38 protein-coding genes and 1 pseudogene (1 of these 39 running past the window's edge) are annotated in these 43,830 nt (G+C 73.2%); 21 read left to right on the top strand and 18 right to left on the bottom strand.

Annotated features, from left to right (window positions below; all coding sequences use genetic code 11):
• The 4 genes and pseudogenes from ACWDVW_RS18960 to ACWDVW_RS18945 all read right to left on the bottom strand — a co-directional run.
• Positions 1-603 (bottom strand): annotated as a pseudogene (locus tag ACWDVW_RS18960) (hypothetical protein); the annotation flags it as partial.
• Positions 604-649: 46 nt separating this feature from the next.
• A complete protein-coding gene (locus ACWDVW_RS18955; RefSeq protein ID WP_449950433.1) occupies positions 650-1,723 on the bottom strand; it encodes a LacI family DNA-binding transcriptional regulator in 1,074 nt (357 codons plus the stop codon).
• Complete coding sequence (locus tag ACWDVW_RS18950; protein ID WP_449950430.1) at positions 1,720-4,167, bottom strand: beta-glucosidase; 2,448 nt, start codon at positions 4,165-4,167, stop codon at positions 1,720-1,722. The genes ACWDVW_RS18955 and ACWDVW_RS18950 overlap by 4 nt, the downstream gene beginning before the upstream one ends.
• Before the next feature lie 230 nt (positions 4,168-4,397).
• Complete coding sequence (locus ACWDVW_RS18945) at positions 4,398-5,609, bottom strand: ROK family transcriptional regulator (protein ID WP_449950427.1); 1,212 nt, start codon at positions 5,607-5,609, stop codon at positions 4,398-4,400.
• A gap of 211 nt (positions 5,610-5,820) precedes the next feature.
• Here ACWDVW_RS18945 and ACWDVW_RS18940 point away from each other — a divergent pair, with 211 nt between their 5' ends.
• Genes ACWDVW_RS18940 through ACWDVW_RS18930 form a run of 3 tightly spaced genes read left to right on the top strand, consistent with a single transcriptional unit; the run spans position 5,821 to position 9,469 of the window.
• The gene (locus ACWDVW_RS18940; RefSeq protein WP_449950424.1) at positions 5,821-7,485 is read left to right on the top strand and encodes an extracellular solute-binding protein; all 1,665 of its coding nucleotides are present in this window, start codon (positions 5,821-5,823) and stop codon (positions 7,483-7,485) included.
• Positions 7,482-8,489: an ABC transporter permease gene (locus ACWDVW_RS18935; protein ID WP_396745900.1), complete on the top strand. Its 1,008-nt coding sequence runs from the start codon at positions 7,482-7,484 to the stop codon at positions 8,487-8,489. The genes ACWDVW_RS18940 and ACWDVW_RS18935 overlap by 4 nt, the downstream gene beginning before the upstream one ends.
• Positions 8,486-9,469, top strand: a complete 984-nt coding sequence (locus ACWDVW_RS18930; protein ID WP_449950421.1) for a carbohydrate ABC transporter permease — start codon at positions 8,486-8,488, stop codon at positions 9,467-9,469. Before ACWDVW_RS18935 ends, ACWDVW_RS18930 begins: the two co-directional genes overlap by 4 nt.
• Positions 9,470-9,578: 109 nt before the next feature.
• On the opposite strand, the gene ACWDVW_RS18925 is transcribed toward ACWDVW_RS18930, so the two are convergent.
• Positions 9,579-11,921 (bottom strand): TIM-barrel domain-containing protein, encoded by a 2,343-nt coding sequence (locus ACWDVW_RS18925; protein WP_449950418.1) that lies wholly within the window; start codon positions 11,919-11,921, stop codon positions 9,579-9,581.
• A 162-nt stretch (positions 11,922-12,083) separates the two neighbouring features.
• Between ACWDVW_RS18925 and ACWDVW_RS18920 the strand changes: the two genes are divergently transcribed.
• From ACWDVW_RS18920 to ACWDVW_RS18905, 4 genes are all read left to right on the top strand, one after another.
• Complete coding sequence (locus ACWDVW_RS18920; protein WP_449950415.1) at positions 12,084-14,102, top strand: beta-galactosidase; 2,019 nt, start codon at positions 12,084-12,086, stop codon at positions 14,100-14,102.
• Between the two features lie 132 nt (positions 14,103-14,234).
• Entirely contained in the window at positions 14,235-14,702 is a 468-nt protein-coding gene (locus tag ACWDVW_RS18915; RefSeq protein ID WP_449950450.1) for a DnaJ family domain-containing protein, read from the top strand.
• Positions 14,703-14,799: 97 nt separating this feature from the next.
• The gene (locus ACWDVW_RS18910) at positions 14,800-15,075 is read left to right on the top strand and encodes a putative quinol monooxygenase (protein WP_449950412.1); all 276 of its coding nucleotides are present in this window, start codon (positions 14,800-14,802) and stop codon (positions 15,073-15,075) included.
• Positions 15,076-15,136: 61 nt separating this feature from the next.
• The gene (locus ACWDVW_RS18905) at positions 15,137-15,829 is read left to right on the top strand and encodes a class I SAM-dependent methyltransferase (RefSeq protein WP_449950409.1); all 693 of its coding nucleotides are present in this window, start codon (positions 15,137-15,139) and stop codon (positions 15,827-15,829) included.
• Positions 15,830-16,060: 231 nt separating this feature from the next.
• Here ACWDVW_RS18905 and ACWDVW_RS18900 read toward each other — a convergent pair whose 3' ends face one another.
• From ACWDVW_RS18900 to ACWDVW_RS18890, 3 genes are all read right to left on the bottom strand, one after another.
• Positions 16,061-16,528, bottom strand: coding sequence for an HNH endonuclease (locus ACWDVW_RS18900; protein WP_449950407.1), 468 nt, complete (start codon positions 16,526-16,528; stop codon positions 16,061-16,063).
• A 58-nt stretch (positions 16,529-16,586) separates the two neighbouring features.
• Positions 16,587-17,369, bottom strand: coding sequence for an FkbM family methyltransferase (locus tag ACWDVW_RS18895; protein WP_449950404.1), 783 nt, complete (start codon positions 17,367-17,369; stop codon positions 16,587-16,589).
• Between the two features lie 89 nt (positions 17,370-17,458).
• On the bottom strand, positions 17,459-18,262 hold the full coding sequence (locus tag ACWDVW_RS18890) for an alpha/beta fold hydrolase (RefSeq protein ID WP_449950401.1): 804 nt from the start codon (positions 18,260-18,262) through the stop codon (positions 17,459-17,461).
• Positions 18,263-18,333: 71 nt separating this feature from the next.
• Between ACWDVW_RS18890 and ACWDVW_RS18885 the strand changes: the two genes are divergently transcribed.
• From ACWDVW_RS18885 to ACWDVW_RS18870, 4 genes are all read left to right on the top strand, one after another.
• The gene (locus ACWDVW_RS18885; RefSeq protein WP_449950399.1) at positions 18,334-19,017 is read left to right on the top strand and encodes a winged helix-turn-helix transcriptional regulator; all 684 of its coding nucleotides are present in this window, start codon (positions 18,334-18,336) and stop codon (positions 19,015-19,017) included.
• Positions 19,018-19,092: 75 nt separating this feature from the next.
• Complete coding sequence (locus tag ACWDVW_RS18880) at positions 19,093-19,518, top strand: Hsp20/alpha crystallin family protein (RefSeq protein ID WP_449950396.1); 426 nt, start codon at positions 19,093-19,095, stop codon at positions 19,516-19,518.
• A gap of 132 nt (positions 19,519-19,650) precedes the next feature.
• A complete protein-coding gene (locus ACWDVW_RS18875) occupies positions 19,651-20,649 on the top strand; it encodes a tyrosine-type recombinase/integrase (RefSeq protein WP_449950393.1) in 999 nt (332 codons plus the stop codon).
• A 106-nt stretch (positions 20,650-20,755) separates the two neighbouring features.
• On the top strand, positions 20,756-21,163 hold the full coding sequence (locus ACWDVW_RS18870) for an Rv0361 family membrane protein (protein WP_350694927.1): 408 nt from the start codon (positions 20,756-20,758) through the stop codon (positions 21,161-21,163).
• On the opposite strand, the gene ACWDVW_RS18865 is transcribed toward ACWDVW_RS18870, so the two are convergent.
• The 7 genes from ACWDVW_RS18865 to ACWDVW_RS18835 form a co-directional block, all read right to left on the bottom strand.
• Positions 21,164-21,862: an ABC transporter ATP-binding protein gene (locus ACWDVW_RS18865; protein WP_396745936.1), complete on the bottom strand. Its 699-nt coding sequence runs from the start codon at positions 21,860-21,862 to the stop codon at positions 21,164-21,166. It abuts the gene before it with no gap.
• Positions 21,859-22,827, bottom strand: a complete 969-nt coding sequence (locus ACWDVW_RS18860) for an ABC transporter ATP-binding protein (RefSeq protein WP_449950390.1) — start codon at positions 22,825-22,827, stop codon at positions 21,859-21,861. Before ACWDVW_RS18860 ends, ACWDVW_RS18865 begins: the two co-directional genes overlap by 4 nt.
• A gap of 67 nt (positions 22,828-22,894) precedes the next feature.
• Entirely contained in the window at positions 22,895-25,573 is a 2,679-nt protein-coding gene (locus ACWDVW_RS18855) for an FtsX-like permease family protein (protein ID WP_449950387.1), read from the bottom strand.
• Positions 25,570-28,767 carry an FtsX-like permease family protein gene (locus tag ACWDVW_RS18850; RefSeq protein ID WP_449950384.1) on the bottom strand — a complete coding sequence of 1,066 codons (3,198 nt, stop codon included), beginning with the start codon at positions 28,765-28,767 and terminating at the stop codon, positions 25,570-25,572. The genes ACWDVW_RS18855 and ACWDVW_RS18850 overlap by 4 nt, the downstream gene beginning before the upstream one ends.
• A 135-nt stretch (positions 28,768-28,902) precedes the next feature.
• Positions 28,903-29,592 (bottom strand): thymidine kinase, encoded by a 690-nt coding sequence (locus ACWDVW_RS18845; protein WP_350694929.1) that lies wholly within the window; start codon positions 29,590-29,592, stop codon positions 28,903-28,905.
• 109 nt (positions 29,593-29,701) lie between these two features.
• A complete protein-coding gene (locus tag ACWDVW_RS18840; RefSeq protein ID WP_350694305.1) occupies positions 29,702-31,099 on the bottom strand; it encodes an MFS transporter in 1,398 nt (465 codons plus the stop codon).
• 23 nt (positions 31,100-31,122) lie between these two features.
• Positions 31,123-31,890: a glycerophosphodiester phosphodiesterase gene (locus tag ACWDVW_RS18835; protein ID WP_449950381.1), complete on the bottom strand. Its 768-nt coding sequence runs from the start codon at positions 31,888-31,890 to the stop codon at positions 31,123-31,125.
• A 121-nt stretch (positions 31,891-32,011) separates the two neighbouring features.
• Here ACWDVW_RS18835 and ACWDVW_RS18830 point away from each other — a divergent pair, with 121 nt between their 5' ends.
• Genes ACWDVW_RS18830 through ACWDVW_RS18820 form a run of 3 tightly spaced genes read left to right on the top strand, consistent with a single transcriptional unit; the run spans position 32,012 to position 34,743 of the window.
• Positions 32,012-32,692 (top strand): hypothetical protein, encoded by a 681-nt coding sequence (locus ACWDVW_RS18830; RefSeq protein ID WP_449950378.1) that lies wholly within the window; start codon positions 32,012-32,014, stop codon positions 32,690-32,692.
• Positions 32,689-34,365: a hypothetical protein gene (locus tag ACWDVW_RS18825; protein ID WP_449950375.1), complete on the top strand. Its 1,677-nt coding sequence runs from the start codon at positions 32,689-32,691 to the stop codon at positions 34,363-34,365. Before ACWDVW_RS18830 ends, ACWDVW_RS18825 begins: the two co-directional genes overlap by 4 nt.
• Positions 34,366-34,383: 18 nt before the next feature.
• Positions 34,384-34,743, top strand: coding sequence for a hypothetical protein (locus ACWDVW_RS18820; protein WP_131052273.1), 360 nt, complete (start codon positions 34,384-34,386; stop codon positions 34,741-34,743).
• A 67-nt stretch (positions 34,744-34,810) separates the two neighbouring features.
• Here the strand turns inward: ACWDVW_RS18820 and ACWDVW_RS18815 are convergent, their stop codons facing one another.
• Complete coding sequence (locus ACWDVW_RS18815; protein ID WP_449950372.1) at positions 34,811-35,590, bottom strand: lysophospholipid acyltransferase family protein; 780 nt, start codon at positions 35,588-35,590, stop codon at positions 34,811-34,813.
• A 176-nt stretch (positions 35,591-35,766) separates the two neighbouring features.
• Here ACWDVW_RS18815 and ACWDVW_RS18810 point away from each other — a divergent pair, with 176 nt between their 5' ends.
• The 3 genes from ACWDVW_RS18810 to ACWDVW_RS18800 are packed head-to-tail and all read left to right on the top strand — an operon-like array spanning position 35,767 to position 38,720.
• On the top strand, positions 35,767-37,182 hold the full coding sequence (locus ACWDVW_RS18810) for a cytochrome ubiquinol oxidase subunit I (protein WP_449950370.1): 1,416 nt from the start codon (positions 35,767-35,769) through the stop codon (positions 37,180-37,182).
• A 14-nt stretch (positions 37,183-37,196) separates the two neighbouring features.
• Entirely contained in the window at positions 37,197-38,195 is a 999-nt protein-coding gene (cydB, locus tag ACWDVW_RS18805) for a cytochrome d ubiquinol oxidase subunit II (RefSeq protein ID WP_449950368.1), read from the top strand.
• 51 nt (positions 38,196-38,246) lie between these two features.
• Positions 38,247-38,720, top strand: a complete 474-nt coding sequence (locus tag ACWDVW_RS18800) for an OsmC family protein (protein ID WP_449950365.1) — start codon at positions 38,247-38,249, stop codon at positions 38,718-38,720.
• Between the two features lie 69 nt (positions 38,721-38,789).
• On the opposite strand, the gene ACWDVW_RS18795 is transcribed toward ACWDVW_RS18800, so the two are convergent.
• Both ACWDVW_RS18795 and ACWDVW_RS18790 read right to left on the bottom strand, forming a co-directional pair.
• Positions 38,790-39,491 (bottom strand): hypothetical protein, encoded by a 702-nt coding sequence (locus ACWDVW_RS18795; protein ID WP_449950363.1) that lies wholly within the window; start codon positions 39,489-39,491, stop codon positions 38,790-38,792.
• Positions 39,492-39,563: 72 nt separating this feature from the next.
• Complete coding sequence (locus tag ACWDVW_RS18790) at positions 39,564-40,025, bottom strand: peroxiredoxin (RefSeq protein ID WP_449950360.1); 462 nt, start codon at positions 40,023-40,025, stop codon at positions 39,564-39,566.
• A gap of 146 nt (positions 40,026-40,171) precedes the next feature.
• Between ACWDVW_RS18790 and ACWDVW_RS18785 the strand changes: the two genes are divergently transcribed.
• The 4 genes from ACWDVW_RS18785 to ACWDVW_RS18770 all read left to right on the top strand — a co-directional run.
• Positions 40,172-40,900, top strand: coding sequence for an SDR family NAD(P)-dependent oxidoreductase (locus ACWDVW_RS18785; protein ID WP_449950357.1), 729 nt, complete (start codon positions 40,172-40,174; stop codon positions 40,898-40,900).
• A gap of 137 nt (positions 40,901-41,037) precedes the next feature.
• A complete protein-coding gene (locus ACWDVW_RS18780; RefSeq protein WP_449950354.1) occupies positions 41,038-41,820 on the top strand; it encodes an aspartate racemase/maleate isomerase family protein in 783 nt (260 codons plus the stop codon).
• 2 nt (positions 41,821-41,822) lie between these two features.
• Positions 41,823-43,022 carry an FAD-dependent oxidoreductase gene (locus ACWDVW_RS18775; protein WP_449950352.1) on the top strand — a complete coding sequence of 400 codons (1,200 nt, stop codon included), beginning with the start codon at positions 41,823-41,825 and terminating at the stop codon, positions 43,020-43,022.
• Positions 43,023-43,099: 77 nt separating this feature from the next.
• Positions 43,100-43,830 carry the 5' portion of an IclR family transcriptional regulator gene (locus ACWDVW_RS18770; RefSeq protein ID WP_449950349.1) on the top strand. The gene runs 187 nt beyond the window's last position, so only the first 731 of its 918 coding nucleotides appear in the window; it begins with the start codon at positions 43,100-43,102; the stop codon falls past the right edge of the window.

Here is a 43,830-nt window from a genome sequence, read left to right as displayed (position 1 = left end):
CAAGCTCTGGCTGACCGGCACCGGGCACATCGACCCGTTCGACTTCCGCCGCGCCGAGTGGGTGCGGACCCTGCACCGCTGGTTCGACTTCTGGTGCGCCGTCTCGGCGGATTCGGCCCGCTGGTCGGCGGCGGTGGCCCGGGCGGCGGACTCGGTCGCCTCGACGCGGGCGGTCTCCCGGTCGGCGGCGGCGGACTCGGCCGCCCGGCGGTCCCGTTCGGCGCGGGCGGCGGCGTCCTCGGCGGCCCGCACCGCCTCGTCCCGCTCCGCCTGCGCCGCCGCCACCTCGCCAGCGGTCTCCGCGCGGACCTGCGCCACCTGGCGCTGCACGCCGGACGGGGACAACTCGGCGTGCAGGGACTCGGTCAACGTCTCGACGATCTGGTCGAGCCGGTCCACCGCCTCCCAGGTGCGGGCCACCTGCCCGGGCAGGCCCGGGGCGTTGCGGTGACGCATCCGGTTGTTGCGGGAGGCCCGCTGGCAGGCGCCGTCGTTGTCCCGGCAGTACCGGAACGGGCGGCCCGCGCCGACGCGCTGCGGCACGTCGCGGCCGCAGTGGGCGCAGGGGCGGGTGTCGGCGGTGGGGGCGGGCTGGACGTCCATCGAACGGGCAGTCTAGTGAGCCGCGCCCGACCGCCCCGCCGGACCGTCACCGCACCGACGCCGGACCGCCGTAGGACGCCGTGTCGACCACCGGAGGGGCGGTGCTGTCCCGCACCGTCAGCCGGGGCTCCAGCAGCGTCGTCTCCGGCACCGGCTCCTCGGCCAGCTTGCGCATCAGCAGCGCCACCGCCTGCCGGCCGATCTCCTCGGCGGGCACCGGCACCGAGGTGAGCCGGGGACCGGCGTGCTCGGCGAACTGGTCCGGGCAGACCGCCACCATCGACACGTCGTGCGGCACCCGCCGTCCCAACCCGGCCAGCGCCGCCTGCACCGCACCGACGGCCGCCTCGTTCTGCACCACCAGGCCGGACAGGTCGGGATGCCGGGCGAACAGCTCCACCACCCGGCGGCGGACGTCGGTCGCGTTCTCCTCGCACGGCATCGTCACCGCCTCGACGCCGTGCCGGGCCGCCGCCTCCACCACACCCGCCCGGGTGCGGTGCGCGAACCCGGTGCCCCGGTCGTAGACGGCGGCTGGCGCGCCCAGCAGCGCCACCCGCCGGTGCCCGAGGCCGGCCAGGTGCTCCACGCACACCTGGCCGGCCCGGTGGAAGTCCAGGTCCACACAGCTCAGACCGGCGGTATCGGCGGGTACGCCGATCAGGACGCTGGGCCGACCCAACTCCCGCAGCAGCGGCACCCGTACGTCGTGCAGCTCCACGTCCATCACCAGCACCCCGTCGACCAGCGCCCCGGCGGCGACCCGACGCAGCCCCTCCGGGCCCTCGTCGGAGGTCACCAGCAGCACGTCGTGGTCGTGGCGGCGGGCCGAGGTCACCACCGCCGTGGCGAACTGCATCACCACCGGCACCTGGATGCCCGAGCGCAGCGGCAGCACCAGGGCGATCACGTTGGAGCGGCGGCTGGCCAGGGCCCGCGCCCCGGCGTTCGGGTGGTAGCCGAGCACCCGGATGCTGGCCAGCACCCGGTTACGGGTCAGCTCCGAGATGGCCCGCTTGCCGCTGAGCACGTACGACACGGTGCTCACCGCGACACCCGCGTGCCGGGCCACGTCGGCGATGGTGGGCTGACCCGACGCGACCCGACCGCGCCGGCTCACCGGGCCCCGCTCGCGCTGTGCAGCCGCGCCGTCCGGGTCGCCGTGTCACCGCGTACCGCCAGCGCGCCGACCAGCCGCACGTCGGTGGCGGAGCGGCCGACCAGCACGCTGTGGGTGGCGTCCTCCACCACGAGAGCGCCGCGATCGGCGTCCCACCAACCCAGCTCGCCGGTGTGCAGGCGCAGCGTGACGGTCCGGCTCTCCCCGGGGGCCAGGGTGATCCGGGCGAAGTCGCGCAGTTGCCGCAACGGCTGCTTGACCCGGGAACGGCGTTGCCGCGTGTAGAGCTGCACCACCTCCACACCGGGCCGCGACCCGCTGTTGGTGACGTCCACGCTCACCTCGACGGTGTCGCCGACCGTCGCGGTGTCGGTGCTCAGCCGCAGGTCGGCGTAGTCGAAGTCGGCGTAGGACAGGCCGTGCCCGAACGGGTACAGCGGCTCGCCCCGGAAGTACAGGTAGGTGGCGTCGGCGCCGATCACGTCGTAGTCGAGCAGGTCCGGCAGGTCGGCGGTGTCGGCGTACCAGGTCTGGGTGAGCCGGCCGGCCGGGTCGGCGTCGCCGAGCAGCACGTCGGCCAGGGCCCGGCCGTGTTCCTGACCGCCGTGGGCGGACCAGAGCACCGCCGGCAGATGCTGCTGCGCCCACCCGATCGCGTACGGGTAGCTGCTGGTCAGCACCAGCACCGTACGCGGATTGGCGGCGTGCACGGCACGCAGCATGGCCTCCTGCCGCGCGGGCAGGGCCAGGTCCACCCGGTCCTCGGTCTCGCGGCCGTTGACCATCGGGTGGTTGCCCAACGCCACCACCGCCACGTCGGCGTCGGCGGCCAGCGCGGCGGCCTCGGCCGCGCCGTCGATCACCAGGTCGATGCCGAAGGCGGTGGCGGCCTGCCGGTCGTCGCCGTCGACCCGCAGCCGCCCCTGGTCGTCGACGGTGACGTACCGGTCGGTGGCCAGGTGCCGCAGCAGCACGGTGCCGGCGGGCAGCGGATCGAACTGGAACGTCTCGCGCACCACCCAGCCGCCCGGACCGGGTCGGTCGTTGCGCAGGGCGCCGTCGTCGTCGACGCCGACGTGCCGGCCGTTGCCGACGGCCCGCAGCGCCACCGTGTCGCGTCCCCAGTCGAACACGTCGAACCGGGTGGCGTCGGCGCCGACGGTCAGCGGACCGCCGTCGGCGGTGTCCGGGCAGCCCACGTACCGGTCGCCGACGCGCAGCACGACGCGGTCGGTGCCCGGGTGCGTGGTGACCTGCGGCAGCCGCCCGGTCAGCCCCTGGACGGTGGTGACCGCGTACGGCAGGGTGCCGCTGTACCAGTCCTCGTAGACGGCGTCGGCCAGCGGACCGAGCACGGCGACCCGGGTACCGGCGGGCAGCGGCAGCAGGCCGGTGTTGCGCAGCAGCACCACGGAGTCGCGGGCGGCCTGCCGGGCCAGGTCACGGTGGGCCGGGCAGTCGACGACGTCGGCGGGAGTCGCGGCGTACGGGTCGTCGTGCGGCGGGTCCAGGTCCCCCAGGCGCAGCCGCACGGACAGGATGCGCCGCACCGCCCGGTCCACGTCGGACGCGGAGATCAGGCCCCGGTCGAGTGCCTCGGTCAACCACCGTCGGGTGGGGGCGCTGTCGGTGTGGTTCTCGGTGAAGCTGTCGATTCCGGCGCGCAGCGCGGCGGCGAACCCGTGGACGTGGTCGGGTGTCTGGCCCTGCACCTCGGTCAGGTTGCCGACCGCGCCCGCGTCACCGACCACCAGCAGCTCGTCCGACGTCCACCCGCGCAGTTCGCCGTCGATCAGTGGGCTCAGGTGCGCCGGCACCCCGTCGACCAGGTTGTACGACGCCATCGCGCCGAAGGCCGCACCGGCGGCGATCGGGGCGCGGAAGGCGGGCAGCTCGTACTCGTGCAGCACCCGGGGCGGCAGGTCGCTGGAGGTGGCGGCCCGGTCGGTCTCGTTGTTGTAGCCGAGGAAGTGCTTGACCGTGGGGGCGGTCCGCAGCCGCTCGGGATGGTCGCCGCACAGCCCCTGCGCGTACGCGGTGGCGAGTCGGCCGGTCAGCCACGGGTCCTCCGACCAGCCCTCCTCGTTGCGCCCCCAGCGCGGGTCGCGCAGCGGGTTGACCACGGGGGCCCAGACGTTGAGGCCGACGCGGTCCGGGTCGGCGTGGTTCTTGGCGCGTACCTCGGTGCCGACGGCCGCGCCGACGGCCCGGATCAGATCCGGGTCCCAACTGCTGGCCAGGCCGATGACCTGGGGGAACACGGTGGCCGGGCCGAGCCAGGCGACGCCGTGCAGCGCTTCGGTGCCGGTCTTGAACGCGGGCAGGCCGAGCCGGGGGACCGGGGCCTGCCACTGGTGCAGCAGGCCGATCTTCTCCGGCAGGGTGAGCCGGGCCAACAGGTCATCGATCCGGTCCCGGGATGCGGGCAGGGTGCGGTCGGTCATGGTGGATCGCCTTCCAGTGCCCGGCGCGCCGGAGGTCGAAGCGCTTCGACGGCGGATGGCCGAGCGGCATCGCAGGTGACGGTGGGGTAACGGTCGTCGGCCCCGGACGCAGGTGAAGCGCTTCGACGAACCGCGGAAAGCAAGCCGCCCCGGGTGCCCGAGCGGAGCGGCTCGCTTCGAGGTTGGCACCATCGACCGATCCGGTCAAGACTCGGGACACGGTGCCCAGGTCAGCGGGTCGGCAAGCGTCCCGCCTCGACGGCGGCCAGGGCCGCGGTGGCGCCGCCGAGCGCCGCGGCGGTGTCCAGGGTGGAGGCGTCGAGTCGTACGCCGCCGGGGGCGTGGGCCCGCGCGGCGAGTTCGGACCGGGCCGCCGGCAGCAGCCAGGGCGCCAGGGTGGCGAAGTGGTCGCCGAGCACCACCGCCTCCGGGTCGAGCAGGTCGGCCAGGACGGCCACGCCACGACCGAGGTGCCGGCCGGTCTCGGCCAGGCCGTTGCAGACCGTGGGGTCGTCCTGGCGGGCCAGCGCCACGATCCGGGTCAGCTCGGGCAGGTAGTCGGTGACCGGGCCGTCGGCCTCGACGTCGGGCAGCAGTCGGCGTACCACGGCGGGCAGCCCGACCAGCGTGGTCAGGCAGCCCCGGCCGCCGCAGTCGCAGGGCGGTCCGGCCGGGTCCACGGGCAGGTGGCCGATGCCGCCGGCGAAGCCGCGTCCGCCGCGCAGCAGTCGGCCGGCGGCGATGATGCCGGCGCCGACGGTGATGCCGCCGCTGAGGTGCACCAGGTCGGCGGTGCCGGCGTACGCGCCGTGGCGCTGTTCGGCCAGGGCCGCGAGGTTGGCGACGCTGTCCACGCCGACGGTGAAGGCCGGCTCCCGCAGGGCCGCGTGCAGGTCGGCGGCGACCGGCACGTCCCGCCAGCCGAGGGCGTCGGCGAGCGGGACCGTCCCGGCGGGGTCGACCAGCCCGGGCACCCCGACGGTGAGGCCGAGCATGGTGCGGCCCTGTGCGGTGACCCGGCCGATCGCGCGGCGGGCCAGGGCGGTCAGCGCGCGCAGGGTCTCGGCGGGGGAGACCGTGTCGGCGGCGAAGGCCCGTCGCCAGGTGAGCAGCCGGTTGCCGCCGAGGTCGATGGCGACCGCCACCAGTTCGTCGGCGCCGAGTTGCAGGCCGAGGGCGGCGTACGGTTCGCCGTCGAGTACCAGCATGGTGGCGGGGCGGCCGACGCGGTTCTCGGTGAGGCCGGTCTCGCGGACCAGCCGCTGGTCGATCAGCTCGGTGACGAGGCTGGAGACGGTGGCCTTGTTCAGGCCGGTGCGGGCGGCGATGTCGGCGCGCGAGCAGGGGGCGTGCAGTCGGACGTGCCGCAGGACCACCGCGCGGTTGGCGACCCGCACGTCACCGAGGTCGGTCGGCTGCGGTTCGTTCTGAATGCTGATCACGATCTGCCCGCTCCCTGCGCCGGTGTCGTGGCGCGCGCGTCCATCATCGCGTACCGCGGTGGCGGGACCGACCACGCCGTCCGGGCCGCCGGCACGCCCTGTCTTGTGGGACGGGATAGCCGTCGATTAGTTTGTTCGGCTAGAACCCCAACTAATCCTAGCCGGAGTCCTCCGCTCCGCAAACCGTTATCGACGACGAAGGGAGCGCGCCGTGACGCCTCTTACGCGCACATCCACCGACCGCCGGACCATGCTGCGGTTGGTCGGCCTCGGCGCCGCCGCGACCGTGGGCGGCGGCGCCCTGGCCGGTTGCAGCAAGGAAGCCGGGAGCCAGGGCAGCGCCACCAGCGCCGACGCCATCAAGGCGGTGCTGCCCACCTACCAGCGGGCCGAGTTGCTCAAGCCGGACATCCCCGGTGAGGGCCCGATCCCGGACGGCTACCTCAGCTACCCGCGCGAGCTCGTCGACGCGGTCACCGAGCAGCCCGGCCGGGGTGGCCCGCCGATCCAGACGATGAGCCCGTGGTGGGGCCCGACCCCGCCGCCGCTGGGCCGCAACTCCTACCTGGCCGCGGTCAACGGCAAGCTCGGCGTGGAGGTCAACCCGAGCCTGCAGGACGGCCTGACCTACGCCGACAAGCTCAACGCCATGCTCGGCGCCCGCGACGTGCCGGAGCTGCTGTCCGCGCCGAACTGGGAGGTGGACAAGGTCGCCCGGTTCTCGGACGCGGTCAAGGCGTTGTTCACCGACCTGACCGAGCACCTCCAGGGCGACAACGCGGCGAAGTACCCGTACCTGGCGGCGCTGCCCAGCGGCGCCTGGGAGTACTCGGTCTGGGCGGGCCGGCTCTACGCCGTGCCGTTCCCCACCGACGGCCCGTTCGCGTGGGCCATGTTCTATCGCAAGGACCTGCTCGGCGCCGCCGGCCTGGCCACTCCCACCAGCCCCGACGAGCTGTACGAGTTCGGCAAGAAGGCCACCGACCCGGCCAAGGGCGTGTGGGCCTTCGGCAGCGTCTTCGAGATGGTCCAGCAGTACTTCGGCTGCCACCAGACCTGGCGCAAGAAGCCCGACGGCGGCCTGCAGCACAAGTTCGAGGACCCGGCCTTCGAGGCGGCGCTGGCGTTCACCGCCCGGCTGTTCGCCGAGGGGCTGGTGCACCCGGACACGGTGGCCAGCAAGGGCGCCGACGAGAAGCAGTTGTTCAACTCCGGCAAGATCCTGATGTACCGCGACGGCCTCGGCGCCTGGCAGGGCATGCAGAGCGAACGGGTCAAGGAACTGCCCACCTTCGACATGCAGCCGCTGCCGGTCTTCGGCGCGCAGGGCGCCCAGCCGGTCATCTGGGGCAGCGAGAAGCCGATCTTCTACACCTTCCTCAAGAAGGACCTGCCCGCCGAGCGCGTCGACGAGCTGCTGCGGGTGCTCAACTGGTGTGCCGCCCCGTTCGGCAGCCGGGAGTTCGAGCTGCGCGAGTACGGCGTGGAGGGACAGCACTTCACCCGGGGCTCCGACGGCACGCCGACGCTGACCGAGCGGGGGCGTACCGAGCTGGGCGCGCAGTACACCCACATCGGCGGTCGGGTGCCGGTCAAGGTGCGCAGCGGTGACACGCCCAACTTCGTGCAGGACTACCTGGGCTACTACCGCAACAACATCGCCTCGATCGAGAAGGACCTGTTCGCCGGGATCAAGCTGGAACTGCCGGCGAACTGGTCGAAGATCATCCAGCCGACCGACGACAAGGTCCGCGACATCCTGCGCGGTCGACGCCCGGTCAGCGACCTGGCCCAGGTACGCAAGGAGTTCCTCGACACCGGCGGCGAGGAGGGCCGCGCGTTCCACGAGAAGGCGCTCGCCGACAACGGCCGATGAGCGCCCCCGGCACCGTCGAGGAGCGACCACCCACCGGGCGTACGCCGCCACCGCGGCGTCCCCGGCGCGGTGGGCGGCGCAGCCTGCGGGCCCGGCTGCGCCGCGACTGGCCGCTGCTGGCGATGGCCGCCCCGGCGGCGCTGCTGCTGCTGGTCTTCCACTACCTGCCCACGCTGGGCAACGTCATCGCCTTCCAGGACTACAACCCGTTCGTCGGCGACGACCCGCTGGACGCGTTCCTCAACAGCGAGTGGATCGGCTTCGGCAACTTCGAGGCACTCTTCCGCGACCCGCTGTTCTGGGACGCGGTCCGCAACACGCTGAGCATCACCGCCTTCCAGTTGGTGTTCTTCTTCCCGCTGCCGATCCTGCTGGCGCTCATCCTCAACAGCGTGGTCTCCGGGCGGCTGCGCGGCTTCGTGCAGAGCGTCGTCTATCTGCCGCACTTCTTCAGCTGGGTGCTGGTGGTGACGTTCTTCGTGCAGATGTTCGGCGGTGCCGGACTGCTCGCCCAGGAGATGCGCCAGGCCGGCATGCAGCCCTGGGAGATCATGACCAACCCGGACACGTTCATCGTGCTGGTCACCGCCGAGGCGGTCTGGAAGGACCTCGGGTGGGGCGCGATCGTCTTTTTGGCCGCGCTCTCCGCGATCGACCAGAACCTGTACGAGGCGGCGGCCGCCGACGGGGCCGGTCGGTGGCGGCGGCTGTGGCACATCACCCTGCCCGGCCTGCGTCCGGTGATCGTGCTGCTGCTCATCATGCGGCTCGGCGACGCGCTCTCGGTCGGCTTCGAGCAGTTCATCCTGCAACGTGAGGCGGTCGGCCGGGAGGCCGCCGAGGTGCTCGACACCTTCGTCTACTACCAGGCGATCAGTACCCAGCAGTGGGGACTCGGCGCCGCGGCGGGCCTGTTCAAGGCGGTGGTCGGCCTGGCGCTGATCATCACCGCGAACAAGGTCGCGCACCGGCTCGGCGAGCAGGGGGTGTACGCGAAATCATGACCGCGCAGCTCAGTGGTGCCGGGCCGGTGCCCGCGGCACCGACAACGGCGGGACCGCCCGCGCCACCGCCTCGGCGACGTCCCGCCGGTCGTCCGGTGTGGGCGGGCCGCCCCTCGACGTCCCTGACCATCGGCAAGGGGGTCGTGCTCACGCTGCTGGTCGCGGCGGTGCTGGTGCCGCTCTGGGCGGTGCTGGTCACCAGCCTCGCCTCGCGCGGCACCATCGACGACGCCGGCGGCATGGTGGTCATCCCCCGGGAGATCGACCCGTCGGCGTACATCACCATCTTCAGCGGCGGCGACGTCACCCAGGCGGTGTGGATCAGCACCCTGGTCACCGTGCTCGGCACCACGGTCAGCCTGCTGCTCACCGTGCTGGCCGCGTACGGGCTGTCCCGGCCGGGCTCGGTGGGCCACCGTGGGCTGCTGTTCTATTTCCTGCTGACGTTCCTGATCTTCCCGGGGCTGGTGCCGAGCTACCTGGTGGTGACCGGGCTGGGCCTCAAGGACAGCATCTGGTCGCTGATCCTGCCCAGCGCGATCAGCGTGTTCAACCTGGTGGTGATCCGCGCGTTCTTCATGAACGTACCGGCCGAACTGCTCGACAGCGCCCGCATCGACGGCGCGGGGGAACTGCGCATCCTCACCCGGATCGTGCTGCCGCTGTCCAAGGCGGTGATCGCGGTGGTCGGGCTCTTCTACGCCGTCGGCTACTGGAACGCGTACTTCAACGCCGTGCTCTACATCGACTCCAACGACAAGTTCCCGATCCAGCGGGTGTTGCAGAGCTACATCCTGGCCGGACAGTCACCGAACGTCTCCGGTGCGTCGGTGAGCCTGCCCGGGGTGACGGCGTACCCGCCGACGCTCGCGGTCAAGATGGCCGTGGTGATCGTGACGGTCATCCCCGCCGTGATCATCTATCCGTTCGTGCAGCGGCACTTCACCAAGGGTGTCATCACCGGTGCGGTGAAGGGCTGACCGGGCGCGGTGCGGCGTCGCCCGGCAGGGGCCGGACCCGGGTGGGTCCGGCCCCGTCCCGCGTGACGCCCGACTCCGTCCAGCCGGGCGCCACGCGCGACGGTCGGCCCTAGGCGGGGAACAACCCCGCGAAGGGCACGACGGTCACCGCCGCACCGTTGAGCAGTGACCGGGCCGGCAGGTCGGACTCGCCGACCCCGGCGAAGGCCAACCGCCCCACCAGCAGCGGCCCTCGCGTCCTGATCCGCAACTCGTCGCCGTCGCGGAACGCCTCGATGACGGTGTCGCCGTCGACGTCGTGCACCACCGTCCGTCCCTCGACGGCACCCCAACTGACCAGCGTGACGTCGCGGAACGGCCGGTCGCCGACGGTCGGGTGCGGCGCGACCAGCGGCAGCAGCGTGCCGTGGCGCACGAACAGCGGGGTGCGCGACAGCGGCACGGTGACCCGCAGGTGCCGCCCACCCGGGTGCCGCTCGCCGGTGGCCGCGTCGATCCAGTCGTCTCCGACCGGCAGATAGACGTCACGCTGCCCGGTCGGGTCCAGCACCGGCGCCACCAGCAGGTCGGTGCCGAGGCGGTACTGCAGGTCGGTGGTCCAGGCCGTCGGGTCCTGCGGCGTGTCGACCAGCAGGGCGCGCATCATCGGCACGCCGGTACGGGCGGCCTGCACCGCCGCCGACCACAGGTACGGCATGAGCCGGTACCGCAGCCGCAGCGCGGCCACCGCGAGCCGTTCGGTCTCGGCCGGGAAGTCCCAGGGCAACCGGCTGGTGGTGCCGTGCAGCCGCAGCAGCGGCGACAACGCCCCGAACTGCGACCAGCGGACGTACAGGTCCGGCTCCGGGGTGCCGTGGAAGCCTCCGGTGTCGTGGCTCCAGAACGGCACTCCGGACAGGCCGTGCGACAACCCGCCGCGCAGCGTGCTGGCCAGCGCCGGCCAGGTCGCGTTGACGTCGCCGCTCCACTGCGCGCTGTGCCGCTGCCCACCCAGGTACGACGAGCGCGCCCACACCGCCCGGTGACCCGCCACCTCCTCGGTGACCTGGGCGACCACGTCGTTGAAGAGCAGGCTGTAGACGTTGTGCAGCTCGACGCCGGTCATCCCGTTGTGGGCCACCGCGTCGGCCGGCACCCCCTCGGCGAAGTCGGTCTTGAACACCGCCACGCCCTGCTCCAGCAGCGGACGCAGCAGGCCGGTGAACCAGTCGACGGCGGCCGGGTTGGTCAGGTCCACGATGGCGCTGACCGGATAGCTGCCGTGCCACACGTCCGCGACGTACGTGCCGCCGTCCGGGCGGCGCAGGAAGTAGCCGGCCCGGTCCGCCTCGGCGTACAGCGGGCTGCCGGTCATCAGGTACGGGTTCATCCAGAGGCAGACCCGGAAGCCCTGCTCGCCGAGGGTCCGCAGCATGCCGGCCGGGTCGGGGAACGCCTCGGCATCCCAGCGCAGGTCCGACCAGTTCCCGGCGACCTGCCAGTAGCAGTCCAGGTGCAGCACGTCGCAGGGGATGTCGCGCTCCCGGATGCGCCGTGCCCGCTCCAGCACCTTCTCCTGGCTGTCCGGATAGAAGCCGGAGGAGATCCAGGCGCCGAACGCCCAGCGGGGCGGCAGGTACGGCCGACCGGTGAGCAGGTCGAACCGGTCCAGCACCTCGGCGGGGGTCGGCCCGGCCAGCACGTAGTAGTCCAGCAGGTCGTCGGGGGCCAGGATCTGGACCGTGCTGTGGGTGGACTGGCAGACGTCGAACTGCACCGGCAGGCCGCTGTCGACGAGCAGCCCGTAGCCCCGGTTGGACAGATAGAACGGCACGTTCTTGTGCGACCGGTCGGACTCGCTGCCGAAGGCGTCGAAGTTCCACATCAGCGCCCGCTGGCCGCGCTTGTCCAGCGGGGTGAACTTCTCTCCGAAGCCGACGAAGCGTTCGTCGCCGGGCGCGACGAAGCTCTCGTGCCAGGCGACGTGGACCCCGTCGACGGTGGAGCGGCCGAAAGGCAGCGTGCGCCGCCGGCCGCTGATGTCGACCGTCCCGGGGTCCTGTTCCAGCAGGACGGTGCCGTCGGGGCGCAGGAACCGGATCCGCCACGGGTCGAGCCGGATCTCGGCGACGACCGCTCCGGCGTCGACGCGTACCCACCGGTCGTCGGCGGTCACGGTGGCCGGCCGCGGCTGCGGGCGGACCAGCGTCACCGCGCGCGCCGAGCGGGTCCGGGCCTGGGGGTCCTCGGCGAGCCGGACCCGGATCACGCCGTCACCGGCGGCCTCCACCCGGACCACCGCCGTCACCCCGTCGGCCAGCGCCGCCTTGAAGGTGGCCCCGGAGGTGTCGCCGCCGACGAACTCGGCCCGGCCCACCACCGCGGTCCCACCCTCGCCGGGGGAGCGGGCGGGCAGGTCGGGCGGGTCGGCCACGAACGTCTCGTACGGCACCAACGGCGGTCGGTACGGCATCGGCTCTCCTCGACGAGGGTACGGCGGTGCGGATAGTTTCTTTAACTACCCAACGAACTGTCAACGAGGATCATCGATGTCGAAACTATCGGTGCCGTTGACATGGGCAAACCGCCTCCCTAGTTTGGACGGATCATCAACTAATCCGACGGATGGTGGGCGATGTGGCACGACGGTCGGCTCTGCTACGGCGGTGACTACAACCCGGAGCAGTGGTCGGCGGAGGTCTGGGCCGAGGACGTCGCGCTGATGCGCCGGGCCCGGGTCAACCTGGTCACCGTCGGCGTGTTCGCCTGGTCCCGCCTGGAGCCGGCCCCCGGCCGGTACACCTTCGACTGGCTCGACCAGGTCATCGACCTGCTGCACGACGGCGGCATCCGGGTAGCCCTGGCCACCCCCACCGCCTCCCCGCCACCCTGGTTCTCCCTCGCCCACCCGGGCGCGCTGCCGGTCACCGCGGACGGGGTCCGCCTGCACCACGGCAGCCGCGACACCTACTGCGCCGCCGCCCCCGCCTACCGCTCCGCCGCCCGCCGCATCACCGCCGCCCTCGCCGACCGGTACGCCCACCACCCGGCCGTGGCGCTGTGGCGGGTGCACAACGAGTACGGCACCACCTGCCACTGCGAGCACACCGCCCGGGCCTTCCGGCGCTGGCTGGCCGGGCGCTACGGCGACCTGGCCGCCCTCAACGACGCCTGGGTCACCGGCTTCTGGAGCCAGCACTACTCCGACTGGGCGCAGATCAGCACGCCCCGCGCCACCCAGTACCTGGGCAACCCCGGCCACCTGCTGGACTTCCGCCGCTTCTGGTCGGACACCCTGCTCGCCGCGTACGCCGAACAGCGGGACCTGCTGCGCCTCGCCGCCCCGCAGACCCCGATCACCACCAACTACGTGCTCGGCGACTGGGTGCCGGTCGACCACGCCCGCTGGGCCCGCGAGGTGGACCTGGTCGCCGTCGACCACTACCCGTCGGCCGTCGACGGCGGTGCCGAGGAGCAGACCGCGCTCGTCGGCGACCTGGCCCGAGGCTGGGCCCGACACGCCGCCGTCGACCGTGCTGCCCCGACGCCGCCCTGGTTGTTGATGGAGAGCGCCGCCCAGCAGATCCACACCACCGGGCGGTCGCACACCAAGGAGCCGGGACGGATGCTGCGGCACAGCCTCGCCCACGTGGCCCGTGGCTCGCAGGGCGCGATGTTCTTCCAGTGGCGGGCCTCCGCCGGCGGCGCCGAACGCTTCCACTCCGCCCTGGTGCCGCATGCCGGCCCGGACAGTCGGGCGTTCCGCGAGGCGGTCGACCTCGGCGCGGCGCTGGAGCGGCTCACCGAGGTACGCGGCCGGGTCGAGGCGTCCGTGGCGTTGGCCGTCGACGCCCCGAGCGCCTGGGCGCTGCGCCACCCGGGCCTGCCCTCCACCCGGCTGGACCACCAGCAGGAACTCGCCGCCGCCCACCGGGCCCTGTGGCAGGCCGGCCACGGCTGCGACACGGTCGTGCCCGGTGACCCCCTCGACGGGCACCGGCTGCTCGTCCTGCCCGCGCTCTATCTGATCGACGACGCCACCGCCGAGTGGATCGGCGAGTACGTCCACCGGGGTGGTCATCTGCTGGCCACGTACCTCAGCGGCACCGCCGACGAGTACGCCCGGGTCCGGCTCGGCGGCTACCCGGGTGCCCTGCGCGACGTGCTCGGCGTACGGGTGGAGGAGTTCCACCCGTACGCCGAGGGCGACCAGGTGCGCCTCGGCGACGGCGGCGCCGGTCGGCTCTGGGCCGAGACGGTCCACCTGACCGGGGCGGAGACGGTCACCGCGTACGTCGGAGGGGTGCTCGACGGGTCACCGGCGATCACCCGGCACCGCCACGGCACCGGCACCGCCTGGTACGTCTCCACCCGCCCCGACGACGCCACCTACCGCCGGCTGCTGGACACCGCCGCCCGCGCCGCCGGAGTCACCCCGGTCTGCCCGGGCGCACCCGCCGGGGTCGAGGCGGTCCGTCGCCTCGGTGACGGGGTGAGCTGGCTGTTCCTGCTCAACCACACCGACCGCGCGCAGCGCGTACCGGCCTGCGGCCGGGACCTGCTCACCGACGCCGAGGTCGACGAGGCGGTGACCCTGCCGCCCGGCGGGGTGGCCGTGCTGCGCGAGGCTGCCGGCGAGGGACCGACGACCTGATCGACGCGGGAGGGACGTCGACGGCCGGGGTGGGAGGTGCCTCCCCGCCCGGCGTCCGGATCGTCGTCGGAGCGGCCGGTCCGGTGGTTCGCGTTACCGTGGGGGAACGGGGAGGTGGAACGCGTGGACAGGATGTGGGAGGCGTCGGTCGAGGCGCAGATCCGCTCGGCGCAGGAACGCGGGGAGTTCGACGGCCTGCCCGGCGCGGGCAGGCCGATCCCGGGCCGGGGACTGCCCTACGACGAGTCCTGGTGGATCAAGAGCTTCATGGAGCGCGAGAAGCTCCCCACCGACCTGCTGCTGCCCACCCCGCTGCTGCTGCGCCGCCGCATCGAACGCCTACCGGACGAGGTCCGCGATCTGCCGACCGAGCAGGCCGTACGCTCCTGCGTCGCCGACCTGAACGCCGAGGTGATGGCCTGGCTGCGCAACCCGTCCGGCCCTCGGGTCGTGGTGCGCCCGGTCGACGCCGACGCCGTGGTGTCGACATGGCGTGCCGCGCGTCAGGCCGCCGCCCCGGCGTCGGCACCCGTCGTCGCCCCGAGGCCGCCCGCGCCCCGGTGGTCCTGGTTCCCGTTCCGCCGACGCCGCGCCGCCTGAGCGGTCCGGGTCGACCGGGGATGTCGTAGCCGGACAGTACGGTCGGTTCTCCGTCGGTATCCGGGAGGCAGCGATCGTGTTCGGTTACATCGGCTCCATGAGGACCAGGCCCGGCCACCGGGACGAGGTCGCGGCGATCCTGCTCGACGGTGTCGAGGGTCTGCGGGCGGCGGGGTGCCACCTCTACGTCGTCGGCGTCTCCGACACCGATCCGGACCTCGTGGTCGTCACCGAGGTCTGGCAGAGCCGCGAACACCACGCCCGCTCGCTCCAACTCCCGGAGACCAAGGCGGCGATCGCGCGGGCCATGCCCCTGCTCACCGGCGAGTTCACCGGTCAGGAGACGACCGTTCGGGGCGGTCTCGGTCTCTGACCCCTGCCGGTGTCCCCGATTCGGGTTGCGGCCCGCGCCACGACCCGGGCAAGCTTCCCGGATGTCCGCAGCCCACGCGTATCACGACCAGGCCGGTGACATCTTCGCGGCGCACGCCGCTGACAGTCCGCACAATGCCTACACGGACCGGCCGGCCATGCTGACGCTCGCCGGCGACGTCGCCGGTCTCCGGGTCCTGGACGCCGGCTGCGGTGGCGGCCACTATGCGGCCGAGTTGGTCGCCCGGGGGGCCGAGGTGGTGGCGGTGGACGGCAGCGCCACGCTGGTCGGGCGCGCCCGGGCCGTGCTCGGTGATCGCGCCGTAGTCCGACAGCACGACTTGGACGCCCCGCTGGAATTCGCGGCCGACGCGTCGTTCGACGGGGTCGTCTGCGCGCTGGTGCTGCATCACCTGACCAACCGGGCCCGGTTCCTCGGCGAGGTGCGGCGAGTGCTGCGGCCGGGCGGTTGGTTGCTGCTGTCGACGACACATCCGGCGTCGGACTGGAGGTACTACGGCGGATCGTACTTCGACGAGAGCTGGGTCGAGTTCCCGATGGCCGACGGGATCACCATGCGCTTGCAGCGGATGACCCTTGAGTCTCTGGTGACCGAGGTGCTCGACGCCGGGTTCGTGCTGGAGCAGCTGGTCGAGCCGAGGGCGGTCGAGACGCTGCGCGCTGTCGACCCGGAGCGCTACGAGCGGCTGACCGAGCGCCCGAGCTTCGTAGCCCTGCGTCTACGCCGCCCCTGACGACGCTCACGGCAGCAATCCCGGGGGAGCCTCGACGCGCTCTCGGCCATCTCTTCATCCAACCCAGGGCGGAGTGGCGAGTATTTATTGGATTACCGGTAACGCCAATCCAATAAATACTCGCCACAAAACGGACATAGCGGAGGTGCATCATAATGACTGTTAATGTGCGTAAGGACTTACGCTGGTGTAGTCGACGGACTTCGCCGCCTGGCCAGGGTTCTCGGGGCGTCAGGAGGGTGTCGGCCGGTACGTCGCGCGGGCTGCGGCGACCTCGGCGGCCTGGCGTTCGCGCCAGCGCTTCTGCGCCTCGCGGTTGCAGGTCCGGCAGACGCGTCGGAGGCGACCGGTCGCCGGCTCGATCTCCCGCTCGTGCCCGTTGCGGCACACCGGGGTCTGGCGGCGTTCTCGGCAGTTGTCCCCGTGGCGGAGTTGGCGCAGGTGCGTCGGCTCGATGCAGTCCGGCACTCCACAGTCGTGGTGGACCTCGAGGGTGGGGTCGTAATCGCCGACGAAGACCACGTACGCGGCGACGTGCGCCCAGGCCCGGCCCGCCAGCTTCTGGTACACGCCCCGCTGGCGACCGTAGCCCCGCACTACGAGGCACCCGTTGTCAGTTCGTGTCGAGCGGCTCAGCAGGTATGCCCGCAGCGTGTCCTCGGTGAAGTGTCGGGACAGGCCGGTGATCTGAGACAGCACCCGGCCAGGGTACGGCGGCGGTCACCAGCGGGGGACCGGCGAACGGTGGGCCGGGGTGTCAGCGGGAAGGCGACGGCACGCAGTAGACGTCGCCGGAGTTGGCCTCGTGCGGCAACTCCGTCAGGTACGCCGCCATCTCCTCGGCGGTGGCCCAGCGGCCGAGCTTCAGCTCCTTGTGGTCGCCGAGCGCGACGTCGAAGCCGCCGAAGCCGAGCGTGGTCAGCCGGTCCAGGCAGCGCAGTGCCACCTCGCGTTCGATCGTGGTGAACTCGAACGACAGCGCGGGCAGCGTCGCGCTCAGTCCGGCCAGCACGGCGTCCTCGAAGCCCTCCACATCGATCTTGGCGAAGGCCGGTGTGCCGTGCTCGGCGATGAGGGCGTCCACGGTGGTGACCGGGACCTCGATCTGGCCGTCCCAGGTCTGCCCCTCCCAGCCGCCGGCCCCGGCCGCCGCGCTGACGAAGTCGGTGGAGGCGGTGGAGACGGTCGGGTTGGCGGAGTTGACCAGGAAACCGATCCGGCCCGGTTGCGCCCCGCAGGCCGCCTCGACCAGGGTGACCTGGTCGTCGTCGGCGTAGATGGTGCGCAGCGCCCGCAGGCACAGGGGTTGCGGTTCGACCGCGACGACCCGGGCGCCGAGGCGGCGGAAGCTGCCGATGTGGTCGCCGACGTGGGAGCCGATGTCGAAGACCAGGTCACCGGGGCGGACGAAGCGGGCGTAGAAGGCGTCCATCGCCGCGTCCCGTCCGGGGTCGCCGTAGTAGACCTCCAGCGACCGGCGTAGCCCGGCGGTCGCCGGGTCGGCCTTGAGCGCCTCGACCGCAGCGGTGTGTGTACCCATCGCAGCACCCTAACCCGCCCGACCGGCCGAGGTGGCTCGGCTCGACGACGCCCGTCACTGGGTGTGAGCTCGGGCGCCGAGAAGTCGGGTCAGTCGGCGAAGAACGTGGTGAGGAGGGGACCGAGCACGGCCGGATCGGCCACGTGGCCCTCGACCGTGAGGGTGTGCCGCCGGGCGTCGGGCAGCGCGGCGGCGGCCGCGTCTGCCGCCGCGCCGAAGAAGTCGACGGGAAGTCCGGCCATCTGCGGGTCGACCGTGATGCCGGTCGTCAGGAGCACCGGCTGCCGCACCATCGCGAGGCGGTTCGCGGGTGGCAGGCCGTCGCCGAGGCATGCCGCGTCGTAGCGCAACGTCGGTGCCAGCGCGCGGAGCGCGGGCCAGACCGGGGCGGCTTGCGCGCCCGCGATGTCCTGCTCGGAGGAGCCGGCGAGCCGCATGAACAGCGTGAGCGCCTGATCGCGGTCGTCGGCGTCGAGCGCGGCCTCAAGCTCGCGCCGGTACGCCCGCCAGGCCGAGATCATCGCGTCGTCCACCTGGTACGGCACCTCGTGGACGGCGATCCGGTCGACCGGGAGTCCGGCGGCGGCCGCCTCGAACGCGAGTGCTCCTCCGCTCGACGCCCCGAACAGGTGCGCGCGGCCTCCGGCGGCGTCGATCACCGCCGCGAGATCCTCGACCTCCCGTTCGACGGCGTAGGGCCGGCCGTCGCCGCTGTCGCCTCGGCCACGGCGCCGGTAGTTCACGACGCTGAAGCCGGTGGTCAGGTGCTCGCCCAGCGGCCGGTTCTCCGTGCCGTCGTCCAGGCCGCCCCCGATGAGCACCAGCGCAGGCCCGTCGTCACTGAGCCGGTCGTAGCCGATCGACGTGCCGTCGGCTGAGGACACATGCGGCATTCGAACTCCTCTGATCAGCGTTACTCCTAAACTAGGAGTAGTTGGTGTCGAATGCAAGGTACGATCTGCGGATGCGGAGCTACCTGGACCTGTGCGGCATCGCCAGAGCGCTCGACGTGGTCGGTGAACGCTGGGCGCTGCTGGTGGTCCGTGAGCTGCTGTTCGGCCCCAAGCGGTTCACGGATCTGCACCGTGGACTGCCCGGCATGAGCCAGAACGTGCTGACCCAGCGACTGCGCGAGTTGGAGGGTTCCGGCGTCCTGGCGCGGCACCGCGCGCTGCCTCCGGCGACCGGGCTGATCTACGAGCTCACCGAGCGCGGTCGCGCACTCGAACCGGTCCTGCTGGCGCTGGGGGACTGGGGCAGTCGGCTGTCGCCGCAGCCGGACTCGGCCGAGGAGCTCAGCCCGGACGCCCTGATCGTGGCACTTCGCACCACCTTCGACGCCGCCGCGACGGGATCGGTACGCGGCACCGTCACGCTCCGGCTACCCGGCGACGCCTTCCTGCTCACCATCGGCCACGGCAGGCTGGCGGCGACCCGTGGGGACGTACCCGCCGATGCCACCCTGACCGCCACCGTGCGTACCGTGCAGGACCTCGTGTTCGACCGACGCGAGCTCGACGAGGCCGTCCAGAGCGGAGCCGCGCGCGCCGAGGGCGACCTGCGGCTGCTGCGCCGACTGCTGGCCGCCTTCGACGACCACCGCGAAGCACCGCAGGAGTTGACGACGCGCGACCGGCGCGCTAAATAAGAAGACAGAAAGTTGAGTCGCCGAGGCTCAACTACCACCGAGACCTTCGGCGCAGAGGAACCGAGGAGGCACGAGATGCTGATGCGCACCGACCCGTTCCGTGAGATCGACCGGCTCGCCGAGCAGTTCTTCGGCACCACCAGCCGCCCGGCGGTCATGCACATGGACGCCTACCGCGACGGCGACCACTTCTACGCCGCCTTCGACCTGCCGGGAGTAGACCCGGACAGCATCGACTTGACCGTCCAGCGCAACGTCCTGACCGTCCGGGCCGAGCGTCGCCGACCTGCCGGGGACACCGTCGAACTCGTCGCCGCCGAGCGCCCGATGGGCGTGTTCAGCCGGCAGCTCTTCCTCGGCGACACGCTCGACACGGACAGGCTGGAGGCCGGGTACGAGAACGGCGTGTTGACGCTGCGGATCCCGGTGGCCGAGCGGGCCAAGCCGCGCAAGGTCACCGTCAGCGCGACCGGCGACGGTCGGCGGCAGCTCAACGCCTGACGCCCGCGACGGCCGGGTGGGACGTCTTCCCGCCCGGCCGTGTGCCGCGACGGTCCGGGACGGCGGTGTGCGATCATGACGCGTCGGCGCGCCTGTTCGTCAACCTGAAACACGACTGAGAACATTTTTCACATGCGTTCGTCCGACACCCCGGCGTTGTACCGCCCGCCGGCCCATCCTGCCCTGCCCGGGGGGCCGATGGCCGTCACCGACGCGTGGCTGCGCAACCGGCGGTTGAGTGAGCACACCCGGGACGCGTACCGGCGGGACGTCGCCGGGTGGCTGAGCTGGTGCGACGCCCGCCACTTGGACCCGCTGCGGGCGAACTTCCTGCACGTCAACGAGTACGCGCGGACACTGGAGAACACCCTGGCGGCGCGTACCGGGAAGCCGCTGACCCCGGCGACCGTGGCCCGCAAGCTGTCCGCCATGTCCAGCTGGTACGACTTCCTGGTCAAGCTCCAGGCGGTGCACGCCAACCCGGTCTCCGACGCCGACCGGCCCCGGATCGACCGCGACCACTCGAGCACGGTGGGCCTGGCCCCCGACGAGGTGGACGCGCTGCTCGCCGCCGCCGAGACCGACACCGGGCCGACCGCGGCCCGCAACCGCGCCGCCGTCACCCTCCTGGCCGACCTGGGCCTGCGGGTCGGGGAACTGGTCTCCCTGGACGTCGCCGACCTCGGCGCCGAACGGGGACACCGCAGCGTGCGCTTCACCGGAAAGGGCGGCAAGTCCCGCCGCCGGGCCCTCACCCCCTCGACCGCGTACGCGGTGGACGCCTACCTGACCCAGCGCGCCGCCGAGCAGGGCGTGGCGGCGCACCAGCTCACCGGGGCACTGCTGGTCACCGCCAGCGGCGCCCGACTGGACCGGCACTCGGTGTTCCGGCTGATCCGGCGACTCGCCCGGGACGCGGGCATCCCGGCCTGGGCGCGACTGTCGCCGCACTCGCTGCGGCACGCCTTCGCCACCACCGCCCGCGCCGAGGGCGTACCGCTGGAGGACGTGCAGGACGCGATGGGGCACGCCGATCCGCGCACCACCCGACGCTACGACCGCGACCGGCACAACCTCGACCGCGATCCCGCGTACGCCATCTGGGCCGCCCGGGCCCGCCGCCGGAACTGACCCGGCACCGGACGGCTTTCCGCCCGCCGACGCGCCCGATTCTCTACGGTCGGATGGTGTGGGCGAGGCGCAGCCGTGGAGCAGGCCGGCCCGGCGACGCCACCCGATGCGGGTCGGGCTCGTCTTCGCCGGCGCCGGCGTGGCCCTGTGCTGCATCGGCGTCGCCGGTCTCGGCGCCTGGAACGTGCAGGTCGTGACCCAGGCCGCCGGCCCGGTGCGGGAGACCGCCGAGGGGTTCCTGCGCGAGGTGACCACGGGCGACACCGACAGCGCGTACGAGCGGCTCTGCGCCGACTCGCGCAGCCGGTGGAGCGAGCTGGGCTTCACCAGTTGGGTCCGCACCCCGCCGATCGTGCGCGACTACGAGATCGTCGACGTGTCGGTGGCCACCGACCGGGGCAAGCCGCACGGCACGGTCACCGTCCGGCTGACCCGCGACAGCGGCGCCACCGAGCAGCGTGAGTTGTCGGTGGTGCGGGAGGACGGGTGGCGGGTCTGCGGCGACCCGTACTGATCACACGCCGACCGGCTCGGCCGACTCGACCAGCCGGCCGTCGCGCAGCACCAGCACCCGGTCGGCCATCTCCACCAGCGTCGGGTCGTGCGTGGCCACCAGCGCGGTCATCCCGCGCGCGTGCACCAGCGCCCGCAGCAGGTCCATCACCGCCCGGCCGGTCTCCGAGTCCAACTGGCCGGTGGGTTCGTCGGCGATCAGCAGCTCGGGATCGTTGGCCAGCGCGCGGGCGATCGCCACCCGCTGCTGCTGCCCACCGGACATCTCGTACGGGCGCTGCGCGGCCTGCCCGCCCAGCCCGACCAGTTCCAGCAGCACCGACACCCGTTCCTCGCGCTGCGCGGCCGGCGTCTTCGCCAGCCGCATCGGCACCCCGACGTTCTCGGCGGCGGAGAGGATCGGGATCAGCCCGAAGGACTGGAAGACGAAACCGACGGTGTCCCGGCGCAGCCGCAGCAACTCCTGCTCACCGGCGGCGGTCACCTCCCGACCGGCCACCCACACCCGGCCCGCCGTGGGCCGGTCCAGCCCGCCGATCAGATTCAGCAACGTGGTCTTGCCGGCACCCGAGCGCCCCCGCACCGCGACCAGCTCACCGCGACCGGCCCGCAACGACACGTCCCGCACCGCGTGGACCACCCGGTCGCCGCTGCCGTAGTCGCGGCACAACCCCTCGACCCGTACCAGGTCCTCGCTCACGTCGCGTCCCTCCCGTCGCCTGCGCGGACCTGCACGTGGTCCGGTTCCAGGGTCAGCTTCACCCGGTCCTTGAGCGCCAACGCGTCGACGAATCCGGCGGGCAACTGCATCCGCCCGGCCCGGTCCAGCACCGCGTACTCCTCGGTGACCAGTTCCTCGACGCCGTCGGCGCCGATGCGCGCGGTGCGGTGCACCTCCGAGGCGGTGCGTCCGTCGCGGATCGCGACGGTCCGGCGGACCTGCGTGGCGACCTGCGGGTCGTGCGTGACCACCACCACCGTGACGCCCAGCTCGGCGTTGATGGTGCGCAGCGCCCCGAACACCTCCGCCGCCGTCGCCTCGTCCAGCTCACCGGTCGGCTCGTCGGCGAAGAGGACCTCCGGGTCGTTGGCGACCGCCACCGCGACCGCGCACCGCTGCTGCTCACCGCCGCTCATCTGTCCCGGCCGGCGGTCTGCGCAGTAGCCGACGCCGACCATGTCCAGCAGCTCCGCCGCGCGTCGCCGACCGGCCCGGCCACCCCGACCGGCCAGCCGCATCGGCAGCTGGACGTTCTCCCGCGCCGACAGGTACGGCAGCAGGTTGCGGCTGGTCTGCTGCCACACGAACCCGACGGTGTGCCGCCGGTAGCGCAGCCGTTTGCGGGCCGACATGGTCAACAGGTCGTAGCCGGCAACCCGGGCGATCCCGGCGGTCGGCGTGTCCAGCCCGGACAGGATGTTGAGCACCGTGGACTTGCCGGACCCGGAGGCGCCCACGATCGCCACCAGCTCGCCCCGGTCCACGACCAGGTCGAGCCCCTGCAACGCGACGACCTCCACCCCCTCGCTGGTGAAGATCCGCACCAGGCCGTCACAGACGATGTGGCCACGCAACCGCTCGGCGCCACCGGCGCGCGCGGCGGCACGCTCCGCCGCCCGCCGCTGCAACGTCGCCAGATCCGGTACGTCCTCCATCAGGGTCATGCCGGCCCTCCGCTCCGCTGCGCGCCGCCATGAGACACCGGTCCATGATCCGCTCGCTGACGCTCGCTCATGGGTTCTCCTCTCCCAGGCGCAGCACCTCACCGAGGCGCATCCGCCGGTTCACCAGGTTCTCCACCACCAGACCGGCCAGCAGGCCGAGCACCACCAGCGCCAGCACCCCGCCCACGACCAGCGGGTCCAGGTGGTCGCGGATGGGGACCCCGGGAGCGAACGCGGCCAGTCCCAGGGTCGGACCGAGCAGTCGGGGCAGGGCCACCCCCACCGCCGCGCCGGTCAGCGCCGCGACCACCACCAGCGGCACCAGCTCGTACACCAGCAACCGCCGACCGCCCGCCGCCGACAGACCCAGCGTGCGCAGCCGCGACAGCGTCCGTCCCCGGCCGGCGGCGTCGGCGACCACCGCGAACCCGACGGCGAGGACCGCCAGCGCGGTGCCACCGGCCGCGCCCACGGTGAACGCCAGGGTCAACACCTCGTTGGCCCCGGTCCGCTCCAACCCGTCCCGGTACGCCTGCCGCGTCTGCAGGGCCGCCGGCACCTGGGCCCGGGTCACCTCCCTGCCGAGCACGTCGGCCTGTCGCCGCCGCTGTTCCTCGTCGGCCACCGCCAGCAACCGCGTCTCGTCGACGCCGTCGGTGGCGAGCAGGTACCGGTTGGGCACGATCGGGGTGTACTCGTACTCGGGCAGCGCCTGCCACGGCAGCACCACGAACCGCTCCACGCCCAACCCCACCCCGGGGAAGGCGTCGGTGACCCCCGCGACCTGGAAGGCGTACCGCCGACTCTGCACGTCGGCCACCGCACCGTCGCCGACCTCCGCCGCCACCCGGGGCGACACCACCGCCGGCACCGGTCCGTCGCCACGGGCCGCGTCACGCAACGCGGCCGGCACGTCGACGTCCACGCCGCTGCGCGCCACCACCTCGGCGAACGCCGGAGCATCCACCACCAGCACGCGGGCCTGGCCGAGGTGGCGTGCTGCCGGACCGCTGTCGGAGAACAGCCGCCGGTTCGACTCCACCCACACCCGGGCCAGTGCCTGCACCCCGGGCACCGCGCCGAGCGCGTCGGCGGCGTCCGGGGCGAAGGTGTACCCGGTCAGCCAGGCGTCGGCCGGGATGCTCAGCGTGGCGGCCCGGTCGCGGGCGTCGGCCACCGTGGTCGTCACCACGCCACCGAACACGCCGGTGCTGACCGCGACGATCAGCACCGCCAGCGGCCCCCACGCCACCGGCGTACCCCGGCCGACGCGGGCCGCGCCGAGGAACAGCATCGCGCCCCGGGCCCGGGTGGCGAACCGGCCGACCAGCCGCAGCGGCCACGGCAGCAACCGGATCGCCACCAGCGCGGCGGCGACCGCGACCAGCACCGGCACCGCACTCAGGTACGCGTCGACGCCACCGGCCGCGTCCAGGCCCCGGCGGCGGAGCAGCACCACGCCGAGCCCGGCGAGCACCAGCACGCCCGCCTCCAGCGTGAGCCGACGCGCGCTCGGACGCTGCGCCACCACGTCCACGCGGCCGGCGGCCACACCGACCCGCCGATGGGCGAGCACCGCCAGCACCGGCACCACGACGGTGGTGAGCACCGCCAACACCGGCACCGGCCAGGGCACCCCGGTCGAGCGGCCCGGCACCACCGCCCCGGCCAGAGCGCCCAGCAGCACCGCGAGCTGCTGTACGGGCACCGCCTCGACGAGCAACCGGCGACCGATCGTGCCCAGCGAGGCCCCCCGCGCCCGCAGCAGCGTGAGTTCCGCCCGTCGACGTCGTACCGCGAGCCGGGCCGCCAGCACGATCAGCCCGAGCAGGCTGGCCAGCAACCCGGTCTGCACGACGGCCAGCAGCGCCCGGACCGACCGCAGTTCGTCGGCGAAGCGCACCAGCGCGGTGTCCAGCGAGGTCTGCACCAGCGCACCCGGGACCGTCTCGGCGCGGCGGGTCTCGGCCACCGCCGCGGTGACCGCGTCGAGCACGGCGGTGTCCAGCCGCTGCTCGTCGAGCCGGTACCGCCAGCCGCTCACCGCCGGCACCCCGGCACCGGCCGAGATCCGGTCCATGCCGGCCCAGTCGGTCACGCCCGCCACCACGTACGGGTCGCCGTCGAGCAGCGGCACGGTCGGGTTCAGCGCCGGCCGCAGGTCGTCCCAGACCGGGTCGGTGGCGTCCCGTGGCGTGAACACCCCGACGACGCGTACCCGGGCCTGCCGGTTCCCGCCCCCGAACCGCAGGTCGGTGCCGGGTCGCAGGGACAGCACCTCGGCCACCTGCACCGACACCGCCAGCTCGGCCGGGCCGCCCGCCTGGGTACGCGGCCACCGTCCGGCGGTCACCTCGGCCGCCTCCTCGACGCCGGTCTGGGCGCGTACCCCGAACTCCTTGCGCGCGCCGCCGTCCATGGGTGGCTCGTCCCCGCTGGCCAGCAGCACCGCCGGGGCGATCGAAGAGGCGTACCACCGGTGGTCCACCAGGGCGGGCAGCGGCTGTGGCAGCGCGGCGGCGTACCGGTCCAGCTCGGCCTGTCCGGCCTCGGCCGGTGCGGGACGCGCCACGCCGAAGGAGATGTCGCGGACCAGGTGCGGAAGGTCCCCGACGTCGGCCCGCAGCCCCCGGTCGGCGTACCCGTCGGCGAGTCGCGGCGCGGCGGTCACCAGCAGCGCCGCGACCAGCCCCAGCAACGCCAGCAGACCCACCTGACCCGCGTACACCCTGATCCGGCCGATCATCGGGTCTCTCCATCCGTGACGGCCGGACGACGGCGCATTCCGGTGGAGGCGGCGGCGCTGAACGCCAGTGCCAGGGCCAGCAGGCCCACGCCGGTGGCGAGCACCGGGGGCCAGTCGACGCTCAGCAGCGGTGGCGGGTGCGGGCGTTCGGCGGACGGCGTCAGGATCACCAGCGGTGCCATCGTCGCGGCGACCCCGACACCCACCAGCAGGCCGACCAGTACGCCCATCCCGGCGAGGAACGACTGCTCGGCCAGCAACGACCGGGCCACCAGGCGTTGACCGGCGCCGAGGGTGTGCAGCACCGCCAGTTCGGTGGCCCGGCGTCGCGCGGTGGCGCTGACGTCCACGGCCACGCCCACGGCGGCCAGCAGCACCGCAGCCAGCGCGGCGGCGAACAGCGCACCTCGCGCGCCCACCCCGAACGGGTCGCGGGCCAACTCGGCGGCGACGTCCTCGCGGGCCAGCACGGTGAGGCCGCCGAGCGCGCCGGCCGCCTCGGCCACGCGCTCCGCCTCGCCGGGCCGCACGGCCAGCCACCACTCCTGCGGCGACCGGACGAGCCCGTGGTCGTGGAAGAGTCGGGCACCCAGCGAGGGCAGGTCGACCAGCAGCGCGGCGTCCTCGGCGTCACCGGGTAACGCGGCCACGACGTCGACCACCACCACGTCGACCTCGGCCCCGCCCAGGAACAGCCGGGTCTGCGCGCCCACGTCCAGGCGCAGCGCGTCGAGGGCCGCCGTGGTGGCCACCACCGGCACCCGGGTCGGGTCGGCGGTGCGGGTCACGGCCAGGTGCAGCGGGGTACTGCGGGCGAACCAGCCGCCCGGCACGTCCCGCGAGTAGCGGGCGGTCAGCCCGGCGTCGGAGGCGGTCGCACCGGTGGCGGCACCGGTGCGGTCGACCAAGTGCCACGCGCCGTCCCCGGTCAGCGCGACCGGGGTGCCGGGCGAGTCGTCCGGGCTGGCCCGCAGGTTCGACAACCGCCAGTCGAAGCTCGTCCGTGGTGCCCCGAGGGTCTCCGTGGCGAAGCCGGCCAACCGCCACGGGCCGGGGCCGGTCGGCAGGTCGACGGCGAACCGCAGCGGTGTGCCGTCCCGGTCGCCGGTGCCCAACACCAGCCTGCGGTGCGTGCCGTGCGGGTCGAGCAGCACCACGTGGTGGCGTACCGGGGAGTTCGTCTCGGTGTCCTCGATCCGGGTGCTCACCTGCCCGGTGAGCCGCCGGGTGCCCTCCGGCAGCACCGTGCCGGGCGCCTCGACCCGGCCGGCGGTGAGCGTGTCGAGCAGGTCGGTGGTGGAGCCGCCGGCCAGGTCGGCCCGCAGTCGCACCACCGGGCCGGCGGCGTCGGCGTCGACCGCCAGCATGGTGGCCGGTGCGGCGGCCGGCCCGAGTCGTACCGTGTCGCGCCAGGCCGGCAGCGGCACCTGCACGCCCGGCAGCCCGGCGAGTTGGTCGGCCCGGTCGGCGGCGGCGGAGCCGTTGACCTCGGTGAGGCGCAGGTCCGCGCCGACCAGATGCGCGGCCTGGTCGTCCAGCGAGCGCCGGGAGGTGCCGGCCAGGGACCAGGCGAGGGTGCCGACCGCCACGGCGAGGGCCAGCAGCAGCACCGGTCCGGCGTGCGGTCGTCGTCCGGCCTGCCAGGTGCCGAGCATGACGGCCGTCCACGGCTTGCGGTCCACCCACCGTTCGGCGAGCCGGACCAGCGGCGGCAGCAGCCGCAGCGCCAGCACCGCGCCGGCCAGGACCCCGAGCGTGGGTGCGGCGGCCAGCAGCGGATCGACCCCCAGGTCACCGCCCCGGGACCGGGACAGCGGGGAGGAGTAGCGGCTGAGCTGGTACCAGGCGAGCAGGGCCAGCCCGACCAGCAGCACGTCCAGGCCGGCACGCTGCACCATGCCGCGACGGCTGGGCCGGGAGCGGCTGGCCAGGTCGGCGACGTAGCTGTCGCCCCGGCGCAGGCTCGGCCCGATCATCGCCAGCGCGCAGCCGGCCGCCGCCGCCCCGGCGACCAGCCACACCGTCGCGTCGGGTACGCCACCCGGTCGCAGCGACACCGCGCTGAGCCCCGGCAGGCGGCCGGCGAGCCCGAGCACCTGCCCGGCGAGCAGCGGGGCGAGCACCGCGGCGGGCAGCACGACCAGGGTGGCCTCCCGGGCGGTCAGCCCGGCCAGTTGCCGACGGGCGGCGCCCCGGGCCCGCAGCAGCGCGGTCTCACTCCGGCGGTGCTCGGTGAGCAGCACGGCGACGAGCAGCAACGCGTACCCGCCGAGCACCACCACCAGCAGCATCGGGGTGACCAGCGCCGACCGGCCGACGAGGGTGGCCTGTTGCAGCCGGCGTACCAGGGTGGCCAGGTCGCTGGTGGCCATCGCCGACTCGCCGAGCCCGGCCTCGGCCGGGGTGCTGGTGGTGATCCGGCCGGCGGCCTCGGCCAACCGGTCCAGGGCGGTGGGGCCGACCGCGGTCAGGTCGGGTTCGACGAGCCAGCCGGCGGAGGCGTTGGGCAGGAAGTGGGTGAGGAAGTCCTCGCGGGCCACCGTCATCGGCCCGTACGTGGCCGACTGCGGCAGCGCGCCGGTGGCCGTCTCCGGTGCCAGCCGCCAGTACGCGTCGTCCGGGTCCAGCGGCGTGAACAGCCCGGTGACGGTCACCTCCGTGATCCGCCCGGTGAGCCCGTCGGTGATCGGGACGCGGTCACCGACGTCGACCCGCAGCGTCCGGGCCGCCGCCTCGGCGAGGGCGGTCTGCACCGGCTCCGCGCCGGCCTGCGGCCAGGTGCCGGCGGCCAGCCGGGCGTGCGCGGGCAGGTCGTCGAGGAACATCACCGACGCGTACGTGGTGCCGGTGCGGTCGGCGACGCCGTTCCCGGTGTCGCCGCGCAACTGCCGTCCGGCCGCGTACCCGGCGGCGGTGACCTGCGCGGGCAACCCGCCCAGGTCGGTGTCGACCTGGGCGCGGAGCGCGGCGTCGCGGTCCCGCAGCGCGTCGGCGGTCCGCCCGGCGGAGGCCCGCACCAGCAGCGACCGTTCCGCCGCGGTGGCCTCGGCGAGCACGGTGCGGGTGCCCGAGTCGACCACGTCCCGGTTGTAGGCGGCCAGGCCGGTCAGCGCGACCGTCGCCACCAGTGCCGCTCCGGCCGCGGCGAGCAGCAGGCCCTTCGTGCCCCGGGCACGCCGCCACGCGAACCTCATCCGTCCTGTACCCCCGCCGGTCCGCGGGCCGGTGCGGCCCGTGTGCGCTTGTCGTCACGCACCAGAAGCGGCGGGCCCCCGGGAAAGGTTCGCAGCAGTGATCGTTTCGTTATCCGACGTGGCGACGCCGGTGGTTCAGGCTTCGGTCCAGGCGGTGGCGCGCGGACCGAGGTCGCCGCTGCGGTGGTGGCGTCGGCACAGCACCTGGTAGCGCACGTCGGCGTCGTCGACGGTGTCGCCGATGACCACCTGCTCGCCCTCGCGGACGATCCGCCCGCCCGCGACCCGGGCGTTGAGCAGGCCCTCCCGGCCGCACCAGCAGAGCACCTCGACCTGGATCCGGGCCACCGAGTCGGCCAGCTCGAACAGCCGCTGGGCGGCCGGGAACAGGCAGGACCGGAAGTCGGTGGCCAGTCCGAAGGCGTACACGTCGACGTCGTAGCTGTCGACCAGGTCGGCCATCTGCTCGACGTGCTCGACGGAGTAGAAGCTGGCCTCGTCGCAGATCAGGTAGTCCACCCGTACCCCGTCGGCCCAGGCGTCGCGGACCAGGGCGCGCAGGTCGAGCCCGTCGGTCACCTCGATCGCCTCGTGCGCCAGACCGATGCGGGTGGTGACCTGCGGGCCGAGGGAGCGGTCGATGCGGGTGGTGACCAGTCCCCGGCGGCCCTGCCGGGAGTGGTTGTAGTTCATCTGCAACGCCATCGTGGACTTGCCGCAGTCCATCGGGCCCCAGTAGAAGCGCAGCGCGGCGGCGTGCGCGGGCCGCCCGTCGACGCCACGGGCGGCCACGCACCCACCCGAGGGGTCGCCCGGACCGGCCATCCGGGGGCGGGCCAGACAGGTGGGTACGGGGTCTGCGGCGCTCGTCACGGACCGGCAGCCTAGCCGATCGACGGCGCCCACCGGTCCACCGACGGCCCGCCGGTGTGCCTCACAGCACCCGTGGCGGCGTGTTGCCGGCAGCCACGATCGCGCGCCGGATCGGCACCGCCAGCAGCAACAGGAACCCGACCACGAAGAAGATCAGCAGGGAGACCAGACCCACCCGGTAGGAGTTGGTGAGCTGGAACACCAGACCGAACGCGAGCGGCCCCAGCCAACTGGTGCCCTTGTCGCTGATCTCGTAGAAGCCGTAGTACTCACCTTCCTTGCCGGCCGGGATGAGCTGGCTGAACAGCGACCGGCTCAACGCCTGGCTGCCGCCGAGGACCAGGCCGATGGCGGCGCCGAGCACCATGAACGGCAGCGGCGCCTCGGCCGGCAGCCGGAACGCGCCGAGGATCACCGCGGTCCACAGCACCAGGCTCAGCAGGATGGTCTTCCACGCGCCGATCCGTCCGGCCAGCCAACCGAGGCCGAGTGCGCCGCCGAACGCCAGGAACTGCACCAGCAGGATCGTCACGATCAGGGTGCTCTGGTCCAGCCGCAGTTCCTCGGTGCCGTACTGGCTGGCCAGGGTGATGACGGTCTGGATGCCGTCGTTGTAGACCAGGAACGCCAGCAGGAAGAACAGCGTCAACGGGTACGCCTTGATCTCCCGCAGGGTGCGGCCGAGTTGCCGGAAGCCATCGGTGAGCACGTTGCCGCCGGGACCCGCGGCGACCGCGGCGGCGGTCGGACGCTCACGCAGCCAGCGCAGCGGCACCAGGGTGAACACCGCCCACCACACGCCCGCCGAGACGATGGACCAACGGGCCAGGTCGAGGGTGCGTTCCGGGGTGCCGTTGTCGAACGACTGCACCGCGACCAGGTTGAACGCCAGCAGCAGGCCACCGCCGAGGTAGCCCAGCGCCCAGCCGCGACTGGAGATGCCGTCCCGCTCGTCGGGCCCGCCCAACTGCGGCAGGAACGAGTTGTAGACGACGATCGCCGCACCGAAGCTGATGTTGGCGATCATGAACAGCGCGCCGCCGAGCAGGTACCGGTCACCGGTGACGAAGAGCATCCCGATGGTCGCGCCGGCGCCGGTGAAGGCGGTGGCGGCCAGCAGCCGCTTCTTGTGCAGCGACCGGTCGGCGATCGCGCCGATCACCGGCAGCACGAAGACGGTCAGCAGCACCGACAGCGAGATCAGGTACGGGTAGTACGAGCCGGCGGCCACCTTGATGCCCAGCGGGTAGACGTACCCGCTGCAGTCGTCGGCGCCGAGCTGGCAGCCGGCGGCCATCTTGGCCACGCTGGTCAGGAACGGCCCGAGGAACACCGTGATGACGGTGGTCTGGAAGGCCGAGTTGGCCCAGTCGTAGAAGTACCAGCCGGTGCGCTCGCGACGCGTACTGGCGGGTTGCGGGGTGTCGTCCTGCGCGGCAGGGGTCGCCGTCTCGGCCATGTGGGGTCCTTTGCCCGGGGTGTTCAGGCGGCCCAGTGGCCGCGGCTGCGGTAGACGTCGCGCAGCACGCCGACGTGGTCGGTCATGATGCCATCCACACCGAGATCAAGTAACTCGTGCATCTCGGCAGGTTCGTCGATCGTCCAGACGTGCACCTGCAACCCGAGTCGATGGGCGGTGCGCAGCAGGCGGCGGTCCACCACCGGGATCCGGCCGAAGCGCACCGGCACCTGCGCGGCCACCACCGACGGCGGTAGCCGCACCGGCCGACCGGTCAGCGAGGCCCAGCGCAGCCGGGCCACTCCGCGTACGCCGAGGCTGGTGGCGACCCGACCGTGGGTGAGGGCGCGCAGCCGGGTCAGCCGGGCGTCGCTGAACGAGGCGAGCAGCACCCGGTCACCGGCGCCGGCCCGCGCCACGGTGGACACCGTCGGTGCCACGCCGGGGTCGGACTTCACGTCGATGTTGAAGCGCACCTGCGGCCAGGCGTCGAGGACCTCGTCCAGGCGGGGCACGGCGGCGGCCCCGCCGACGCGTACCGTGGCGAGGTCGGCCCAGCGCAGCGTGGACAGCCGCCCCCGCTGCCCGGTGAGTCGTTCGAGGGTGTGGTCGTGGAAGACGACGGCGACCCCGTCGGCGGTGCCGTGCACGTCGGTCTCCACGTACCGGAAACCCAGCTCGACGGCGCGGGCGAAGGCCGCCGTGGTGTTCTCGTCGCCGTCGGCGGCACCGCCCCGGTGCGCGAAGGCCAGCGGCGTCGGGGCGTCGAGGTACGGGTGACCGGATGGCACGCAGCGCAGTATGCCCGGCGCCGGTGGCCTGCGGACGACCGGCCGGTGACCGACGCGTGCCCACCGCCGGTGCCGGATTCCGGACAGTGATCGGGCCGATCCGCTTCGCGACGGTCACCATGTGGCAGTGATGCCGTGGCAGCCGTTCGCGCAGCCCGGGTCGCCGACGGCGCCCCGGTCGACGCTGACCGCCCATCCGGTCGACCCGCTGCCGCCCCGGGTCACCCCGCCGGACGGGTCGCCGCAGGCGCGCCGGACACCGGCCGGCGCCTGGTTGTTCGTGGCGGTGGCGGTGGCCGGCGGTAGCCGGTGGGGAGCCGAACTGGTCCGGGGGTGGGCCGCCGACCTGCCCTCCGCCGACGGCGTGCCGGGGCTGGCGGCGGAGCTGCTTCGCGTCCTGCTCTGGGCGGTGACCTGGCCCCGGTGGGAACTGGCACCGGCGCAGCCGCCGATGGTCGGGTACTGGCTCTCGGAGAACCTGCGCACGCTGCTGTTCGTCGCCGGCACGGTGTGGCTGCTGCGTTGGCTGGCGGACCGACCCGCGCCGTCTGCGGCCTACCGGGTGTGCGCGGTGGTCGGCGTGGTCGGCGTGGCCACGGTGCTCGCCGCGCTCGGCGGGGCGCTCGTCGGCATGCTGCTGGTCCCCGACGATCTCGTGTTGTCCAGCGACCCGCAGCGGTGGATGAGCGTGACGGTGACCGACGCGCTGCAGGCCGGGCTGTTCTACGGCCCGCTGCTGGCCGTGGCCGCGACACGATCCGAGGCGCGCCCGCGCCGGGTGGACGGGGGATGGCCGGGATGACCGGACGTACGGATCCGCCGGTGGTGCCGGGACAACGCCCGTCGTCCCCGCCGGTGACCAGCGAGGCGACCCGCTACCTGTGCGTGGCCGCGCACACCGACGAGCGGTTCGCCGAGCGGGTGCTCGACGAGGTGCTCGGCGACGAGTTGCGGGCGGTGGCACCCTCGGTGGGCGTCGACGTCTCGCCGGTGCTGCGGCACTGCCTGGTGGCCCGCCACCGGCGGCGTCGCCGGGACCTGCGGCTGTTGGTCTTCGGTGGCCTGGCGGTGCTGCTCGCCCCGCTGTGGACCCTGTTGGTGATCGGCGCGATGTGGGTCGGCACCTCTTTGACCCCGTTCCGCCCGACCCGGGAGCGGATGCTCGGTCCGCTGCTGGGCATGATCGTCGTCGCGCTCAGTGCTCTGGTCCTGCTGATCCGGTTCCAGCTGGTCACCGTCGTGGGGTCCAGCCCGGCCGGGTGGCTGATCGGGCAGCCGTGGCTGGCTTTGCCGGCCGGGATCGCCGCGTTCCTGGCACTCGCGATCCACCTGCACGGCACCCGGTGGCTGCTGGTGACCCGGTTGCGCCGGGACCGGTTCCTGGCGACGGCGCCCGACGAGGTGTCCCTGCCGTCCCGGTACGCCGACCGGCTGGCCGCCGTCGACGAGGCGCAGCACGGCAACGTCACCGTCTACGGCGGGTACGTGCCGTTCGTCGGACACGGCACACCGGTGGCCGGGTGGTCGTTCGCGCTGCCGATCCGCCCGGCCGAGCACGTCACCGGGCTGAGCCGACCGGAGCGGCCGGAGCCGGCCCCGTTCACCGTGCTGGAGCTGATCGACCACGTACGCGGGCGGCTGGCCTCGCTCGACGCCGGCCTGGGGGCGGACCGGCTGGCCGGGCTGACGCTGGAGGACCGGGTCTTCGTCGGCGGCCACCTGCTGACCGGCGACCCCCGGCTGCTGCCGGACCAGGAACGGGCGCCGCGTCAGCGCTTCACCGCCGAGGAGGTCCGCCAGGTCGCCGCGAATCCGCAGGGCGCGGCCCGGCACTATCTGTGCGCGCTGGTGCCGTCCTGGGGCGCGGAGGTGGTGGCGGGGACGTTCCTGCACTTCTCCACCGACGGGAAGCTGCTCTATCTGGAGTGCGCCCGCACGGTGCTGGAGCCGCCCCGGTGGGCGTACCACGAGGTGGACCGGCTGACCGACTGGATGTCGGCGCGGCAGTTGGTGCAGATGCTCGCGGTCGCCACCGACCGGCTGGTGCCCACCGCCGTCGGTGCCGCCGGCCGGTTGCTGACCGACCTGGGTCACGCGCTGCGGCACCGGGCGCGACAGGCGCGGCTGCGGCGGCTGGCCCGCGAGGACCTCGGCTACGACCACGGCGCCCGGGTCGGGGTGCGGGAGTTGGCGACCGGCACCGACTACCACAACTACTTCCAGGTGCTCGACGCGGCGAAGCACCTGAAGGTGGTGGAGCGGCACGTCCTCGCCGCGATCGTGGACTTCCTCGACGAGCGGGGCCTGGACACCGCCGAGTTCCGCAGCCGCCAGATGACGATCCTCAACCAGGGCATCGTCCAGACCGGCGGCCTCAGCGTGGTCGGCAACCAGGCGGTCGGGTCCGGTGCCCGGGCCGAGCAGCACGGACCGTCGGCACCGGCCGGTGGCGGTGAGCGGCCACGGCCGGCATGAGACACAGGGGAGAGGCGCATGTCGGAGACGTCGGCGAACTACGGCATCCAGCAGTCCGGCGGGGTCAGTCAGGTCGGTAACCAGGCTGTCGGCCCGGGCGCGTCGGCGGTCGGCGGCGCGCTCTGGGCCACGGCGCCCGGCGTGGACGTCCCGGCGCTGGTGACCCGGCTCGTGGAGGTGCTCGACCGGCACCGGGACGAGTTGGACGACCCGGCCCGCGCGGTGGCCACGGAGCTGCGGGCGCAGCTGGCCCGGCCGCATCCGGAACCGGCGCGGGTGACGGCGTTGTTGCAGCGCCTGGCGGCTCTGGCGACGCCGGTCGCGCCGGTGGCGTCGGCGGTCACCGAGGTGCTGCGCGCGATCCAGCAGGCCGGCTGATCCGCACCCGAGCGGGCTGACTGATCCACGCCCGACAGGCCGGTGGCGCGCCCCGCGTCCGGGCGGGTCAGCCGGTGGCGGGGCGGCGCCGGTGGGAGCGGCTGGTGTCCACCGGGCGGCCCGGGTCGACGTGCCGGGGCCGGTCGGGTTCGTCCGGGCGCAGTGGCACGAGGGTGTCGGTGAGGGCGTCGATGATCCGGTCGGTGGCCAGGCGGGCGACGCCGGGCGTACCCGGACGCAGGTCGGTCAGGTCGACCGGGTCGCCGAAGTGCACCCGGACGGTGGGGCGGCGGAGCAGTGCGCGGGCGACGCCGCCGAGCAGGCCCTTGGGCGCCTGGTACGGCAGCACCTCGTGCGAACCCCACTGCGCCACCGGCACGACGGGGGCGCCGCAGGTCAGGGCGAGCCGGGCGGTGCCGGTCTTGCCGCGTTCGGGCCACAGGCCCGGGTCGAGGCCGATCCGCCCCTCGGGATAGACCAGGATCGGCGCGCCCCCGGCGACCGCGGCGGCGGCGTCGTCCAGGGCCCGGTGTACGCCGGTGGTGCCCCGGTCGACCCGGATGTGCCCGGCGCGCCGCATGGCGGTGCCGATCACCGGGGCGCGGAACAGTCCGCCGGTGGCCATGATCCGGGGCGCCACCCGGCGGCTGCGGCAGGCGGCGGCGAGCACGATCGGGTCGAACGGGCTGAGGTGGTTGGCGGCCAGGATCAGCGGCCCGTCGCGCAGGTGCGCGGGGATGTCGCCGGTGACCTCCAGCCGGGCCAGCGCGCCGACCACGACGCGGGCGAGCGTCTGGGCGGTACGCCAGATCAGCGGCGGCTGCCAGGGGGAGTGGGCGTGGTCCACAGCCGGTGATGGTCGCACGGCGGAACCTGCCTCCGCCGGACAGGGGGGCCGCCCGGCGGAGGTGAGCAGGGTCATTGGTCCCGGGCCGGTTCGGGACCCCCGCCCCTACCTCACGTCGTACGACGGGCTGTAGTATTTACTACGTCTTGTAGTATCAGCAGCCCTGGGGGTCGCAGGTGGACGCGTTGGACGTCGCCCGCTGGCAGTTCGGTGTCACCACCGTCTACCACTTTCTCTTCGTACCGCTGACCATCGGACTCTCCGTCCTGGTCGCCATCCTGCAGACCCTCTGGCACCGCACCGGGGACGAGAAGTACCTCAAGCTCACCAAGTTCTACGGCAAACTGTTCCTGATCAACTTCGCGATGGGCGTGGTCACCGGCATCGTGCAGGAGTTCCAGTTCGGCATGAACTGGAGCGACTACTCCCGCTTCGTCGGCGACATCTTCGGCGCCCCTCTCGCCATCGAGGCGCTGGTCGCCTTCTTCCTCGAATCCACCTTCATCGGCCTGTGGATCTTCGGCTGGGACCGGCTGCCCAGACGCCTGCACCTGGCCAGCATCTGGGCCGCCGCGATCGGCTCCAACCTGTCGGCGTACTTCATCCTCGCCGCCAACTCGTTCATGCAGAACCCGGTCGGCTACTGGATCAACCCGGAGACCGGGCGCGCCGAGCTGACCGACTTCGTCGCCGTGCTCACCAACAAGGTCGCCCTGATCACCTTCCCGCACACCATCGCCGGCGCCTTCCTGGTCGCCGGGTCGCTGCTGGTGGCGGTCGCCCTGTGGCACCTGATCCGCCGCCCCGACAGCGAGGACACCCCGGCCTACCGGTTCGCGGCCCGCTTCGGCTCCTGGGTCACCCTGGTCGCCGCCGCCGTCGTGGTGATCACCGGCGACATCCAGGGCAAGATCATGACCGAGGTGCAGCCGATGAAGATGGCCGCCGCCGAGGGCCTCTACGACACCGAGAGCCCCGCCTCGTTCTCCGTACTCACCATCGGCAGCCTCGACGGCAGCCGGGAACTGTTCGCCATCAAGATCCCGTACCTGCTGTCGTACCTGGGCACCGGCGACCCCAATGGCACCGTGCACGGCATCAACGACCTCCAGGCCCTCTACACCGCCCAGTACGGCCCCGGCAGCTACACCCCGATCATCCCGGTCACCTACTGGAGCTTCCGCTTCATGATCGGCTTCGGGCTCGCCGCCGCCGCCATCGCCCTGCTGGTGCTCTGGTCACAGCGCAGGGGCCGCACGCCGCGCGGGAAGTGGCTGCTGCGCGCCGGCCTGGTCATGCCGGTCCTGCCGCTGCTGGCCAACTCCTTCGGCTGGATCTTCACCGAGATGGGCCGCCAGCCCTGGATCGTCTTCGGCGAGATGCTCACCCGCGACGGCGTGTCCCGCAGCGTCTCCCTGGGCGAGGTGCTCACCAGCTTCGCCGCCTTCACGATCATCTACGCCGTCCTCGCCGTGGTCGAGGTCAAACTGCTGATCCGGTACGCCAAGGCCGGCGTACCCGACGTCACGCCCGCGCCCGAACCCGACGACACCGACGACGACGCGGACCGCCCGCTCGCGTTCGCCTACTGACCCGGAGCCCCACCGTGGAACTGACCACCATCTGGTTTCTCCTCGTCGCCGTGCTGTTCACCGGCTACTTCATCCTGGAGGGCTTCGACTTCGGCGTCGGCATGCTACTGCCCGTGCTCGGACGCGACGACCGCGAACGCCGCGTCATGATCAACACGATCGGGCCGGTCTGGGACGGCAACGAGGTCTGGCTGATCACCGCCGGTGGCGCGATGTTCGCCGCCTTCCCCGAGTGGTACGCCACCCTCTTCTCCGGCTTCTATCTGCCGCTGCTGCTGATCCTGCTGGCCCTGATCGCCCGGGGCGTCGCCTTCGAGTACCGCCACAAGCGCCCCGAGGCGTCCTGGAAGCGCCGGTGGGACAACGCGATCTTCTTCGGCTCGCTCATCCCGGCGATCCTGTGGGGCGTGGCCTTCGCCAACATCCTGCGCGGCGTACCCCTGGACGCCGACCACGAGTTCGTCGGCGGACTGGTCGACCTGCTGCACCCGTACGCGCTGCTCGGTGGCGCGACCACGGCGGCGCTGTTCGCCACCCACGGCGCCGTCTTCATCGCCCTCAAGACCGTCGGCGACATCCGGGGCCGCGCCGCCACCCTCGCCGTGCGTCTCGGCGTGGTCACCGCCGTGCTGGCGGTCGCGTTCCTCACCTGGACCCTGACCATCCGCTCCAGCACCGCCGCCGTGGTGCTGGCCACCGGCGCCGCCCTGGCCCTGCTCGGCGGTCTCGCCGCCGCCCGGGTCCGGCGCGAGGGCTGGGCCTTCACCGGCACCGCGCTGGCCATCGGCTTGGCCGTGGCGACCCTGTTCGCCGCGCTGTTCCCCACCGTGATGCCCTCCACGCTGGACCCGGCCGGCACGCTGACCGCCACCAACGCCGCCTCCACCCCCTACACGCTGCGGATCATGACCTGGGTCGCGGTGTTCTTCACCCCGATCGTGCTGGCCTACCAGGGCTGGACGTACTGGGTGTTCCGCAAGCGCATCGGCGTCAAGCACATCCCGCAGCACTGACCGGATCGGCCCGGGACCCCGCATCCCGGGCCGATCCGGCACCATGACCTGATGCCTCACCAGCACACCTACCGCACCACCGTCACCTGGACCGGCAACCTCGGCACCGGCACCAGCGGCTACCGCGCCTACCGACGCGACCACGACGTGACCGCCGACGGCCCGCCCCCGATCGCCGGCAGCTCCGACCCGACCTTCCGGGGCGACCGCACCCGGTGGAACCCCGAACAGCTCCTGCTGGCCGCGCTGTCGCAGTGCCACATGCTGGCCTACCTGCACCTGTGCGCCGACAACGGCATCGTCGTCACCGACTACGTCGACACCGCCACCGGCAGCATGACCACCGACAACAAGACGGGTAGCGGCCACTTCACCGAGGTCGTCCTGCGTCCCCGGGTCACCCTCGCCGATCCCGCCGACACCGACACCGCGACCGCGCTGCACGACCACGCGCACCGGGTCTGTTTCATCGCCAACTCGGTGAACTTCCCGGTCCGGCACGAGCCGAGCACCGGCACCTCCTGACCCGGGCGACGACACACGTGGGGCCCGGGACGCATCCGTCCCGGGCCCCACGCTCACCTGATGCCTGCCTCAGCTCGCCTCGCGCAGCTCCGCCAGCCGGGCCTCGATCTCGGCCAGCTCGGCCCGCAGCTTCTCGGCCTGCCGCTCGGCCTCGGACCGCTCCGACGCCAGGATCTGCTCCACCGCCTCGTGCACACCGGGCACGTCCACCAGCGCCACCATCCGCAGCGCCTCGGCCGGCTTGAGCACGTACGGCTTGGCCAGCACCTTGCCGCCCTGCTGCGCGGCCACCGTCCACTCGCCCTCGGCGTACGCCAGGGTGACCGTCAACCCGGCCGGCCCCTTCGGCTTGGCCGCCTTCACCGGCCGCCGCGCAGCGGGCTTGGCCTCGACCGTCTCCACCTTCGGCTCCTCCTGTCGCACCGGCTCCTCCCGCCGGGGCTGCGGCACCCGGTCCAGCACGAACTCCGGCTCCGCCACCGGCGGCTCGACCGGCGCCGGCTCCACCTTCGTCTCGGCCGGTTTACGGCCGGCGCCCCGGGGCGCCACCGCCACGTCGGCGGGGGAGAAGGGCAGCTCGTCGCGGCCGAAGCGCACCACCACGTACTCGTCGGACACCGCCGGGTCGGTCAGTTCGACCACCTGGCCGATCTGCCCGGCGATCTGACCGGCCGAGGCCGTGAACACCACCTTCGGCTTGCGTCCCGCGGCCAACGCCTCTCGGATGCCGCGCACCTCGTCATCGGACAAACCCTGGCCAGCGACACCCATCGCGCTCCCTCATCCGTCGTACACGTGTTCAGTCGCCTGCTTTGATACCAGTCCCCGGCGACATCGTGAAGATCAGCCCCCCAACGCTTTCAGCGCCCGGTCCGCGTGCCGGTTCATGTCCAGTTCACTGTGCACCACCTCGACGAAACGTCGATCGACGCCGATCACGAAGGTCATCCGTCGGGTGCTCAACGCGCCGAGCGGCAGCCGCCGTCGTACCCCGAACCGGTCCGCCACCGCGCCGTCGGGGTCGGACAGCAGCGGGAAGTCGAAGTCGTTGCGGCGGGAGAACTCGGCCTGCCGTTGCACCGGGTCCCGGCTGATGCCCACCCGTTGCGCGCCCACCGCGGCGAACTCCGCCGCCAGGTCACGGAAGTGGCAGCTCTGCGCGGTGCAGCCGCGCGTCATCGCGGCCGGATAGAAGAACAGCACCACCGGCCCGTCCGCCAGGAACTCCGACAGCCGCCGGAGGCGGCCGGTCTCGTCCGGCAGCGCGAAGTCCTCGACCAGTTCCCCGACACCCACACCCGCCATGTGCGCTCCTCACTCGACACCGTCGTCGGCGAGAGCGTATGCCACGCCCGGTCACCGGCCGTGTCCTCGGCCACACCCGGCTACCGGGGCCGGCGAACGCCCCGGTAACGTCGCCGACACCGGCTCGGGGGCAGGGGAGACGATCAATGGCACCGGTCACCGTCATCACCGGCGGCGGGCGCGGCATCGGCGCGGCCACCGCCCGGCGGCTGGCCCACGCGGGCCACCATCTCGCCCTCGGCTACCGGCGCGACCACGCCGCCGCCGACGCCGTCGTGGCCGAGCTGCACGCCATCGGGGTACGCGCCGTCGCGGTGCCCGCCGACACCCGCGACCCCGACCAGGTGGCCGCCCTGTTCGCCGCCGCCGAGGCCCTCGGCCCGCTGACCGGCCTGGTCAACAACGCCGGTGTCACCAGCCCGATCGGTCCCTTCACCGAGCTGCGCCTGGACGACCTGCGCGAGGTGGTCGACGTCAACCTGGTCGGCTACGTGCTCTGCGCGCAGCAGGCGGCCCGGCGGATGACGGCCGGCGGGGCGATCGTCAACATCTCCTCGGTCGCCGCCACCCTCGGCGGTCCCGGCGAGTACGTCCACTACGCCGCGGTCAAGGCCGGCACCGACGCGCTCACCGTCGGTCTGGCCAAGGAGTTGGCCCCGCGTGGGATCCGGGTCAACGCGGTGGCCCCGGGCATCATCCGCACCGACATCCACGCCCTCTCCGGGCAGCCGGACCGGCCCGAGCGGGCCGCCGGGCGGATCCCGCTGGGTCGTCCCGGCGAACCCGACGAGGTCGCCGCCGCCATCGCCTGGCTGCTCGGCCCGGACGCCTCCTACACCAGCGGCGCGGTGCTGCGCGTCGGCGGCGGTCTCTGACCCGCTCCGCTTCTCATCCCTGCCCTGGCGTGCGCGGACGCGCCCGTCGGGTGGGTTGACCATGTCCCGCCGCAACCCCTATCGTTCCAGTACGTCGAACGGCGTACGGCTCAGTCGAACATTCTGATGGGGGTGTCGTGGTCGAGACCGCTCTGGGCGTCATCGTCCCGCCGGCCAACCCGACCGTCGAGCCCGAACTGCGCCGCCTGCTGCCGCCACGGCTGCGCTACCACGTGGCCCGCCTCCCGGTCGTCGACGGCTCCCTCGCCGACCGGCTGGACCGGTACGCCGACCTGCTCCCGGAGACCGCCGCCACGCTGCGGGGACTGGAGCTGGGGGCCACCTACGTCGCCTGCACCGGCTGCTACTACCGGCACGCCGACGCCGACCACGTCGACCGGGCCGCCGGCGATCGGCTCGGCAGCCCCGTGGTCGGTGCCGCGAGCGCCGTGCGGCAGGTGCTCGACCGGCTCGGCGTACGGTCGCTGACGCTGGTGTCGCCGTACCCGCAGTGGCTCACCGCGCAGGCGGCGGAGTTCTGGCGGGCGACCGGCCGCACCGTCACCGAGGTGGTGGCCGTGCCCGGCACGGGCGCCATCTACGACCTCACCTCGACCACCGTCGGCGACACCGTGCACCGCGTGCTGGACACCCTGGACGCGACCGCCGCCGACGGACACGCGGTGCTGCTCACCGGCACCGGCGCGCCGAGCCTGGACGTGCTCGACGAGGTCGTGCCGCGCTCGCCCGTGCCGGTGCTCTCCTCGAACCTGGCCGGCGCCTGGCAGTCGATGCGGGCCGCCGGGGCCGCGCACCTGGCGGCGCAGTCGCCGAGTCCGGCGCTGCGACACCTGGCCGACGTCCTGGCCGCCACCGACACGACGCAGATCGCCGGCGGGACCGCCGGCCGGAAGGAGTGAACGTGCCGCCAAGCCACTCGGTGCAGGCACCGGTCGTCGTCCTCGGCGGCGGACCGGTGGGCATGGTGACCGCCCTCGCGCTGGCCCGGTACGACATACCCGTGGTCGTGCTGGAACAGGGCCACGACGAGGTGCGCTCGGAGTGGCGCGGTTCGACGGTGCACCCGCCCACGCTCGAACTGCTCGACGAGCTGGACCTGGCCGCGCCGGTGCTCGCCGAGGCCGTCCGGGTACGTCGGCTGGACTACCGCGACCTGGAGCTGACCGAGTCGGCCCAGTTCTCCTACGACCTGCTGGAGGGCGAGACCCGCTACCCGTTCCGGCTCCAGTACGAGCAGTACAAGCTGGTCCGGCAGTTGCGTCGGGCGGTCGCCGCGGCACCGAACGTGGACCTGCGCTTCGGCCACGAGGTGGTCGGGCTGCGTCAGGACGACACCCGCGTGGAGCTGGAGGTGGCCGTCGACGGCGAGCGGCGTACGGTGTCGTGCCACTGGGCGGTGGCCGCCGACGGCGCGCGAAGCATCGCCCGCAAGCTGCTCGACGTGCCGTTCCCCGGTTTCACGTACCCGTCGATGAGCCTGGTGGTGGCCACGCCGTTCCGGTTCGAGGACGCGGTGCCCGATCTCAGCGAGGTCGGCTACTGGTCCGGCCCGCGCGGCCGGTTCTCGCTGATCCGCACCCCGGACATCTGGCGCGCCGCGCTGTCCACGAACACCGGGGTCGACGACGAACCGCCGACCGGCACCCACCCGGACTTCCTGGCCGCCGTGGAGCTGCTGCTGGGTTCCCCGACCCCGCCGGACGGGCTGCTGCCGCTGCACCAGCACCAGATGTACCGCAGCCACCAACGACTGGCAGACTCGTTCCGGATCGGCCGGGTCCTGCTGGCCGGCGACGCCGCCCACCTGAGCAGCACCACCGGGGGCATGGGCCTGAACTCCGGCATCCACGACGCGATGGCGGTGGCCGCGGCGCTGGCCGAGTCCGACCAGGACACCGCGACTGCCGCGTACGCGCAACGACGCCGCTCGATCGCCGAACGCTTCGTGCAGCCGACCACCACCGAGAACCGCACCTCGGCGGACGCGGCGGACCTGGCGGGACGCCGCGAGCGGCTGGTCCGGCTCCGGGCCGTGGCCGACAACGCCGAGGAGGCCCGAGCGTATCTACGGCGGGTCAGTATGCTCGGGATCCAGCACTAGGCGCCGCACGCCGGTGCCCACCCGCGAAGTGCCGCCCGACGGCACGCACGAGAGGTCACGGTCGAATGGAGTCAGCGGTGCCGGTGAGTGAGCCGGCGGACGGCCACCGTTACACCGCGAGCGGCCTGGGTCGCGCGCTGGCCGTGATCGACCTGCTCGCCGAACGCAGTCCCGAGATGGTCGGGGTCTCCACCGTCGCGCGGGACCTGAGCCTGCCCAAGGCGGTGGCCCACCGCATCCTCAAGGAGCTCACGGCCAACCAGTTCGTGACCTTCGACGAGGCCACCCGGCGCTACCGGCTGGGGCCGGGCGCGCTGGCCGCCGGTCTGGCCGCGCTGCGCGCCATCGACGTGCAGGCGACCACCAACCGGCACATGCGGCGGCTGGTGGAGATCACCGGCGAGACGGCCACGCTGTCGATGCGGCAGGGCTGGGTGCGGGTCTACACCGACCAGGTGCTCTCGCCGCACGAGATCCGGATGTCGGTCACGCTCGGTTCCCGGCACTCGCTGGTCGCCGGTTCGTCGTCCAAGGCGATCCTGGCGGCGCTGCCCGACGCCGAGGTCTCCGAATACCTGTCCACGCACGAGCTGGTGTCGATGACGCCGGCCACCATCACCTCGGTCGACCAGCTCTGGGAGGACCTGCGGGCGGTACGCGGGCAGGGCTACGCGGTGAGCCGGGGCGAACGGCAGGCGGGGGCGGCGAGCGTGGCGGCGGCCATCCGGCTCGCCTCCGGCGAGGTCTACGGGTCGTTGTCGCTGTGCGGCCCGCAGGACCGTTTCTCCGCGCGCCTGCTGGCCGAGTA

Source organism: Micromonospora sp. NPDC003241 (assembly GCF_053589795.1).
The sequence above is the reverse complement of the archived record's forward strand: the minus strand, read 5'-3'. Positions and strand labels throughout refer to the sequence as shown.

Coding starts and splice junctions, on each gene's coding strand:
- ACWDVW_RS18840 (WP_350694305.1), bottom strand. CDS start 31,099: ATGGCCGAGACGGCGACCCCTGCCGCGCAGGACGACACCCCGCAACCC.
- ACWDVW_RS18895 (WP_449950404.1), bottom strand. CDS start 17,369: ATGGGTACACACACCGCTGCGGTCGAGGCGCTCAAGGCCGACCCGGCG.
- ACWDVW_RS18910 (WP_449950412.1), top strand. CDS start 14,800: ATGAGGACCAGGCCCGGCCACCGGGACGAGGTCGCGGCGATCCTGCTC.
- ACWDVW_RS18920 (WP_449950415.1), top strand. CDS start 12,084: ATGTGGCACGACGGTCGGCTCTGCTACGGCGGTGACTACAACCCGGAG.
- ACWDVW_RS18855 (WP_449950387.1), bottom strand. CDS start 25,573: ATGATCGGCCGGATCAGGGTGTACGCGGGTCAGGTGGGTCTGCTGGCG.
- ACWDVW_RS18925 (WP_449950418.1), bottom strand. CDS start 11,921: ATGCCGTACCGACCGCCGTTGGTGCCGTACGAGACGTTCGTGGCCGAC.
- ACWDVW_RS18880 (WP_449950396.1), top strand. CDS start 19,093: ATGCTGATGCGCACCGACCCGTTCCGTGAGATCGACCGGCTCGCCGAG.
- ACWDVW_RS18825 (WP_449950375.1), top strand. CDS start 32,689: ATGACCGGACGTACGGATCCGCCGGTGGTGCCGGGACAACGCCCGTCG.
- ACWDVW_RS18785 (WP_449950357.1), top strand. CDS start 40,172: ATGGCACCGGTCACCGTCATCACCGGCGGCGGGCGCGGCATCGGCGCG.
- ACWDVW_RS18905 (WP_449950409.1), top strand. CDS start 15,137: ATGTCCGCAGCCCACGCGTATCACGACCAGGCCGGTGACATCTTCGCG.
- ACWDVW_RS18790 (WP_449950360.1), bottom strand. CDS start 40,025: ATGGCGGGTGTGGGTGTCGGGGAACTGGTCGAGGACTTCGCGCTGCCG.
- ACWDVW_RS18885 (WP_449950399.1), top strand. CDS start 18,334: ATGCGGAGCTACCTGGACCTGTGCGGCATCGCCAGAGCGCTCGACGTG.
- ACWDVW_RS18950 (WP_449950430.1), bottom strand. CDS start 4,167: ATGACCGACCGCACCCTGCCCGCATCCCGGGACCGGATCGATGACCTG.
- ACWDVW_RS18860 (WP_449950390.1), bottom strand. CDS start 22,827: ATGACCCTGATGGAGGACGTACCGGATCTGGCGACGTTGCAGCGGCGG.
- ACWDVW_RS18850 (WP_449950384.1), bottom strand. CDS start 28,767: ATGAGGTTCGCGTGGCGGCGTGCCCGGGGCACGAAGGGCCTGCTGCTC.
- ACWDVW_RS18845 (WP_350694929.1), bottom strand. CDS start 29,592: ATGGCCGGTCCGGGCGACCCCTCGGGTGGGTGCGTGGCCGCCCGTGGC.
- ACWDVW_RS18890 (WP_449950401.1), bottom strand. CDS start 18,262: ATGCCGCATGTGTCCTCAGCCGACGGCACGTCGATCGGCTACGACCGG.
- ACWDVW_RS18820 (WP_131052273.1), top strand. CDS start 34,384: ATGTCGGAGACGTCGGCGAACTACGGCATCCAGCAGTCCGGCGGGGTC.
- ACWDVW_RS18875 (WP_449950393.1), top strand. CDS start 19,651: ATGCGTTCGTCCGACACCCCGGCGTTGTACCGCCCGCCGGCCCATCCT.
- ACWDVW_RS18800 (WP_449950365.1), top strand. CDS start 38,247: ATGCCTCACCAGCACACCTACCGCACCACCGTCACCTGGACCGGCAAC.
- ACWDVW_RS18935 (WP_396745900.1), top strand. CDS start 7,482: ATGAGCGCCCCCGGCACCGTCGAGGAGCGACCACCCACCGGGCGTACG.
- ACWDVW_RS18870 (WP_350694927.1), top strand. CDS start 20,756: ATGCGGGTCGGGCTCGTCTTCGCCGGCGCCGGCGTGGCCCTGTGCTGC.
- ACWDVW_RS18915 (WP_449950450.1), top strand. CDS start 14,235: ATGTGGGAGGCGTCGGTCGAGGCGCAGATCCGCTCGGCGCAGGAACGC.
- ACWDVW_RS18795 (WP_449950363.1), bottom strand. CDS start 39,491: ATGGGTGTCGCTGGCCAGGGTTTGTCCGATGACGAGGTGCGCGGCATC.
- ACWDVW_RS18930 (WP_449950421.1), top strand. CDS start 8,486: ATGACCGCGCAGCTCAGTGGTGCCGGGCCGGTGCCCGCGGCACCGACA.